This window comes from Salipiger abyssi (assembly GCF_017311415.1).
Classification (GTDB): domain Bacteria; phylum Pseudomonadota; class Alphaproteobacteria; order Rhodobacterales; family Rhodobacteraceae; genus Salipiger; species Salipiger abyssi_A.
Map to the genome: position 1 here is coordinate 112,870 of NZ_JAEKIS010000005.1, position 56,746 is coordinate 169,615.

Consider the following 56,746-nt stretch of genomic DNA (forward strand, 5'->3'; position numbering starts at 1 on the left):
GCTGCGCCGCGTCATGCAGGCTTTGCGGCCCGATCCGCGCCACCAGCGCCTCCTCGGCCAGCTCGAAACTGCCGAAGGCCGGCGTCTCGATCCCCGCCTGCGCCAGCACCGCGCGCAGCCGGGCCGAGACCGGCGCCACATAGGGCGAAATCAGCCCCAAACGACGCAGTCCCAGCGCGCCGCAGGCCGCGATCAGCGCCGAAACCGGCTCGGTCACCGCCTCGGTCTTCACCGCCGCGCCGATCTGCCCGGCCACATGGCCCGCGCCGATCTGCGCCGTGCCCGAGGTGCAGGCATAACCCACCGCGCGGAACCGCGCCCAGGGCGGAAAAAGCGCGGCGGCCTGCGACAGATGCCCCTCCATCTCGGCCAGCGTCTCCGGCGTGACCTCTGCACCCGAGGGCACGCGACTGACCAGAAACCGCGTCGCGGCGGGGATCAGGCGGCGCATGTCGCCTTCCACCGTCTCGTCCGATTGCAGCACGATGAGCCCCAGCGCCGCACGCGCCGGCCCCAGCCGGCAGGGCAGCGGCGCGCTCATGCGGCGATCTCCACGATCTCCGGCGCGGCAACCGGTGACAGCCAGCGTGCGCCCTCTTCCGTGATCACGATATTCTCCTCATGCACAAGAATCCGGCCCTGCCCCATGGAAATCAGCGGCTCAAGCGTCAGCACCATGCCGGGCAGCAGCTCGGTGTCGTCCGCCGGGATCAGCGACGGCGGCTCGGTGAGCTGCATGCCGAGCCCATGCCCCAGCCGCCCGCTTTCCGCCCCGCCGCCGGTGAGCCCCGCCATGGCGTCGTAAAGATCGCAGACCCGCGCACCGGGGCGCGCGGCGGCAAAGCCCGCCTGCGTGGCGGCGATCAGCGCGGCATGGGCCTCGCGCAGCGCGTGCGACGCGGGGCCGATGGAGAAATTCCGGTCGAAATCGCAGAAATACCCGTCACGCACGAGCCCTGTGTCGAGCATCAGCACATCGCCCACCGCCAGCGGCGCGTCGGTCGCGGGCGAGATCACATCCGCATACCCGCCCGGCGCCGCCGCGCCGGCGAGATAGGGCACCCAGTCGGCGCCCTCCTCCAGACACAGCATCTGGAAGCGACGGAATACATGGCTCAGCGGAACACCCGCGCGGGCGATCTCGGGCACCCGGGCAAAGGCACGCCCGGCGATGGCGCAGGCATGTTCGATACAGGCGATCTCGCCAGCAGATTTCACCATGCGCAGGCGGCGCATCAATCCCGCATCGTCGCCAAAGCTGCGCAACGGCAGCGCTACCCGCAATGCCGCCCAGGACTCCAGCGGCATCCGCAGATGGGTTTCGCCGCCGCTCGGCATACCGATGGCACCACCGGTGGGAACAAGCTCCGCCAGCGCCGAGGCCAGCAGCGCCACGCCGTCATCGGTGTAATCGGGCGAGGACCAGCAGCGGATATCCGCGATCCAGCCCTGCGCCATGAGCGGCCGGCCGATGGTTGGGATCACCGCGACCGGATCGCCGCGCACCGGCACGATGAGGAACCAGGGCCGCGTCGGGCTTTCCCAGAACCGGGTGAGGAAGCCCGATATATAACGGATCTCGGGCTCGGTGGTGAGCAGCAGCGCATCGCGCCCCGCCCGCGCCATGCCGGTCTGCACGGCGCCGAGTCGGGCGCGGTATTCGGCCTCGGGAAAGATCATGGCCGTGCGGGCGGAACGGAAAAGCGCATGACCTCATGGGAGGCCGCTTTGACCTCCAGGTCAATGCTTGGGCGACACCGGCGGGCAAAACCGGATGACTGAGGGCGGCCACTGCCTCGCCCGTGTCCGATGTGAGAGGTCAGGCGGGACGGGCTTTGCGGGGATAGCGCGGAGCCTGATGATTTACGGGAGATTGAAAGCGGTGGTTTGCTCGGATGCCGCGAAAGCAGGAGTGAGCCCTTATTTCCAGCTAATGCGCATGCAGCGTCTCGCGAGCACAGCGAACCTGCGACGGTAATCGGCCGATTCCGTGGAAAAAGTCCCGCTCGCGACCGCAGCAATGATCCACTTGAAACGGCCGTGAGTGCCTTTGTTGTCAGGCTTTCCGCGGTTGCTGCGGTGCGGGAAAGACCTTGGCCAGCTTGCGGAGGTTCTGGGCGGTGGCAGCGAGGAGGAATTCGTCGTTTGCGCCGCATGGACCCCGCAATCGGAGCCGTCCCATGCCGAGTATGCGCTTGAGGTGTGCAAAGAGCATCTCGACCTTCTTCCGTAGCCTCATCGAGATCACGTATTGGTCGGTCTTCGCGATGTCACGGGCCACTTGCCGGGCGTCTTCGTTTTCCTCGCGGGTGATGGATCGGAAGTCCATGTTGGGGCAGCAACGCGCCTTGGAAGGACAGGCCTGGCAGGTGTGCTTCAGGCAGCGGTATTTGGCCGTCCCTTTGCCGGTCGGCCCCCGATTGGGATCGGAGTAGTTCCGGCGGAACTGCTTCAGCGCGTGTCCCTCGGGGCAGATGTATTGATCGTTCTTGGCGTCCCACTCGAAGTCCACCCGGCTCCAGGTGCCGTCGGTGCGCGCGGACTTGTCGAAGACAGGGATGTGCGGCGCGATCTTACGGTCGACCAGCCAGCCCAGCATCGGCCCGGTGCCGTAGGCCGTGTCCGCGATCAGCCGTTCAGGATGCAGGTCGAACTTGGCCCTCACGCGATCCAGCATGGTCTTGGTCGAGCCGACCTCGGCCTGCCGTATCGACCGCGTCGCCTCAACATCGACGATCACGCCGTGATCGGTGTCGATCAGATAGTTGTCGGAATAGCTGAAGAAGGCCGGGCCCTTGCGCGCTGCCGTCCATTGGCTCGCCGGATCGGAATGCGACGTGAACTTGGGCTGCACTGCGCTGGCGGCACCAAACGCGGTCTCATCCAGAGTGTCGAGATACTCGCGCACCGCGCGGGGAGCATCGGCTGGATCAATCTTCGCGACATCCCAGTCCTCCTTCGGCGTCGAGTTCTGTTTGTTCGCGTCCGCCTCAATCAGGCTGGCGTCCACCGCCATGCGCTGACCGCTGACCAAGCCCTCCTCGATGCACCGCGCGACGGTCGTCTCGAACAGGTGGCGTAGCAGTTCGCTGTCACGAAACCGGCCGTGCCTATTCTTCGAAAACGTAGAATGGTCAGGGATGCGGTCGCTCAGATCGAGCCGGCAGAACCAGCGATACGCGAGGTTCAGATGCACTTCTTCGCAAAGTCGCCGTTCCGACCGAATGCCGAAGCAATACCCCACCAACAGCATGCGGATCAGCAGCTCCGGATCGACCGACGGGCGGCCGGTATGGCTGTAGAAGTTGGCGAGATGGGTGCGGATGCCTGAGAGGTCGACGAACCGATCAATAGAGCGGAGCAAGTGGTTCTGCGGGACGTGATCCTCCAGCGAGAACTCGTAGAAGAGCTCCGGTTGCGCCTCCTGCCGTCGTCCCATCATTGCAGATCCTCCAACCCTCTGGAGGAATTGAATCAGCCAGATGTGCCTCGATCAAGCACGAGTTTTTCAACGGAATAGGCCCAAAGCGGACATCGACCACAGGTGGGCGTGTCACAGTGTAGCTTATCTATGTGGACATTCGCCGCGAGTCTTGCGTTATCCCTTGGCTCGTCAGGTGAAGGAGTAGCCACAATTCATCTCAAGGAGAGCTAAACTGAGCAAAATCCGCTCGATATGAACGCTGATCAGTTCGCGATAATTCCTGGGATCTGGATTCCACATATTCGAAAATAGGCTTTAGTCGAGCGTAAACGGATATATCAGCAATATAGTCCGGCCCACGTTCATGTAGAGGCAGGAATTGTTGTCTCAGCAGGTTTCCACCACATTCCTCGCAAATCGTTTTTGCAATTGGGCTCAGGAAATTGAAGGTTTCTGTTATAAATGCTGCATCAATGTCGGCAGCATGGTCTGCGAGCAGCTCGTCGCCGATACGTGTGGCGTCATAGTGTATGATCATCCCAGCGTTGTGAGCTACCGAGTGCCTAAGCACCCAAAGCTTTTCCAATGTTTCCACTTCTCGAGCGCTGAAGGCATTCCTATTAAAGAGGCTACAGTATCTGGCATTTACCTGCGCGGGAGAATGCCATCCAAGCGTGGAGTGAACGAGAGTTGAACCAATTGTGGCCATACCAGAGCGATTTGCTAAGACCCGATCCACATTAATTTCGAGCCACTTCTCTTTCTTAATTTTCTCATCAAGGAGGGTTGTAGCATCAACCGCCTTCGCCACAAAATCTTTCAAGAAATACTCAAATGAAGCCATGAGCTGACCAAACAACGCCAAGTGAATTCGGTGACGATGTTTAAGTGCAATTCCACCCCGAGCTGATTTCGCCAGCCTCTCGTCCGTAAAGTAACTGGCGGCCAACACTTGGCCGCGGCCTTGAGAGTAGAAAAATGAGCCAGGACTCTTCCGCCTTTTCCTTTCATCCCTTTCAACATCAACCGTATCGCGATTGCGACGAGATGGAATTGGAAAACTCATTGAAATGTCCTCAGGCGTATCTTCGATGATGTCCCAAAATTACTATCAAAAGATGATTTTCCTTACAACAATCGAGGTCGGCTCGAGGCGGGCGTTGGTATGTGCCGCGGCGAAAGTCGACTTCCTGCCTTTCGCGCAAAACGTCTCGTCTCTGCGGCAAAGATCAAGCGACTGCGGCGAACGGCAGGTTTCCCGCTCACCGGACCTTCATACCCGCCCAAGCCAATGCGAAACGGCTAGAAAATCCGCTGAGGAGCACCGAAGAAACACGATGCTCCGCCAGCACGCCCCTCAGTGCGGCTCACCCGCCAGCGGCGTCACGTCGATCCCGCGGGTGAAGACCAGCCCCATGGAATCGCGCAGCACCAGCGGCCCGCCGATATAGTCCGGCCCGATCCCGGGGCTGCGGATCGTGAGGTGCCAGTCGTTGCGGCTGACGCTGTCGGGCAGCAGGTCGAGCGGGTCGATATCCTCGGTCTCGCCGCCCTCCATATGGCAGACGACAAAGACCTCGCCCCCCTCCGGCGCGTTGCGCAGCGCCACAAAGACCGTGCGCCCCTCGATCGGTTCGAGATAGCGGAAATGATCGTCGTCGCGGAAATTCTGCCGCAGCCACGGGTTGTTGAGCCGGAACATGCGCAGCCGCCGCATGGCATTGGTCTGCGCCGGGTCGAGCTTCGACGTGGAATGCGAGACGTTGCAGTATTCGTGCATATCATCCATCCAGGCCCGCGCGATCTGTTTCAACGTGCCCACGGTGAAGGGGCGCGGCCCGGAAAGCGGCGGCTCGACCGCGTTCAGCAGCGTGGCGATGGTGTGCAGGTCGTAATCGGTCACCTCGACCAGCGCCGGCAGGAATTCGAGAAAGCGCGCCAGATCCTCGCGGGTCTCGAAACCCAGCTCCTTGAGCCAGCGGAAGGCGCCGGGGATCGAATAGCTGTATTCGTCCACCTGCCATTTCAGCGAGATCGCCTCCTCCGCCACGACCTTGACGCCGTATTTGTCGTCCTGATTGCGGATAAAGCCCCAGCTTGCCCGCGCGGTGGCGTTGAGGAAATCCATCGGCACGCCGGGCAGTGCCGCATAGGTCAGGATCGACACGGCGGGGTTGTCATAGGCCTTGTCGAGGATCTCCATCTTGGTGTCGCCGAGACGGGTGTTGATATTGAGCTTGGGGTTCACCTGCGTGCCCCGGCGCAGCGTGTCGTGATTGGCGGTGCCGGAAATCCAGTTGGAGCCGCGTTTCAGGATCTCCTGAAGGCGCCAGTATTTCGACAGCCAGAACGTGTAGATAAAGGGCGTGTTGTGGGCAAAGGTCAGCGGCCCCCACTGGAACACGTCCGGATCGGTCTCTTTCTGGCTCTCGATCACCGCGCGGTAGTCGGAGGAAAGCTCCCAGTCTTCCTGCGGCCAGGGGCGGCCGTCCTCGAAAACGAACCACGGGTGATAATCGACGCCGGCGACGTTCTGCACGATATCCGACATCTCTTGCAGATATTCGTCGTCATGGCGCATCTCCTGTATAGAGACATCCCACCATTTGAAATCCTGCGCGCCATCGACGCGCACGCCGTCGGCTCCGAAATCCACCTTGCGGCGCTGCATCTCCAGCAGGATCGCGCGGACGAAGGGGTTATGGTAGTCGAGATTCTGGCCGTACATGTTCGGCCCGGCAAAGAAATGGCTGTTTAGCGCGCCGAGCCCCTGGTTGTCGGCGTGACCAAAGACAACGTCGAGCACCAGCATCTTGGGCCAGCGCGGGAAATTGTGCAGCACCGCCGCCAGATCGACCAGCTCGTCGGGCCGCGCGGTCTCCAGCAGCACCGGGTTCACCGTGGCCATGCCCGAGATCACGATATCGTAGCCCCAGTTCGTCGTGTCCGGGCGCATCAGATGCGCGGTGACGCTTGTCTCATCGCTCTCGGTATCGGTCCAGAAATCCGGGCCGGCTTCGTAGACCGTGGTGGGCTCCACAGGCAGCAGTTGCACTGCGTCGTATCCGGCAAACAGCTCCTCGTCCGGTTCCAGCACCAGCCCGTTGGCCACCCGCGCGGCCAGCCGCTCGAACTGGCGGGTGAGCGAGGCCAGCGTGCCGCCCGGCGTGGCGGTGGGCACATGCACCTGCAAAATCGAGGTGGGTGGCGCGAATTTATGCGGCCCGTCCTTCTTCACCTGCTCGAAATAGCCCTTGTCCTGCCGCCGCGCCTGCATGGCGCCGACATCGTAGATCTCGGCGGGAGAGAACGCACCGAAGGGCAGCGAGGCGGCGAGCGGGTCGAGGATGCGGTGATAGACCCCTTCGTGATCGCGATAGGTCAGCGCGTAGAAATCGCCGATCCTGTCGCGGTCGCCGGAGATCAGCCCGGTGGCGGCGGCAAAGGTGAAGCCCTCGCAGCGCGCCACCGGCAGCAGCGCGCGGTCGAAGGTGACATCGGCCTGGCTCGCGATGAGGTCGAGCTCCTCGCGCGGGCGCAGGATTTCGAGGAACACGTCGCCATCGGCGATGCGCCAGTCGAGCAGTTCCGGCGTCCAGAACCCGAACTCGACCCTGTCGCCCTCCACCAGCGCGCCCAGCCGCCGGGCGATCGCGCGCCCCGCGGCGAACCGGTCCGGGGCGGTGTTGAGCACCTCCTGGCACCATGCGGCGCGGGCGGCGGCTGCGTCGGGGTCGCTGGCGATGGAGGGCATGTCTTTCATGTCGTCTCTGTCCTGTCGTTGCGCGAGGCACAGTGTGCGAAATGCACCTGCCGCCCCTGCGCGATGGCTTCGGATGTGAAGGAAGAGCGGCACGGCGCCAGATGCCCGCGCGCGGCGCCCGAAAGCGCAGGACGGACCTCTTCCTGCCGGAGCGGCGGGCGGAGAGCCGCAACCGCGCCGTGTTCAAGCAAGCAACCTAAAGCGATGCGGCGCGGCTTCAACGCAAAATCCCCCGATCCGGCGGGAACGGGGGGATTGGTCGTCAGGCTGCCTGTCTGTGGGGCAATGGATAACGTAAGACCGATCTGTGCCCTCAGGCGGCGGCCTTCATCAGCGTTTCGCGCATGAAGTCGATGCGGTCCTGCCCCCAGAAACGTTCGCCCTCGATCACATAGGTGGGCGAGCCGAACACGCCTGCCGCGATGGCGCGCTGGGTGACCGCGTCGGCCTCGTCGCGGATCTCTTCGCTTTCGGCCACATGCAGCAGCTCGAAGGCGGGCATGTCGATCTGGCGCAGCGCCTCGCCGAGATCACCGGGATCGGCGATGTTGCGGCCCTCGGCCCAGACGCCGCGCAGGCAGGCCATGCTGATCGCGTCCTGATCGAGCCCCAGCCGACCGGCGGCGAGGATCACACGACCGGCGAGACGCGGGCAGGTCGGGTAATGGGTCGGCACTTTCGCCATGCGCAGCCCGCGCAGCCGCGCCCAGCGGGCCTGATCCTCGATACGGTAGCTGCGCCGCACCTCGGACTGGTCGAAGGGCGCGACGGTCTCGGCGGCCTCATAGACCTGATGCGGGATGATCGGCAGGAACCGCACATGCGCGCCAGTCTCGCGCGCCAGCGCCATCAGGGCCTGATGCCCCAGATAGGCGTATCCCGACACTGGCGAAAAGTAATACTCGATGACCTTGCTCATGGCAGCCCCCAGGCACAGCGTTTCCGTGGCGGTCCTCCTCGGCGGCCCCGGCTCCTCGGAGCCCCGAACCGGATCGTTGATATCAGTCGGCGCGCGATGCGCTTGGCTTGTCAACAAATGGGCAGGGCCGTGTGTTCCGTGCAGATCCTGTGCCGGAGGTTTCGGCAGAAAGATCTCTCCGGACAGGCGAACGCCCGGTTTTCAGGCAAATTTGAATCGAAACCGGCTGCGCCCCGCCCCGCCCTGCCAAGATTTCGCCCCACCCTGAAACGCCGCCGCGTCGCGGGCGCTCTGCAATATGCTGCGGCACGGGCAAGCAGAGGGTGCCCCTGTCCTGCCGCATCCCGCTTGATCACCGCCCACGCCCGGGGCATGAGAAAGCATGAAGCTTGTTTTCACCGCGCTTTACGGTTTTTGCCTGATCCTGTTCTGGCTGGATCGCAATCGGAACTCCGCCGTACGCCGGATCATCAACGAGGCGAATGCGGCGCTTCTCCGCCTGCTCGAAAACGTCTTCCGCAAAGGGCTGTTCCTCGTGTCGGAGCAGAGGTCGTGGGCGGCGGTGCGGGCGCTGTTCGGCAGCTTTCTCCGCCCCGGGCGGCAGCTCCGCCGGGCGGCGCTCTGGAGCCTGGCATTCCTCGTCCTCTCGATCTCGGGATTCGAGCTGAACGCGCATCTGCTGCGCAATCAGCCGGTGCCGCAGACCGATCACCTGACAAGCACGGTCAGGGTGATCCGCGATTTCGCAAGCGCGAGGAACTGCCTTGTCGTGACCGGGAACGTGCCACTCTGTAGGGAGGCCGGCTTTCTCATCCTTGATACCGCCTCTCTCACAGCCAATCTGCAATCCATGGGACCTTACTGGTCCAGCGACATGGATTTCAGCACCGGCGACACCGACGATCTCGAAACCTCGATCTTTCTTCTGGGCCTGGGGGAAGAGATAGCGCGGACACATCTGTCGCTTGTTCTGGCGGAGGGGGACGCCTATCTCGGCCTGAGTTCCGAACTTTCGACCTCCATCTTAAAGAGATCCGGCTGGTTCACCTCGGCCTTCTATGCCACGGTCCTGCTGCCAAGCCTCTATCTTTCCTGCCTCATCACCACCGCGCTGATCTACTTTTCCAAGGAGATCCGGCTCGACAGGGATATCTACCGCGGCGGTATCATCCTCGGTTCGGCACTTCTGGATTTCGCCTTTTGCGTCGTGCTGTTCTTTGTCGTGACCGCCATCATCTATTTTCTGGGTCCGATCCTGACCCATCTCACCGAGCGGCTTTACGAAAGCTACCTGTTCCCTGAAAACCTGCGGCCGCAGTTCACCCATTACGTGAAAGATGTTTTCGCTCCGCGCGTTCTCGACTATTACGCTCAGCACGGCACCGCTCTCGCCGACCCATGGCGTACGCTTTTCAACGCGCTGGACGAGGGCCTTTCTGCGAACGCATCAGATGCCGTCGTAAATGCCCCGCAGGCACGCTCGCTCTTTGGCGACATGACGCTGTCGACCACCCCGATCTCCGCCACCCTTTCGATGCAACCGACCTTTTTCAAAACACTGGTCGCGACGGGCGGCCTGGTGATTTCGGACGCAGCCACGATCCTGCGCGGATTCTGGAGCTATATTCCAATATATTCGGCAATCCGGAACTGGATGATCCTGATCACGCTGCTGCCGCTTCTCCTGCATATCGCGATCGTCGCGGCGAACCTCTTTTACGCCGCTGCGATGCTGTTCGTCACACGGCCCCTGATCGAGCTGACGCGCGTCGCCTCGGAAACCAGCGCGACAAAGTTCTATGGCGGCGCGCTGGCCTTTACCCTGGGCGTGCTGGGGATCTGGATACTGTAGCGCTCCCGGCCCTTCCGCCCGCCCCCTCTGCCCGTGTATCCTGTGACCATGTCCGCGAATCTGTCCCAGTGCTTTCCCCTGCGCCGGTCCCGCGTCCACGAGGTCTGCGGCCCCGGCGCCACGAGCTTTGCCGCGATCCTCGCCGCGCGCGGGACGGGGCCGGTGCTCTGGGTGCGGCAGGGCTGGGATCATCAGGCGCTGCACCCTCTGGGGCTGGCGCGGGTCTTCGATCCGGCGCGGCTGCTCGTCGCGCAGGCGCCCGGCCAGGTCGATGCGCTGGCGGTCAGCGAAGAGGCGCTGCGCGACGGCGCCGTGCCGCTGGTGGTGACCGAGATCGTCCAGCCGCTCGACCTGCGGCAGGGCCGGCGGCTGCAACTGGCCGCCAAGGCGGGCGCCACGACGGGGCTCTGCCTGATCCCCGAGGGTATGGGCAGCAACGCCACCGAGACCCGCTGGCACGCCGCGCCCCGGCTGGCGGCAGAGGGCGAGGACTCGACAGCGCTGCGCTGGGAAATTATAAAGAACAAATCGGGAACACTTGGGGCCTGGGATGTTCGATGGGATGACACGGCGCATCGTCTGCATGTGGTTCCCCCGGCTGGCGAGCGACCGGGCTCTGCGCGCGCGCCCGGTTGACGGGGCGCCCTTCGCGCTGCTTCTGACCCAGGCCAATGCCGAACGGCTGCATTGCCTCAACGCGCCGGCCGAGGCGCTGGGGCTCTATCGCGGCATGAGCCTCGCCGATGCCCGCGCCTTCTGTCCCGACCTGATCACCGCCCCCGCCGATCCGCCGCGCGAGGCGCGCTTTCTGTCCACCTTGCGCCGCTGGGCCACGCGCTATTGCCCCTGGGTCGGGATCGAGGGGCAGGATGCGCTGGTGCTCGATGTCACCGGCGCGACGCATCTGCATGGCGGCGAGGCGGCGATACTGGAGGATATGCGCGCCCGCGCCACCCGCGCCGGGCTAAGCCTGCGGCTGGGGCTGGGCGACACGCGCGGCGCCGCCTGGGCGCTGGCGCATCACGGCGAGGGTGCAGCGCCGCCCGGCGACGGGCTGGCGACGCTGGGGCCGCTGCCGGTCGAGGCGCTGCGCCTCGCCCCGGACACCGTCACCGGGCTGCAACGGCTGGGCCTGCGCCGCATCGCCGATCTGGCCGCAACGCCGCGCGCCCCCCTCGCCCGCCGCTTCGGCCCCGAGCCGCTGCGGCGGCTCGATCAGGCGCTCGGGGCGCAGCCCGAACCGGTCACGCCGGAGCCCGATCCGCCGCATTACGGCGTCCGCCTCAGCCTGCCCGAGCCTATCGGCCGCACCGAGGATGTGATGGCCGGCGCCGCCCGGCTGCTGGAGCCGCTCTGCGCCAAACTGCTGGCGCAGGAGGCCGGCGCGCGGGTGCTGACGCTGAGCCTGCGCCGGGTCGATGGCGGCAGCCAGTCGGTGGAGCTGCGGCTGGCCAGCCCGATGCGCGACGCCGCGCGTATCCTGCCGCTCTTTGCCCGCGGGGTGGAGGCCGCCGAGGCGGGCTTCGGCATCGACCAGCTGCGGCTGGAGGCGACGCAGGTCGAGGCGCTGCAGGTGCAGCAGCTCGGCGGCCCGGTCGCGGCGGGCGCGGCGGGCGGCCCGGCGCTCGACGATCTGGTGACCCGGATCGGCACCCGCATCGGGCTGGAGAACGTGCAGCGCTTTCTGCCCGCCGACAGCCATATCCCCGAGCGCGCCTTTTCCATCGCCCCCGCCGCCTTTTCCCGCGCCGCGACGGGCTGGCACGCGCCGCGCCCGCGCCCGCTGCGGCTGTTCCCGCCCGAGCCCATCGCCGCCACCGGCCCGCGCCCGCCCGGGCGCTTTCGCTGGCGCGCCATGGCGCTCGACACCGCCCGCGCCACCGGCCCCGAGCGCATCGCGCCCGAATGGTGGCTGCCGGACGACAACTGGCAGCGCGGCGTGCGCGATTACTGGCAGGTCGAGACCCGTCAGGGCCGCCGGCTCTGGCTCTTTCACACGCCGCAGCAGCCGGGCTGGTTCGTGCAGGGGGAATTCGCATGACCGCCGCCCTGCCCCAGCCCACGCCCCCCGCCTATGCAGAGCTGTATGTCACCTCGAATTTCACCTTCCTCACCGGCGCCTCGCATCCCGAAGAGCTGGTCGCCCGCGCCGCCGAGCTGGGCCTCGCCGCCATCGCCATCACCGACCGCAATTCACTGGCCGGCGTGGTGCGGGCCTATAGCGCGCTGAAGATCCTGAGGGAAAAGGCCGAGGAAACGCTGCGCATCCGCTCCCGGCACCGGGTGGACAGCTGCTCGCGGCAGGAGATCGGCACGCCGGAGGAGATCCCCCACCCCGCCGCGCCGCAACTGCCAAAGCTCATCACCGGCGCCCGGCTGGTGCTCGAGGACGACCCGGTGGAATGGCTCGCCCTGCCGGTGGACCGGCCCGGCTATCACCGGCTGGCGCGGCTGCTCTCCACCGGCAAGCGGCGCGCCGAAAAGGGCCAGTGCCGGCTGCATCTGGAGGATCTTCTGGAGGGCTGCGCCGGCATGATCCTCATCGCCCTGCCGCCGCCCGATCTAACGCAGGCCACCGCCCCGGTCCGCGCCCTGCAACGGCGCTACCCGGGCCATGTGTTCCTCGGCGCCGCGCCGCGCTATGACGGCTCCGATCAGGCCTGGCTCGACGCCTGCGCCCATGCGGCGCTGCGGCTCTCGGCGCCGATGGTCGCGGTGGGCGACGTGCTTTTGCACCGCGCATCGCGCCGCCGGCTCGCCGATGTGCTGACCTGCCTGCGCGAGGGGCTGACCATCGACGCCATCGGCACCCGCGCCCTGCCCAATGCCGAGCGCCGGCTGAAGGGCGCCCCCGACATGGCGCGACTCTACCGCAACCACCCCGCCGCGCTGCGCCGCACGCTGGAGATCGCCGCGCGCTGCGCCTTCGATCTGTCGGAACTCAGCTACGAATACCCCGACGAGATCGCCGACGGTGAAACGCCCCAGGGCCGGCTGCGGCGCCTTGCCGAAGCGGGGCTGGTCCGGCGCTACCCGGACGGCGCGCCGGAGAAGGTCTGCAAGCTCATGGAAAAGGAGCTGGCGGTGGTCGGCGAGCTGGGCTTTGCCGCCTATTTCCTCACCGTGAACGACATCGTGACGCATGCCCGCAGCGAAGGCATCCTCTGCCAGGGGCGCGGCTCGGCGGCCAATTCGGTGCTCTGCTTCCTGCTCGGCATCACCGACGTGACCCCGGACATGATCGGCATGGTCTTTGAACGCTTCGTCTCGCGCCATCGTGGCGAGCCGCCCGATATCGACGTGGATTTCGAGCACGAGCGGCGCGAGGAGGTGATCCAGTGGATCTATGAGAAATACGGCCGCCACCGCGCCGGGCTCTGCGCCACGGTGATCCATTTCCGCTCGCGCGCGGCAATCCGCGAGGTCGGCAAGGTGATGGGGCTGAGCCAGGACGTGACCGCCGCGCTGGCCGGGCAGATCTGGGGCATGTCCGATGGCGGCGCCGATCCCGAGCGCATCCGCGAGCTGGGGCTCGATCCCTCGGACCGCCGGCTCGCCCAGACCATTGAGCTGATCGGCGAGATCATCGGCTTTCCCCGCCACCTGTCGCAGCATGTGGGCGGCTTCGTCATCACCCGCGGGCGGCTCGACGCGCTCTGCCCGATCGAGAATGCCGCGATGGAGGACCGAACGGTCATCGAATGGGACAAGGACGATATCGACACACTGGGGATACTGAAGGTCGATGTGCTCAGCCTCGGCATGCTGACCTGCATCCGCAAGGCCTTTGGCCTGCTGAAGGATCACGAGGGCCTCCGCCACCGGCTCGACACCGTGCCGCAGGAGGATCCGGCCACCTATGCCATGCTGCAACGGGCCGACGCCATCGGGGTGTTTCAGGTGGAAAGCCGGGCGCAGATGAATTTCCTGCCCCGAATGAAGCCCGAGACCTTCTACGATCTGGTGATCGAGGTGGCCATCGTGCGCCCCGGCCCGATCCAGGGCGGCATGGTGCAGCCCTATATCCGCCGCCGCCAGAAGCTCGAAGAGCCCGAGCCCTTCGGCCCGGCGTTGAAGGAGGTCACCCGCAAGACGCTGGGGGTGCCGCTGTTTCAGGAACAGGCGATGCAGATCGCCGTGGTCGGCGCCGGCTATTCGGCAGAGGAGGCCGACAAGCTGCGCCGCTCGCTCGCCTCCTTCCGCCGCATGGGCACCATCGGCGAGCATCGCGACCGCTTCCTCGCCGGGATGCGGCAGAACGGCTATGACGACGAGACCGCCGAGCGCTGCTTTGCCCAGATCGCGGGCTTTGCCGATTACGGCTTTCCCGAAAGCCACGCGGCGGCCTTTGCCATGCTGACCTATGTCTCTTCCTGGCTGAAATGCCACCACCCGGCGGTGTTTGCCTGCGCGCTGCTGAATTCCCAGCCGATGGGGTTCTACGCCCCCGCCCAGATCGTGCGCGACGCGCGCGAGCACGGGGTCGAGATCCGGCCGATCTGCGTCAACCGCAGCGGCTGGGACAACGCGCTGGAGCGCCGCGCCGACGGCGCGCTGGCGCTGCGGCTGGGGTTTCGTCAGATCAAGGGATTCGGCAAGGAGGAGGCGGAATGGATCGCGGCAGCACGCGGCAACGGCTATCCCGACCCGGAGAGCCTCTGGCTCCGGGCGGGTCTGGCGCCGGCGGTGCTGGAACGGCTGGCCGAGGCCGATGCCTTTGCCGGGCTCGGGCTCACCCGGCGCGATGCGCTCTGGCAGGTGCGCGCGATCCGGGCGCCCGCACCGCTGCCGCTGTTCTCCGATCCGCTCGACGGCGAGGGGCTGCGCGAGCCTGCGGTGGCGCTGCCGCCGATGCATCTGGGCGAGGAGGTGGTGGAGGATTACGTCGCCACGCGGCTGTCGCTGCGCGCCCATCCGATGGAGCTTTTGCGCCCCGCCCTGCCCGGGCTCATACCGCATGCGGAGCTGGCGACCACGCCACTGCGGCGACTCAGCGTCTGCGGGCTGGTGATCACCCGGCAGCGGCCGGGAACGGCCTCGGGAGTGATCTTTCTGACGCTGGAGGACGAGACCGGCGTGTCGAACGTGGTGGTCTGGCCAAAGGTCTATGCGCGCTATCGCCGCGTGGTGATGGGCGGGCGGTTGCTGCGGGTGCGCGGGCATCTGCAACGCGAGGGGATCGTGGTGCATCTGATCGCGGAGCGGATCGAGGACATGTCGGCGCGGCTCTCCGATCTCGGCCACCCGCTGGACGAGGCGGTGGGCATCACCTCCCCCGCCGCCGACGACGCCCCGCGCCCGCCACGCTACCCGCCCCGCGCCCGGCATCCGCGCGAGCAGGCGAAGCGGCTGTTCCCGAGCCGGGATTTTCATTGAGCGAGGTGGGTTTAGATAGCTGCTCCATCCCCGAGCCCCAGGCCCGGCTCCCGCTGCGTTGCTGACAAGCCCAGCTTGGAATATAGCCCTCCTCAAAGACCGACCGCTGAGGCCCCGGATCAAGTCCGGGGCGGGAGTTGACGATCCGTAGGGTGGGTTTCCAACCCACCGCCCGCGCCGGCCTACCCCGCCAGCAGCGCCCGTGCCGCCGCACGGGCCTCGGGGGTGACCGTGTCGCCCGAGAGCATCCGCGCAAGCTCGTCCTCGCGCGCGCCGGAATCGAGCGGCGTCACCGTCGAGAGCGTCATCTCCTGCTCTACCCGCTTCTGCACCCGCCAGTGATGCGCGCCGAGCGCCGCGACCTGCGGCGAATGGGTCACCACCAGCACCTGCCCGCCGCCGGCCAGCGCCTTCAGCCGCCGGCCCACCGCATCCGCCGTGGCGCCGCCGACGCCGCGGTCGATCTCGTCGAAGATCATCGTCACGCCCCGGTTGCGCTCTTCCGAGAGGCAGACCTTCAGCGCCAGCAGGAAGCGCGACAGCTCGCCGCCAGAGGCGATCTTGTTCAGCGGCCCCGAGGGCGCGCCCGGGTTCGTCGCCACAGTGAAGGCCACCGCGTCGCGCCCCTCCGGGCCCGGCTCGCCCGGCGTGATCTCGGTGCGGAACACCGCCCGCTCCATCTTCAGCGGCGCCAGCTCGGTGGCCATCGCCGCGTCGAGCCGTTCCGCCGCCTGCACCCGCGCCGCGCTCAGGCGCTCCGCCGCCGCATCATAGGCGCCATCCGCCTCTTTCACCGCGCGGGTCAGCACGGCGATATCCTCGGCGCCGCGCTCCAGCGTCGCCAGCCGCCCGGACAGCGTTGCCGCCAGCTCAGGCAGCGCATCGGGGGCCACCTGATGCTTGCGCGCCAGACCGCGAATGGCGAAAAGCCGCTCCTCGGTCTCTTCCAGATCGTGCGGGTTGAACTCCAGCGCATCGAGGCATTCGGCCACCTCGCGCCCGGCCTCGTCGAGCTCCGCCATGGCGCGGGTCAGCGCGGCAATCGCCGCCTCCAGACGCCCCTCGGCCTTGTCCGAGGCGCCTTCGAGCCAGCGCAGCGCATTGGCCATGGCGCCCTCGGCCCCCTCGTATCCCAGCGCGTCGGAGGCCTTCGCGATATCCTCGCGGATGCGCTCGGCGGCCTGCATGGTGCGGCGGCGGGTGTCGAGCTCAGCCTCTTCCTCCGGTCCCGGCGCGAGCTTGTCGAGCTCCTCCACCGCGTGGCGCAGGAATTCCTCCTCGGCGCGCATCTCGGCCAGCGCGGCCTCCGCCGCCTCCAGCCGCTTGCGCGCGGTGCGGCGCTCGGCCCAGGCCGCGCGCACCGCCGCCAGCTCGGCGGAGATCGCCGCATAGCTGTCGAGAATCGCCCTGTGGCCCGAGGGGTTCAGCAGGCCGCGGTCGTCATGCTGGCCATGCAGCTCGACCAGCGTATCCGAGAGCCGCCGCAGCACCTCGCCGCTGGCGCGGCGGTCGTTGACCCAGCCGGTCTTGCGCCCGTCCGCCGAATTCACCCGCCGCAGGATCAGCTCGTCGGAGACCGGCAGCCCCGCCTCCTCCAGAACGCCGCGCGCCGCGTGGCCGGAGCTCAGCTCGAACACCGCCGTCACCTCGCCCTGCGCGGCGCCGCTGCGCACAAGTTCGGCGCGACCGCGCCAGCCCAGCACGAATCCCAGCGAATCCAGCAGGATGGACTTGCCCGCCCCGGTCTCACCGGTGAGCACATTGAGACCGGGCTGGAACATCAGGTCCAGCCGGTCGATGATCAGCATGTCACGGATTTCAAGCGCACGCAGCATGACGCGTAAGGCGGGGGATCACCCCGCCATCCCCTAAAGCCACTGGCCCTTGACCATCTGGCGATAGATCTGCGCCAGCCAGCTGTCGCCCGCCGCCTTCAGCTCCAGCCCCCGGCCCGTCAGCAGCTTGTAGCTATCCTCGTACCAGTCGGTGCCCTGATAGTTGTAGCCCAGAATCGCGCCGGCGGTCTGCGCCTCGTCGGTGAGGCCCAGCGACAGATACGCCTCCACCAGCCGGTGCAGCGCTTCCGGCGTGTGGGTGGTGGTCTGGAAATCCTCGACCACCGAACGGAAGCGGTTGATCGCCGCGCCGTAATGCTGGCGCTTGAGATAGTAGCGGCCGATCTCCATTTCCTTGCCGGCCAGATGGTCGAAGGCAAGATCGAATTTCAGAATCGACGAGCGCGCATATTCGCTGTCGGGATAGCGCTCGATCACCGTGCGCAGCGCCTGCAACGCCTGGAAGGTCAGCCCCTGGTCGCGGCCCACTTCCTCGATCTGGTCGTAATAGCTGAGCGCCAGCAGATACTGCGCATAGGCGGCATCGTCGTCGGTCGGGTAGAAGTCGATATAGCGCTGCGCCGAGGCGCGGCTGTTCTCGTAATCCTTCTCGAGATGATAGGCATAGGCCTGCATGATCAGCGCGCGCTTGGCCCAGTCGGAATATGGGTAAAGCCGCTCGACCTCGCCGAAATAGAACGCCGCGGTCTCGCCATCCTTGCGATCGATTTCATACTCGCCGCGCTCATAGATCTGCTCGGCGGAATAGGTCTCGATGGGAATATTCCCCCGGGCAAAGCCCGGACGTTCCTGCGCCGTGCACCCGGCCAGAACAATGGCGGAAAAAGCCGCCCCGATCACAATCTTCCGCGATCTGCCGCCTGCCATGCCCGACAATCCTCATATCCCTTGCAACGGACCGGTCCCCGATCCTTGGCATGGTCCTAGCACAGAAAATTCCGGGGCAAAACGCCTTAACGGCGATTTGCCGCCGGCAAAAACGATCAGGCGACGGCGGGGATCTCGTCGCGCTCGACACCGGCCCCGGGCAGGCGCGCGGCGACCAGCCGGTCGCAAAGCGTAAAGCGATAAGCCCCGGGATCCGCAAAGAGCGCGTGCAGGAGCATATTGGTGATGGCGTGGCCGGCCTTGTGGCCCTCGTAATGGCCGATGATCGGCGCACCTGCGGTGAAGAGATCGCCCAGAGCGTCGAGCATCTTGTGACGCACCGCCTCGTCGTCATGACGCAGGCCACCGGGCGACAGAACCTCGTCGCCATCGACCACCACGGCGTTTTCATAGGTGCCGCCGAGCGCCAGACCGTTGGCCTGCATCGCCTCGACATCGGCCTGGCGGCAGAAGGTGCGGCTGTCGCAGAGCTCACGCACGAAGGTGCCGTTGGCGAGGTTGAGGCTCTTGTCCTGGGTGCCGATGGCGGAATCGGTGAAGGCGATATGGAAATCCATGCTCAGCCCTTCGCCTTCCGGCGCCGGGCTCAGCCGGGCCCAGCCGCTGTCGGTCTTCACCTCGACGGGTTTCAGGATTTCGATGGCACGCACCGGAGCATGCAGGCCGCGCACGCCGCGCGCCAGGATGCCGCGCACGAAAGGCGCTGCGGAGCCGTCGAGAATCGGCACTTCCGGGCCGTCGATCTCGATCAGCGCGTTGTGCACGCCGCAACCGGCCAGCGCGGCCATGACATGTTCGATGGTCGAAACAGCGACACCAGCGGCGTTGACGATGCGCGTACAGAGCGGGGTCACCTCGACGGCATCCCAGCGCGCAGGCACCAGCCTGTCGCCCAAAAGAATGTCGGTCCGCTTGAACCAGATGCCGTGCTCGGCCATGGCCGGACGGATCGTCATGCGCGCGGGCTTGCCGGAATGCAGGCCAACGCCTTGAAAGGTCACAGCGGAACGGAGTGTCGTCTGCACGTGGATCACCTCGGTCTTCAAAACCCGCCTCCCCATAGGCGGCTTCTTCGAGGTTGGAGATATAGACGGCCCCCTGTCATCTCAAATCAAAGATTGTAACCGCCTGAAACATCACCGTAACGCGATGCGCGAAACCCCGCGCAGCTCTGACAATCGCGTCGCAACTCGCTGTTATACAAACAAAAAACGCCCCCTAAATCGGGGGCGTTTCTGTCCGCTCATGCGAGAATATCAGTTCGCCTGACGCCGCAGGAAGGCCGGAATTTCAATCCGGTCCTGATCCTGAGCCTCTTCCGGATCGGCCACAGGCGCCGGCTGATGCGCCTGAACCGGCGGCTGCTGGCGGCGCGGCGCGGGCGCGGCTTCCTGGGCATGGCCGGTCATGCGGTTGATCAGCGAGTTGATGCCGAAACGCGGCTTGTCGCCCTCTCCCCCGCGCGCGGCCCCAGCGGGCTGCTGCGGCTGCATCTGACGCGGGGCCTGCGCCTGCCCTGCCGCCTGCTGGCGGTTGCGCGCGGCGGCGGCCTGAAGCCGGGCCATGGTGTCCGGCGAAGGCGTGCCCGGCGTCGGCGCCCGCGGCGCGACGAAGGTTTCGGGCTCGGCCTCGAGCGCATCGGGCTGCGGCTGGAACTGCGCCACCTGCGGGCGGTAGGCTGGCGGCGGCAGATCGTCCTGGGTCTGAGCCGCAGCGGGGGCCGGCTCCTCGAAGAGGCTCTCGGCGGGGTCCTGTGCGTGGCGCTCGCTCTCAAGCGACTCAAAGAGCGACGGCTCGTCTTCCTCGTATTCCGGCTCTGCCACCTGCGCGGCCACCGGGGCCGGCGCGGGTTTCGGTGCCGGGGCCGGGGTCTGTGCCGGTGCCGGAGCGGCCGCCGCCGGGGCCGGCGCCTCTTCGGTCATGGTCGGCTTCAGCGGCTCGGAAAGCTTGCGGCGCGGCACCGGGATATCGTTCTGCACGGCACTGGCGTCGATGCCGGTGGCGACGACGGAGACGCGCATCATGCCTTCCATGCTGTCATCCAGCGTCGAGCCGACGATGATATTGGCATCGGCATCCACTTCTTCGCGAATGCGGTTGGCCGCCTCGTCGAGCTCGAACAGCGTCAGGTCGTGACCGCCGGTGATGTTGATCAGCACGCCCTTCGCGCCTTTCAGCGAGATCTCGTCCAGCAGCGGGTTCGCTATCGCCTTCTCGGCTGCCTGGATCGCGCGCTCCTCGCCCTCGGCCTCGCCGGTGCCCATCATCGCCTTGCCCATCTCGTCCATCACCGAGCGGACATCGGCGAAGTCGAGGTTGATCAGGCCCGGGCGCACCATCAGGTCGGAAATGCCCTTCACACCCTGATAGAGTACATTGTCGGCCAGCGAGAACGCCTCGGTGAAAGTGGTCTTTTCGTTGGCCAGACGGAACAGGTTCTGGTTCGGGATGATGATCAGCGTGTCGACGACCTTTTGCAGCGCCTCGACGCCGTCCTCGGCCTGACGCATGCGCTTGGCGCCTTCGAACTGGAAGGGCTTGGTCACCACGCCCACGGTCAGCACGCCCAGCTCGCGCGCGGCCTGCGCGATGATCGGGGCTGCGCCGGTGCCGGTGCCGCCGCCCATGCCGGCGGTGATGAAGCACATATGAGCGCCGGCCAGGTGATCGACGATCTGCTCGATGCTCTCCTCGGCGGCAGCAGCGCCCACCGAGGCCCGCGCACCCGCGCCCAGCCCCTCGGTCACCTTCACGCCCAGCTGCACCTTGTTATGCGCCATGGACTGTTGCAGCGCCTGCGCGTCGGTGTTCGCGGTGACGAAATCCACGCCTTCGAGCTGCTGGGTGATCATGTTGTTGACGGCGTTGCCGCCGGCACCGCCCACGCCGAAGACCGTGATCCGGGGCTTCAGCTCTTCCTGGCCGGGCATCGAGAGGTTGAGTGTCATATGCTGGTCCGCCTGTCTTTTATGACTTGTTTGCACGCCTGTCCTGCGCCTTTGTGGGCAATTCTTACCGATATCTAATGGGTCGGTCACGTAAAAAACGCAGATTCGCCACGAAATATAGGGGATTCTGGGGCCGTCCGCGCGGGATTTCGCCGAAACCGCTATATTTTGCGGCCTGCGCACATCCACGCGCAACAGACCTCGGGCGACACACCGGTATCACGGGTGCCGTCAGGGTGTTTCGCTCGCAATTTTCAGGGAAGTCTGCCCGACACCCCTCACGCCTGCGTCTTGTGCACAGATCTGTGGATAAGCTAGCAGAGTCGCGCCCCGCCGTCACCCCGGTTTCGACGGCGAAACGCGCGGATTTTCGCGCGCCCCGCCCTTTCATCTTTCTTCAAATACTCAAAAAAACACCCCGCCCGCGCCACGGGCGCCGCCGCTCACCAGTTGTCGCGGAACCATTTCACCGCGCGCTTCAGCGAGCGCGCCGGGTATTTGTCGACCGGGATCTCGAAATCCCACCATTCGTCCTGCGGATGCGCCGCGAAGAGGCACATGCCCACGGCGCTGGCAAAGCCCGGGCCGGTGGCCGCCTGCGGCAGCCCGTGCACCCGCATCGGCCGGCCCAGACGCACCTGCGAGCCCAGAATGCGGCTCGCCAGCCCGTCGAGCCCGGGGATCTGGCTCGCCGCGCCGGTGAGCACGATCTGCTGGCTCGGCATATGCTCGAAGCCGGCGGCATCCAGACAGGAGCGCACCTCTTCGAGGATCTCCTCCACCCGGGGCCGCATGATGCCGATCAGCTCGGCGCGGCTCACCTGCCGGCGGTCGTGATGCCAGTCGCCGGTATCGCCCGAGATCTCGATCATCTCTCGGTCGTCCATGCCGGTGGCGACGACACCGCCGTAAAAGGTCTTGATACGCTCGGCCATCGCCATGGGGATCTGAAGCCCCATCGAGATATCGCCGGTCACATGGTTGCCGCCCATCTGCACGGCATCCGCATAGATCATGTGTTTCTTCATGAAGATCGACACGCCGGTGGTGCCGCCGCCCATGTCGATACAGGCCGAGCCCAGCTCCTGCTCGTCCTCGACCAGCGCCGCGATGCCGCTGGCATAGGCCGAGCTCGCGAGCCCCGCGAGCTCCAGATCGCAGCGCTTCACGCAATGCGCGATGTTCTGGATCGCCTGCGCGTTCACCGTCAGCATATGCATATCGGTGGCCAGCGCCTGCCCGATCTGGCCGCGCGGGTCGTTCAGCCCGGAGCGGTGATCGAGCGCGAAATTCACCGGCTGCGCGTGCAGCACCTCTCGGCCATGGCCGAAATCCGGAACGTCGCAGGCCGAGAGCACCCGCGCCACATCCTGCTCGGTCACCATGGTGCTCTCGATCTCGACCTGCCCGGCCAGCCCGTAGCTGCGCGGCTCGGCCCCCGAGAAACAGACGATGACGTGATCGACCCGGATGCCGGCCATCTTCTGCGCCGCCTGCACGGCAGTGCGGATGGCCCGCTCGGTCTCGCCCATGGCGGCGATCTCGCCGAATTTCACCCCGCGCGAGCGCGTCGTCGCCGCGCCGATGACGCGGAAGCCCGACTGCCCGGCCAGCGAGCCGATGCCGTCATCGCCCAGCTTTTCCGTGCCGTCGAAGCGCAGCACCAGGCAGGCGATCTTGGAACTGCCCACGTCCAGGATCGCCACCACCCCCCGCTGCATCGCCGCCTTGCGCATGTTGCGCATGGCGCGCTGGGATTCATAGAGCTCGATCATTATTGGTTTTCTCCGGTCTCCATGGCCTTGATCCGCCAGTATTCGCCTATCGCCTCGCCGTTCAGCCGCAGCGTCGGGCGCCGCGGCAGCCGCAGATCCACCGCCGCGATATCGCGCGACAGCATGTCCACCGCCTGATCCATGGCGATGGCGCGTTCCAGCGCCCGCACCGCGCCCGTCTCGGGCAGCATCAGGCGCTGACCGCGATCCAGCACCACATCCCAGCGGCGTTCGCCGATCCGCTCCAGCCCGCGCAGCCGCCCGGCGAGCGGCGCCGCCGCCTGCACCAGCTCCACCGCCTCGGCGACGAAATCGTCCGCGCCCTTGCCCGCGATCACCGGCAGCCCGGGATACTCGCTCCGCACCATCGCCGGGCCGACCCGCGCGCCGGTATCGTCGAGCAGTTCCAGCTCGCCGCGCAACCGCCACAGCGCCACCGGCACCCGCTCGGTCACGTCGATCTGCAACACCCCGCCCTGCCGGATGCGTAGCCTCGCGCTCTCGACCGCATCCAGCCCGACAATCGCGCCTTGCATCAGGACGAGATCGAGATCGAAGGAACTGACGGGAAAGTCGATGGGCAGGATCTCGCGGATATCGTCGGAGACACCGGGGCTGGCGCCGTCGATGGCCATGAGATTGACCATGAATTCCGGCCGCGTCTCGATCTGGTTGCGGATGCCGGCGATGGCGTCGAGCACGGCGGTGCGGTGATCCTCATAGGAAAAATACCAGCTCGTCGCGCCGAAACCGATCAGCGCCGGCAGCCCGACCCGCAGCGCCAGCCGGAAGAGCGGCGTCAGCATCAGCCGCTCGATGCGGTATTTCAGCCGCGAGGGCGCGGGATCGGGGCGGTGGACCTGCGGCGCGGGCGTCTCGGTCATCGGTTGCAAGAGGCATCCTCCACCAGCCAGCGGCAGAACTGCCCGAAGCTGTAGCCAAAGAACTGTGCCTGCTCGGGCACCAGCGAGGTCGGCGTCATACCCGGCTGGGTGTTGGTCTCCAGCAGCACCAGCCCGGCAAGACCGCGACTCTCGTCCCAGCGGAAATCCGTGCGGCTGGTGCCCCGGCAGCCCAGCGCCTCATGGGCGCGCAGCGCGTAATCGAGACAGGCGTCGAAGATCTCCCGCGGCACCTCGGCGGGCAGCACATGGCGCGAGCCGCCCTCCTTGTACTTGGCGTCGTAATCGTACCAGCCATCGGTGAGGATATCGGTCACCGTCAGCGCCCGGTCGCCCATCACCGTGGTGGTAAGCTCGCGCCCGGGCACATAGGCCTCGACCATCAGCGTCTCGGGCATCTCGGCGGCGAGGCGCGGCGGTGTGTTAGCCCCCTCCTGCACCAGATAGACGCCGACAGAAGAGCCCTCGTTATAGGGCTTCACCACATAGGGCGGCGCCATGACGTGGCGCGCTTCGATCTCGGATTTGTCGGCGAGCAGGCTGTCCACCACCGGCAGCCCGGCGGCACGATAGACCTGCTTGGTACGTTCCTTGTCCATGGCCAGCGCAGAGGACAGCACACCGGAATGGGTATAGGGAATCCCCAGCCATTCCAGCAGCCCCTGCACGCAGCCATCCTCGCCCCAACGGCCATGCAGCGCGTTGAACACGACATCTGGCGCCAGTGCGGACAGCACCTGCGCCAGATCGGGGCCGGCATCGACCTCGGTGACCTGGAATCCTTCGTCCCTCAAAGCGGCGGCACATTCCCGTCCGGAACTGAGTGACACCTCGCGCTCTGCGGAGGGGCCGCCCAACAATACCGCCACTTTCGGGTTTGCCCTGCTCGACATCCCCAAAACCGCCTCGAAATGATGGGGCTTTGCGCCCCTTGTTCTGCTCTGGGGGTGATCCCCCTTATGGTCGGCGCCCCGCGCTTTTTGCGATGATCGCCGCGTCCGTTTCAGCGCGGTTTCCCGGCCTCAGGACGCTGCGGGTTCTCCGACCCGCATGATTTCCCAATGTAACGCTATTCCGCTGTGTTGGAAAACCTTTTTTCGCACCTCCTCGCCCAATCCTTCCAGATCGGCGGCGGTTGCGCCTCCGGTGTTCACCAGGAAATTCGAATGTTTGGGCGACATCTGCGCCCCGCCCCGTGTGGCGCCGCGCAGACCGGCCTCGTCGATCACCTTCCATGCTTTCAGCTCGTGGGTGTCGTCGGCGAGGCCGGTGGAGCTGAACCCCGCCGGGTTGCGAAAGGTCGAGCCGGCGGTACGGTCCTTGCTGGGCTGGCTTTCGTCGCGTTTCTTGAGCTGCGCCGCCATGCGCGCCTCAAGCGCCTCGGGATCGCCCGGCGCGCCTTGGAACACCGCCTCTGTCAGCACCCAGCCCTCGGGCAGCGCACTCTGGCGGTAGGCGAGTTTCAGCTCAGCCGGCGTCAGCGTCACCAGCGCGCCGTCGCGGGTGACCGCACGCGCCTCGATCAGGTGATCGGCGACGTAGGAGCCGTAGCAGCCGGCATTCATCCGCACGGCGCCGCCGATGCTGCCCGGGATGGTGCGCAGAAAGGTCAGGTCCACCCCCGCCTGCGCCGCGCGCTTTGCCACATGCGCATCGAGCGCGGCGGCACCGGCGGTGACGCGGGTGCCTTCGATGGAGATGCCGTTGAAGCCGCGCCCCAGGCGGATCACCACCGCGCGGATGCCGCCGTCGCGCACGATCAGGTTCGACCCCACGCCCATGGGGAACACCGGCTGCCCGGCAGGCAGCGCGCGCAGAAAGTCGCGCAGATCGTCGAGATCGGCGGGCTGAAAGAACAGATCCGCCGGCCCGCCAACGCGCAGCCAGGTCAGATCGGAGAGCGGGCGGTCCGCCGTCAGGCGCCCGCGCACGGGGGGAAGCGTGTCAGTCATCGCGCGCCTTCTGCCGCGCCCCGCGGCGGCAGTAAAGCCCCGGCCCGCCGCCGGGACACAGACGGGCCGTCATCGCTCACCGCCACCCCCGAGCCGCGCGCGCAGCCAGCGCCAGAGATACCGCAGAGGCCAGCGCAGCACGCTCATCCCGGCCAGCAGAACGACCAGCCCGACCCAGGGCCCGTTTTCCCAGACGACATAGGCCAGCAACGGCAGACCGAGCCCGATCAAAAGATAGGCCCGCCGCCAATGATTGTCGCGCGCGGGCAGCATCGCCAGCACATTGGCGGCAATCGCCCAGACACAGGCCAGGAAAAGAGAAATGGTCATCGGCATCCCCTGCATACGCCACGGGCAGGCTCAGCCTGCCCCGGATCAGCCCTGCCCCGCAAGGCCCGCGACAAGCGCCAGCAGCGACATCGCCACACCGGCCACCGGCACCGCCATGGGCACGCGGAACGGGGCCTCGGGCACCCGCCGCTTGACCGCGATCAGTGCCGCGTTGATCAGCACGAACACCGCCAGCAACACCGCCGACGTCGCGCCGGCCAGCACATCCACCGGCAGCAGCAGCGCCGCACCGATCACCGCCGCGCCGACCAGGGCGGTGGCGGGCAGCGGCGTGCCGAAGCGCGGATGCGCGTGGTGGAAAACCGCCAGCGGGCCACCGGTTTTGCCGAGCCCGAACAGCACCCGCGCCGCCATCACCACCTGCGCCAGAACGCCGTTGAGCGCCGCGAAGACGGCAATCGCCGAAAACCCCGCCGCGCCACCACCCCGCGTCTCCTGCCAGACCAGCGCCAGCGGCCGCTCGGAGGCGGCCAGTTCCTCCAGCGGCACCGCTCGCACAGCAGCCCAGGAAACCAGAGCATAAAGCAACGTCGTAATCGCCAGCGAGACCAGGATCGCGCGCGGCAGCGTGCGGGTGGGCTCGCGCACCTCTTCGGCCATGTTCACCATGTCCTCGAAACCGATGAAGGCGAAAAACGCCAGCACCGCCCCGGCACCGATGGCCGCAAGCCCGGGCGGCGGCGCGGCCACGTAATCCGGTGCTGGCGCGGCGCCCATCCCGGCCCAGACGATCAGCGCGAGCCCGGCAAGCTCGATCACGGTGAAAAGCGCGGCAAGGCTCAGGCTTTCCAAGACCCCCAGCCCGGCGACCAGCGTCAGCGCCAGACCGAGCCCCGCGACCCCGAGCCAGATCGGCAAATCGACGATACCGGTCAGATACCCGACCCCGCCGCGCAGCACCGCTGCGGCAGAGATCGTGCCGGCGACGACGATGGCGAGCCCGACGAGCACCGCCAGCCGCGGCATATCGAACCCCGCGCGGATATAGGCGGCCTCACCCGCCGCCTCCGGCACCCGCGCAGACCATTCGGCATAGGAAAGCGCAGTGGGCGCGGCCACGGCACCTGCCGCCAGAAACGCCAGCGGCGCCCAGATGCCTGCCGCCCCGGCCACCGCGCCGACCAGCACATAGATGCCGGCGCCGACCATGACGCCGACACCGTAAGCGGTCAGCAATCCGAAACCGATCCGGCGTTTGAGTTGCTCGCTCATCCTCCCTGCCCTCACCTACAGCGTGGCGCCAAAGATTTTTCGTACGAAAAATCTTCGGACCCGCGTCAGTCGGCCAGGCGCTGCGGCAGGTTGTTGGCCCAGGCCGAGATCGTGCCGGCGCCGAGGCAGACCACCATGTCGCCCGGCCGTGCCTGTTCGCGCACCAGCCGTTCGAGATCGTCCTCGCTCAGGATCGCGCGGGCGTGCCGGTGTCCGTGGCGGATCAGCCCGGCCACCAGATCGTCGCGCGTGGCGCCCTCGATGGGCTCTTCTCCCGCCGCATAGACCTCGGCGATGGCCACCACATCGGCCTCGTTGAAACAGGCGCAGAAATCGTCGAACAGCGAATGCAGCCGCGAATAGCGGTGCGGCTGATGCACGGCGATGACCCGTCCTTCGGTGGCCTGACGCGCGGCTTTCAGCACGGCGGCGATTTCCACCGGGTGGTGGCCGTAATCGTCAATGATGGTCACGCCGTTGACCTCCCCCACCCGGGTAAAGCGGCGGTTCACCCCGCCGAATGCCGCCAGCGCCGTGCGGATCTCGTCGCGCTTCATCCCCAGATGCCGCGCCACCGCAACGGCGGCCAGCGCGTTGGAGACATTGTGATCGCCGGGCATCGGCAGGGTGCAGCCTTCGATCTTGCTGTCCTCGCCCTGAAGCAGGATGTCGAAATGCGCGATGCCCTTCTCGTAGCGCAGGTTCACCGCGCGCACATCCGCCTGGGCGTTGAAGCCATAGGTCGTCACCCGCCGGTCGCTGACCCGGCCCACCAGCGCCTGCACCTCGGCGTGATCGGTGCAGCAGACCGCCAGCCCGTAGAAGGGAATATTGGAGACGAACTGATAAAACCCGTCGCGCAGGTTCTCGATGCTGCCCCAATGCTCCATATGCTCGGGGTCGATATTGGTGACGATGGCAATGGTGGCGGGCAGCCGGTTGAAGGTGCCGTCGCTCTCATCGGCCTCGACCACCATCCATTCGCCCAGACCCACCCGGGCGTTCGAGCCATAGGCGTGGATGATGCCGCCATTGATCACCGTGGGGTCGTAATTGCCCGCATCCAGCAGCGTTGCCACCATGGTCGTCGTGGTGGTCTTGCCATGGGTGCCGGCCACCGCGACGTTGGATTTCAGCCGCATCAGCTCGGCCAGCATCTCGGCCCGGCGCACCACCGGCAGCCCGCGCCGGCGCGCCTCGTCGAGCTCGGGATTGCCCGGCTTGATCGCCGAGGAGATCACCACCACCTCGGCGGTCTCGAGGTTCTCGGCCGTCTGGCCCTCGAAGATATGCGCGCCCAGCGCCTCCAGCCGTTCGGTGATCTTGGAGCGCTTGAGATCCGAGCCCTGCACCACATAGCCGTGGTTCAGCAGCACCTCGGCGATACCCGACATGCCGATACCGCCGATGCCGACGAAGTGAATGGGGCCGACATCGCCCGGAAGTTTCGTCGCGGCGCTCATCATGCCCCCCTCGGTGACCCGTTCGTGTTTCATCCCTGCCCGTCCTCTGCTGCCTGTTGTTGTTGGTCTTCGTCCTGCCCGAACCCGGCGAGCTGCTCGACCAGCCAGGCCAGATGCTCGGCCGCCTCCGGCTTGGCGACTGCAAGCGCCGCGTGCGACATCTGCGACGCGCCCTCGGGATTGCTCAGCACCGCCATGATCGCCTCGGACATGTTCTCGACGCTGAGCATGCTTTCGGGAATGCGGATCGCGGCGCCGGCATCGACCAGCCCCTGTGCGTTGACCGACTGGTGATCGCCCGCCGCCGCTGCATAGGGCACCAGGATCGCGGGCCGCCCGATCACCGAGATATCGGCGACCGACGAGGCGCCGGAGCGCGAGATCACCAGCTGCGCCTCGGACATGCGGGCGGGAATATCGGTGAAGAAGGGCTGCACATCGGCGTCGATGGCGTGCTGGTAATAGTATTGCGTGACGCGCTCGCCATCCTCGTCGCGGGCCTGATGGCTGACGCGGAGATTGCGAAGGATCTCGATCGGCAGGCGTTCGATGGCCGGCGGCACGATGTCCGACAGAATGCGCGCGCCCTGGCTGCCGCCGATCACCAGCAGCGACATCGGATAATCGCCCGGCACGATATAGCCCGCGCCCGCCCGTTCATGCACCGCCATGCGCACCGGGTTGCCGGTATGCACGCCCTCGACGCCTTCGGGCAGGGTCGTGGGCCAGGTGCCGCAGGCCACCACATCGACTTTCTTGGCAAAGAGCTCGTTGACCCGCCCCAGCACGCCGTTCTGCTCGTGGATCATCCGTGGCAGTTTCAGCAGCCAGGCCGCCGTCAGCGCCGGAATCGACGGGTAGCCGCCAAAGCCCACCACCGCGTCGGGCCGGTCCTTGCGGAAGCGCATGAGGGTGGAGAGCACGCCACCGGCGAGGCGGAAGGGCACGGCAAGCTTGGCCAGCACACCGCCGCGCGCGAAGGTCGCGGCGCTGACCTGCTCGATCTCGGTGGAATGGGGAAAGCCGCCGGTATAGCGGGCGCCGCGCGCATCGGTGGAGAGTTTCACCCGCCAGCCGCGCCGCAGCATCAGCTCCGCCAGCGCCTGGGCGGGAAACAAATGCCCGCCGGTGCCGCCTGCGGCAATGACCAGGAGGGGGCGCCGGAACCGCTCTGCCATCTCAGCTTTCATCCTTCCCTGCCGCGGGCATTCCGGGGCTCATCGCCCTCGCACCCGCATCGCACCGCATGTTCTGGTGGTGCGCCAGGCGCCCACCGCAAAATCCGGGCACCCTTATCGCAGCGCAGCGGCCGGGTGAAGCCCCGCAGGCATGCGGCCCGCTCAGCGCGGCCGCCCGCGCAGGATTTCGCCGATCTCGCCCTGCGGGCGGGTCCGGGTGAAGGCCAGAAGCATACCGACCGCGATGCCGCCGGCGATCAGCGACGAGCCGCCATAGCTCACGAAGGGCAGCGTCATGCCCTTGGCCGGCAGCAGCCGCACCGCGACGCCCATATTGATCATCGCCTGCACGCCGAACATCGCCGCGAGCCCGGTGCCTGCCAGCCGGATGAAGGGATCGCGCTCGCGCATCAGCCGCAGCACCGAGCGCACCACCACCACGGTGTAGAGCGCAATGATCAGCAGCACGAGGATGAGCCCGTATTCCTCGGCGGCCACCGCAATGATGAAATCCGTATGCGCATCGGGCAGCGACCATTTCACCTGGCCCTCGCCGACGCCGACGCCGAAGAAGCCGCCCTCCTGAATGGCGTTGGTGGCATAGCCGAGCTGGGTGGTGGGATCGACCTCGGGGGTGAGAAAGCCATCGATGCGGCGGGCGAAGTGTTCGGAGCTGTTATAGGCCACCATGCCGCCCATCACCACGAGCCCGGCGAGCCCCACCAGCAGCAGCATCGGCGCGCCGGCGATGAACCACATCACCCCCCAGCCGAAGAGTACAAGGCTCGCCTGGCCGAAATCCGGCTGCATCGCGAGCGCCAGCACGATGGTGACGGTCAACCCGAAGGACCAGAGCTTGCCCGGCGGGCCGCCGATCTCCTGGCTGGCGGCCATCATCCAGGCGGCGACGATGACGAAGAGCGGCTTGAGGAATTCCGACGGCTGCACCGAAGCGAAGCCCAGCGAGTACCAGCGCACCGCGCCCTTGCCGAAATCGGTGCCGAGGAAGGGCAGACCGAGCAGCGAGACAAAGGCCACGAGAAAGCCGATCACCGCGAGGCGCCGCACCAGCAGCGGCGTCAGCATCGACGTCAGCATCATCGCGGTCAGCGCCAGCCCGCCGAACACCGCCTGCCGCTGCACATAGTGGAAATGCGCAAAGCCGTTGCGCTCGGCCAGCGGCGGCGAGGCGGCGAGCCCCAGCAGGATGCCGATGCCGAAGAGCAGGAAGATGCAGGACAGCGCCCAGCGATCGACCGTGCGCCACCATTTGGGCAGAACAGGCTCGCCCTCCTGCACGGAGACCGTGCCGTAAACCATTTCCGTCATGGGACCACCGCTCGTATTGGCCGCTCAACGGCCGGATTGCCTCTGCTCGCCCGGGTTGGCCCGGATCATGCAACGAATGGTAGCAAAGCGGGAGGGTTTTGGGAAGACTTGGTTGCGGCTTGCCCCCCTGCCCCGGCACCGCGCGGGCGGATGGGGCGGCGGTGAGTATTTGCGGAAAGATGAAAGCCCGGGGGCTTGCGCGGGGCGGCGTTCCGTGGTCCTGAGCCGCCATGCAGATCGAAACGCTGATCCTCGGGGCCGGAGCCGCCGGCATGATGTGCGCCGCAGAGGCCGGGCCGGGCACGCTGGTGGTGGATCATGCGCGCAACCCGGGCGAAAAGATCCGCATCTCCGGCGGCGGGCGCTGCAACTTCACCAATCTCGGTGTCGAGCCGGGCTGTTTCCTGTCGGAGAACCCGCATTTCTGCAAATCGGCACTGGCGCGCTACACGCAGTGGGATTTCCTCGGTCTGATCGGACGCCACGGCATCGCCTGGCACGAGAAGACGCTGGGCCAGCTCTTTTGCGACGGCAAGGCCACCCAGATCATCGCCATGCTGATGCGCGAGATGGAGGCGGCGGGGGCGGAGCTCTGGCTCTCGACCGAGCTTGCCGAGCTCAACCATGACGGCACCCGCTTCGTGGCGCGGCTGATGCGCGAGGGCGCCGAGCAGGTGGTCTCGGCACGCAATCTGGTGCTGGCGACCGGCGGCAAGTCGATCCCCAAGATGGGCGCCACGGGGCTTGCCTATGACATCGCGACGCGCTTTGGGCTGGAGATCGTCGCGCCCCGCCCCGGGCTGGTGCCCTTCACCTTTCCCGACGGCCGCTTCTCGGCGCTTTCCGGCCTGTCGCTGCCGGTGCGCGCGCAGACCGCGCGCGGCGCCTTCGAGGAGGCGATGCTCTTCACCCATCGCGGGCTTTCGGGGCCGGCGATCCTGCAGATCTCTAGCTACTGGCGCGAGGGCGAGGCCGTTACAGTGGATCTGCTGCCGGGCGGCGACCCCGCCACCGCGCTGCGCGCCGCGCGCGGTGAGGCCGGGCGGCGGGCGCTGAGCACCGCGCTGGGGCAGCTGCTGCCGCCGAAGCTGGTGGCCTATCTCGGCGAGACGCTGGATCTGACCGGCAATCTCGCCGATCTCTCCGACCGGCGCATCGCCGCGCTGGCGCAGGCGCTCAGCGGCTGGGAGCTGCGCCCGCAGGGCACCGAGGGCTGGCGCACCGCCGAGGTCACGCTGGGCGGCATCGCGACCGACGGGCTTTCCTCAAAGACGATGGAGGCCAAATCCGTGCCCGGGCTCTATGTCATCGGCGAGGCGGTGGACGTGACCGGCTGGCTGGGCGGTTACAATTTCCAGTGGGCGTGGTCTTCGGGCACCGCCTGCGGGCGCGCCATCGCCGAGACGCATCGGCACCCTTGAATTCGTCACGCTACCGTTACATCTTTGTCGCTCAGATGTCGTGGAGCGCGCCCGCATGGCCTTTGCCGATCATCCTACCCTGCACCCCGCCAACTGGCTGCGGGATATCGAGGCACAGGTGCCGCGCAAGGCCGTGCGCGACCTCTGGAACCGCTTCCGTTACGGCGCCGACGCACCGCGTTCGGACGAGCGCATCTATCTGCCGCCCTGCGAAATCCGCGATTCCTACGATGCCAACGCCGGGCGCAAGCCGCTGCGCCGCCAGCACAGCGGCATGATCGTCGCCGGCGACTGGGACCGCTGCCGCACGCCGTTTGCGGAGAACATCAAGTTCCAGAGCTGCCGCATGCATTACGAGGACGGCGTGGCCTGGGAAGACACACCGCTTTTCGCGCGCATGCTGCGGCATCTCGCCGAAGGGCGCCGCCCGGATGGCTGCGTCACGCATGAGGATGTGGTGAACCGCTACGAGACGCTGGACCGGATCTATGAGGAGACGCAGCGGCGCGGGCGGCTGCTCGCCCAGTCGGAGCTGCCGGAATATTTCCGCCGCGAGCATGGCGGCATCCTGGTGCATATCGACCGCAACGGTCAGCCGCTGCGCGCCAGCGGCGGCATGCACCGGCTGGCCATCGCGCAGATCCTGAAACTGCCCGAAGTGCCGGCCCAGCTCGGCGTGGTGCATCCGGAGGCGATCTACAAGGCGCTATTGGCGCCGTTACGGCAGTCGCGGCTGGGCTGAGACACAGGTCTTCCCGCTACGTTGCGAGCGTATCGCAAGGCATGGTGGGCAAGATTGCCCACCCCACGGGATCACGCCCCCCCCCCCGGAACATCGCGCCCCGGACCCGATCCGGGGCCTCCCCCGCCGGTCCGGAGCAGACCGTTGGGGCGGTTCGTGAAGAGTCCGCCGCACCGCGAGCCCTGCCGGAAGAACCTTAACGCCTGTCATACCGCACCGTAGGGTGGGCAATCCTGCCCACCTCTCCCCGACGACACTCCCAGAGGCGATGGCCCTACCCCGCCAGCGCCGCCCGCACCTTCTCGGCGAAATCTTCGCCGCGCCGCTCGAAATTGTCGTATTGATCGAAACTGGCGGCGGCGGGCGCCAGCAGCACCACTTCGCCCTCCTGCGCCTCGGCCACCGCGCGGGCGACGGCGGTGCCCATCTCGGTGCAGATCTCCGCCTCGACCCCCGGCAGCCCCAGCGCAAATCCCGCCGCCTCGCGCCCGATCACATAGGCCTTCACCACATTCCCGAGCCCCGGCGCCAGCCCGTCGAGCCCGCCCTCCTTCATCAGACCGCCGCAGACCCAACGGATGCGCGGAAAGGCCTGCAAGGCCTTCAGCGCCGCGTCCACATTCGTGGCCTTGCTGTCGTTCACATAGGTCACTCCGCCGGCTTCGGCGACGATCTGGCTGCGATGCGGCAGCCCCTCGAAGCTGTGAAACGCCGCCTCGATGACGCGCGGCGCCAGCCCCAGCGCGCGGGTCGCCGCATAGGCGGCACAGGCGTTCTGATGATTGTGCGCACCGGGCAGGCCGCGCACCGACCGCAGGTCGATGGAGGCCACCTGCCGCCCCTTGCGCCATTCGGTCAGGAACCCCTTGCGCGCGAACACATCCCAGCCCGGCCCCGAGAGCTTCGTGCCGGACGACACCCGGATCACCCGGTCGTCCGCCGACGCCTCGGAAAGCTGGTTGGCCAGATAGCGCCCCTCGTTCTCGTCCACACCGATCACGCAGCGATCCGGCCCGCCCTCGGCAAAGAGCCGGCGCTTGGCGGCGAAATAGCCGCCGATGCCGCCGTGGCGGTCGAGATGATCGGGCGAGAGATTGGTAAAGACCGCCACATCGGGCGTCAGCGCGCGGGCGAGATCGGTCTGGTAACTCGACAGCTCCAGCACCACGACACCGCCCTCGCCCGGCGGGTCGATATCCAGCACGCCGCGGCCGATATTGCCCGCAAGCTGGCTGTCGCGCCCGGCGCTTTGCAGGATGTGATGGATTAGCGCCGAGGTGGTCGACTTGCCGTTGCTGCCGGTCACCGCCACCACCTTGGGCGGCTGATCGAACATCGCCCAGTCGCCGCTGCCGAAGGAGCGGAAAAAGAGCCCGATATCGTTGTCCACCGGCACCCCCGCCGCCCAGGCGGCGGCGATCACCGGGTTGGGCGCGGGGTAGAGATGCGGAATGCCCGGCGAGACCACCAGCCAGTCGACCCCGTCGAAGCCGCCGGCACGCGCCAGATCGCGGACCCCGAACCCCTCGGCCTCCGCGCTCGCCCGCGCCTCCGGATTGTCGTCCCAACAGAGCGGCACCGCCCCGCCCTCGCGCAGCGCCCGCGCCGCCGAGAGCCCCGACCGGCCCAACCCCAGCACGGCGACCACGCGCCCGTCGAATCCAGCAACCGGTATCATCGCCCTGCCCCCGTCTCGCAGCTTTCTTCCAACCGCTACCGCAAGCGCCCCGCATTGACCAGAGCGCGCCCCGCCCCATTCATCTTTCTGAAAAATACTCCCGCCGAAGGCCTCTGTCCTCGCCACATCGGCACCGCCGGGCACAGATTCCCGCCGTCTCCCAAGCGGCGCCGGGGCGGGCTACTGCGGAAGCGGAACGAGACAGACCCCGGGCAGCACTGGCGCCTCGTCGGGGCACCGCCCATCCGCCTGCGCAGCGCTCTCCTCGTCGAGAATGCCGATGGCGTCGGCCAGCTTGAGCGAGAACAGCATGATCACGAAGGCGAACAGCCCGGCGGCCACGAGCGCGATGACCGCGCTTTTCAGCACGGTGCGCCAATGCAATGCCCGGCGCCAATGCGCGCAGCTGCGCCAGTCGAAACGCCCGCGCCGGGCGGTGCCGCCCTCGGCGAGGATCGCGACCGTGCGCACGCAGCCGGCCAGCATGAAGACATAGCCCAGCACCGCCGAGGCGCCCAGACCCGCCACCAGCAGCAGCCACCGGTAGTCCCAGACCGGCACGTCGATCCGCCCGAGCCCCCGGACGGCGAGTTCCATCACCGCCACCATCGCGGCGCCGCGCAGGATCATGTCGACCCCGGCGGTCAGCGCCCGCATCAGCCGTTCGGGAAACGTCTCGGCGTCCGGTGCGGCCACCGGCTCAGCGCACTTTCAGCGTCGCCAGCCCGATCAGCGCCAGGATCAGCGAGATGATCCAGAAACGGATCACGATCTGCGGCTCCGCCCAGCCCTTCTTTTCATAGTGATGATGGATCGGCGCCATCAGGAACACCCGCTTGCCGGTGCGCTTGAAATAGAACACCTGGATGATCACCGAGAGCGCCTCGACCACGAAGAGCCCGCCGACAATCGCCAGCACGATCTCGTGCTTGGTGGCCACCGCAATCGCCCCCAGCGCGCCGCCCAGGGCCAGCGAGCCGGTATCGCCCATGAACACCGCCGCCGGCGGCGCGTTGTACCACAGAAAGCCCAGCCCCCCGCCGATCAGCGCGGCGGCAAAGATCAGGATCTCGCCGGTGCCGGGCACGTAATGCACGTCGAGATAATCGGTGAAATCGGTCCGCCCCACCGCATAGGCGATGATGCCCAGCGTGCCGCCGGCGATCATCACCGGCATGATCGCCAGCCCGTCCAGCCCGTCGGTCAGGTTCACTGCATTGGCGGCGCCGACGATGACGATCATCGAGAACGGCACGAAGAAGATCCCGAGATTGAGCAGCGCGTCCTTGAACACCGGAAAGGCCAGCTGCCCGGTAAGCTCTGCCGGATGGAACCAGGCCGCCCAGGCGCCGGCGATCCCGGCGATGAGAAAGCCCAGCAAAAGCCGCACCTTGCCCGACACACCCTTGGTGTTCTGCTTGGAGACCTTGGCGTAATCGTCGGCAAAGCCGATGGCGGCATAACCCATGGTGACAAAGAGCACCATCCACACGAACGGATTGTCGAGCCTTGCCCAGAGCAGCGTCGCGGTCAGCAGCGCGCCGACGATCAGGAGCCCGCCCATGGTCGGCGTGCCGGCCTTGACGAAATGCCCCTCCGGCCCGTCATTGCGGATCGGCTGCCCCTTGCCCTGGCGCTTGCGCAGCACGTCGATCAGCGGCCGCCCGAAGAGAAAGCCAAAGATCAGCGCGGTCAGGAACGCCCCGCCGGCGCGGAAGGTGATATAGCGGAAGAGGTTGAAAAGGTCGCCCCCGTCGCTGAGTTCGGTCAGCCAGTAAAGCATCGTCCGGTCCTTCTCACCCGTTTCCGCCCGCGGGCACTTGTCCCATTTTCCGGATTGCGTCAACCACGCGCGCCAGCGCCATCGACAGCGAGCCCTTGACCAGAACCACGTCGCCGGCATCGAGATCGTGGCGCACGCGCTCGGCCATCGCGGCGCTGTCCTCGGTCCAGTGGCCGCGCTTCTCGTCCGGCAGCGCCTGCCAGAGATCGCGCATCAGCGGACCGACGCAATGCACCGTGTCGATACAGCCCATCGCCGGCAGCGCGGCCACGGCGCGGTGCAGATCGTGCTCGCCCTGCCCCAGCTCCTTCATGTCGCCGAGATAGGCGATGCGGCGACCATGAGAGACGCGCCCCAGCCCGTCATGGGGATGGGCGCCGGCCAGCACCTCCAGCGCCGCGCTCAGCGAGGCGGGGTTGGCGTTATAGGCGTCGTCGATCAGTTCCAGCGTCAGATGGGTTTCCACCGGGTCGAGCAGGATCACCTCGCGCAGGCCCCGGCCCGCGCCCGCCTGCCATTGCCCCAGCGCGGTGATCGCCAGCGCCCGGTCGAGCCCCAGCGCATGCGCCACCGCCAGCACGCCCAGCCCGTTCACCGCGAAATGCCGCCCCGGCACCGCCACCTTGAAGAGGATCGGCGTGCGCCAGGCCCGGCCCTGCGCCACGGTGGTGGCGTCGCCCACGGTCACCTCGGTGATGCGGTGGTGATTGCCCGCCGCCTCGCCAAAGGTGATGACCTGCGCCGAGCGCGCCTCCGCCATCTCCACCAGGATCGGCGAGACGTCGAGATCGCCGTTCACCACCGCCGTGCCGCCCGGCTCCAGCCCCTCGAAGATCGCGCCCTTCTCGCGCGCGATGCCCGCCAGGCTCTCGAAGGCGGCCAGATGCGCCGGCGCCACGATGGTCACCATCGCCACATGCGGCCGCGCCATGCGGCTCAGCGGCGCGATCTCGCCGGGATGGTTCATGCCGATCTCGATCACCGCGAAATCCACGTCGCGCGGCATCCGCGCCAGCGTCAGGGGCACGCCCCAGTGGTTGTTATAGCTCTTCTCGGCGGCATGCACCGTACCCTGCGCGCCCAGCACGCAGCGCAGCATCTCCTTGGTCGAGGTCTTGCCGACCGAGCCGGTCACCGCCACGACCTGCGCCCGCGTGCGCGCCCGCGCCGCGATGCCGAGCCGCTCCAGCCCCGCCTGCACGTCGTCGACCAGCAGCAACCGGTCCTCGTCGACGCCCTCGGGAATGCGGCTCACCAGCGCGGCGGCGGCGCCCTTCTCCAGCGCCTGCGCCACGAACTCGTGCCCGTCCCGCGCCGCCTTCAGCGCCACGAACAGATCGCCCGGCGCCAGCGTGCGGGTGTCGATCGACACCCCTGTCGCCTCCCAATGCGCCGAGACGCGTCCGCCGCAGGCCTCCGCCGCTTCCTTCGCCGTCCAGAGCGTCACAGGCCCCTCCCGTCCAGCGCCGCCACGGCGACACTCGCCTGTTCCACATCGTCGAAGGGATAGACCGTATCGCCGACGATCTGCCCGGTCTCGTGACCCTTGCCGCAGACCAGCAGCGCGTCGCCCGGCCCCAGAAGATCGACTCCGCGCAGGATCGCCTCGGCGCGGTCACCCACCTCGGTGGCACCCGGCGCGCCCTCCAGCACCTGCGCGCGGATCGCCGCCGGATCCTCGGAGCGCGGGTTGTCGTCGGTCACGATGACCATATCCGCGTGCTCCGTCGCGGCCTTGCCCATCAGCGGGCGCTTGCGCGCGTCGCGGTCGCCGCCGGCGCCGACAATCGCGATGAGCCGGCCCATGACATGCGGGCGCAGCGCCTGGATGGCGGTCGCCACCGCGTCGGGCGTATGGGCGAAATCCACATAGACCGCCGCGCCATTGTTGCGCGTCGCCGCAAGCTGCATGCGCCCGCGCACCGTTTCGAGCCTCGGCAGCGCGCGAAAGACGTCCTCGGCCTCGGCGCCGCAAGCGATGACCAGCCCCGCCGCCAGCAGCGCGTTCCAGCCCTGAAACCCGCCGATCAGCGGCAGCCGTAGCTGCTCCACCACCCCGTGCCAGCTCAGCCGCAGCTCCTGCCCCGTCGCATCGAAGCGCTGGCCCAGCAGGCGCAGATCGGTGCCCTCGGCCTCGCCGACGCTCAGCACCTCCTGCCCGCGCGCCTTGGCGATGGCCAGCATGTCGATGCCGCGCGCGTCGTCGATATTGATCACCGCCATGCCCTCCTCGGGCAGCACGCGGGCGAAGAGCCCGGCCTTGGCGGCGAAATATTCCTCAAAATCCGCGTGGTAATCGAGGTGATCCTGGCTGAAATTGGTGAAACCCGCCGCCTTCAGCTGTACCCCGTCGAGCCGCCGCTGGTCGAGCCCATGGCTCGACGCCTCCATCGCCGCGTGATCGACACCGGCCTCCGCCGCCTCGGCCAGCGCCTTGTGCAGGGTGATTGGCTCGGGCGTGGTATGGCGCAGCGGCGCCTGCCAGTCGCCCTCGACCCCGGTGGTGCCCAGGTTGACCGCGCGATAGCCCAGCTCCTGCCAGAGCCGGCGCACGAAGGTAGCGACGGAGGTCTTGCCGTTGGTGCCGGTCACCGCCACCATCGTGGCGGGCTGCGCGCCGAAGAACAGCGCGCAGGCATAGGCCAGCGCCTGGCGCGGATCGGCGGCGATCACCAGCGCCGCCTCGCTCTCGCCCAGCGCGTCGCGGGCGATCTCGGCGCCCTCGGCATCGGTCAGCACGGCCACGGCGCCCTGCGCCAAAGCGGTCTCGACAAAGCGCGCGCCATGCAGCCTGGTGCCCGGCATCGCCGCAAAGAGATGCCCCGGCATCACCGCCCGGCTGTCCACGGAAATGCCGCTCACCTTCGCCTCGCGCCCGCCCCGCGCGGTCAGGCCCAGATCCGAGAGGCTCTTCTCCCCGCTCATGGCAGCCCTTTCATCTTTCCCAAAATACTCAAACCCGGCGGCGCCGACGCGCCCTCAGTTCCGGATGAGTGTCACATTGGTCATGTCGCTCATATCGTATTCCGGACGCAAGCCCAGAAGCGGCGCGATCCGGCCGATCATCTCGGCGGCCACCGGCACGGCGGTCCAGCCAGCGGTGCGGCGGGGCTTGGAGCCGGAGGTCTCGACCGGCTCGTCGAGCGTGACGACCAGCACGTATTTCGGATCATGCGCCGGGAACATCGAGGCAAAGGTGGCGATCACCTTATCCTTGTAGTAGCCGCCGCCATGCTCCTTGGGTTTGTCCGCCGTGCCGGTCTTGCCGCCGACGTGATAGCCCGGCACCTCACCAAAGCTCGCCGTGCCCTCGCTCACCACCTTGCGCAGCATCTGCCGCGCCGCCGCCGATACCGGTTCCGAGAGCACACGCGGCCCGATTTTCGGACCGTGCTGTTTCAGCAGCGTCGGGCTGACCAGATGGCCGCCATTGGCGATGGTGGAATAGGCCGCCGCCAGATGCAGCGGCGAGGAGCTGAGCCCGTGCCCGTAGGAGATCGTCACCGACGAGAGGTCGGTCCAGCGCGAGGGCAGCAGCGGCTTGCCGCCTGCCGCCTCGACGATCTCGAGCCCGGTCGGCTCGAAAAAGCCCAGCGATTTCAGAAACTCCTGCTGCCGCTCGATGCCGATGGCCAGCGCGATCTTGCCGGTGCCGCGGTTCGAGCTCTTCACGATGACCTGCTCGACGCTGATCTCGCCGTAATTGTGCCCATCGAACTCGCCGATGCGGTGCCCGCCGACCTTGAAGGGCGGGCGGGTGTCGATCACCGTGTCGGGGCGCACCAGCCCCAGCTCCATCGCCTGAGCGGCGGCAAAGATCTTGAAGGTCGAACCCAGCTCATAGACCCCCTGCACCGCACGGTTGAACAGCGGGCTGTCGGAGGGGCTGCCCTCGGTCGGCGGGCGGGGCCGGTCGTTGGGGTCGAAATCGGGCAGCGAGGCGATGGCGATCACCTCGCCGGTATGCACATCCATCAGCACCGAGGCCGCACCCTTGGCGTTCATCAGCCGCATGCCCGAATCCAGCACCCGCTCGGTGGCGGCCTGAATGGTCAGGTCGATGGAAAGCTCCAGCGGCGCGCCCTCGCGGGCCGGGTCGCGCAGCTTGGCGTCGAAATATTTCTCGATCCCGGCGGTGCCGATGACCTCGGCGGAATGCACGCCCTCGCGCCCGAAGCTGGCGCCGCCAAGGATATGCGAGGCCAGCGCGCCATTGGGATAAAGCCGCATTTCGCGCGGACCGAAGAGCAGCCCGGGCTCGCCGATATCGTGCACCGCCTGCATCTGCTCGGGGCTGATTTTCTTCTTCACCCAGAGAAACTTGCGCTTCTCGTCGGTGAAATCCTTGATCATCCGCTCTTCGTCGAGATCCGGGAAGATCGCCTTCAGCTCCTTTGCCGCGCGCAGCGGCTCGATCATCTGCTGCGGATGCGCGTAGAGCGAATGCGTCTCCATATTGGTGGCGAGGATGCGGCCATGACGGTCGGTGATGTCGGCGCGGCTGGCGATGATCGAGGCGCCGGTGGCCTGGGCGCGCGGCTCGCTGGGTTCGGAACCGGCCAGCACGCCCATGCGCACACCGATGGTGCCGAACGCAACGAAGAACAGCACGCCCAGCACCAGCAGGCGGCCCTCGGCGCGCACCCTTGCGCGGTCGCGCATCTGCTCGTGGCGGATGCGGATATTCTCGCGTTCGATGGCGTCGGGGTTCTCGCCCTTGCGGCGGGCGTCGAGGATGCGGGCCAGAGGGCGGAGCGGGGTGCGCGTGGTCATTGCGTCGCTCCCGCGCTGGTCACATCGACCGGATCGGTGACCACCAGCGGATGAATCACCGGATAGGCAACCTGATCGACGCGGCCGTATTGATCGGCCCGCATCGGCAGCAATTCGAGCCGGGGAAAGTTGATCTCGGCCAGATCGCGCAGCCGGTCGGGGCGGTTGAGATAGGCCCATTCCGCCTTGAGGATCGCCAGCCGCGCCCGCGCATCGGCGATGTCGCGATGCAGATCCTCCACATGGTCGAGCGCCGCCTGGGTGTCGTAGTTTTCGCGATAGGCCCAGAAGGCGAGGCCGATCAGCCCCAGAAAGGTGGTCACATAGAGCATCGTTCGCATCAGCGCTTCCCCTTCAGTTGCGGCATGTTCAGTGTGGCGGATCCGATCTCGCCCGGCACCGCCCCGGTACGGCGCCCGATGCGCAGCCGCGCCGAGCGGGCGCGCGGGTTGGCCTGCAACTCCACCTCGTCCGGCCCCACCGCCTTGCGTGTCACCAGCTCGAAACGCGGCTCTTCGGTCTCGGTCAGCGGCGCGTGGCGGCTCACCGAGCCAAGCCGACCGGAGCGCGCCTGGAAGAAGCGCTTGACCATGCGGTCCTCGACCGAATGGAAGGTCACCACGCAGAGCCAGCCGCCGGGCTTCAGCGCGCGCTCGGCAGCCATCAGCCCGCGCCAGAGCGCGCCGTATTCGTCGTTCACCGCGATGCGCAGCGCCTGAAAGCTGCGTGTCGCCGGATGCGACTGGCCGGGTTTCGGGCGCGGCAGGCAAGCCTCGACGATCGACGACAACCGTGCGGTGGTTTCAATGGGTTCCTCGGCGCGCGCCTTGACGATGGCCCGCGCGATGCGGCGCGAGGCGCGCTCCTCGCCATAGGTATAAAGCACATCGGCCAGCGTGGTTTCGTCCAGCCGCTTGACCAGATCGGCGGCGCTTTCGCCCGCCTGCTCCATGCGCATGTCGAGCGGCCCGTCCTTCTGGAAGGAAAAGCCGCGCTCCGCCCGGTCGAGCTGCATCGAAGAGACGCCGAGATCCAGCACCACACCGTCGACGTCGCTGGCATAGCGATCCATGTCGGCGAAATTGCCCTCGACCAGCTCCAGCCGGTCACCGTATTCGCCGATCCATCCCGCCGCCATCTCATGCGCCAGCGGATCGCGGTCGATGCCGATCACCCTGCCCGCACCTGCCTCCAGCAGCCCGCGCGCATAGCCGCCGGCGCCGAAAGTGCCGTCGATCCAGGTGCCGCCGACCGGTGCCACCGCCTCCAGCAAGGGACGCAGGAGGACCGGGACGTGCGGCGCGCCGTCATTCTGCTCCGCCGCAGGGGCCATCTAGATCTCCTCGTCCTCGTCGTCATCTTCGTCGAGCAGCGTCAGCGGGTCGTCGTCGAACTCGTCGAGCTCTTCCTCGGTCTCGGCCAGATCCGCGTCATAAGCCGCAGGTTCCCAGATCTGGAACGTGTCGACATTGGAGGCGAACTGCGCCTCGCCCGAGAGGCCGATCTTTTCGCGCAGCTTCGCGGGCAGCACGATGCGGCCGGTCTCGTCGACGCTGGTGGTGATCGACTGGGTCGAGAACAGCCGTTCGAGAATCCGGCGCTTCTTTGAGCCGCGCTTCATGCGGCTGATGCGATCCTCGACCGCCTCGATCTCGTCGATGGTGTAGCATTCCAGGTATTTGCGGCGCTGGTCGCCGTAGACGATCACGAAGTTGGGGTTCAGCCCCTCGACCCAGTCCGGGTCACCGGCTTCGAGCACACGGCGAAAAGAGGCCGGGATGGACACCCTGCCCTTGCTGTCGACCTTGTGCCGACTTTCGCCTCTGAACCTTAGCCTGCGGCTCACTGTCCCTACTCTCGCCCCCTGAAACGAAATACGGCGGGTTGATCTGCTGCCACTGATCAACCCGCCGCCTTGACCCGCTTTGCGGGCTAGTCCGACTGCGCGCGCCACCTGGGGGGATGTCTGCTCGCTCGCGCGCCGGATCTCTTTGTTCACGATGAAGGGCGGGTGCCTGTATGAACCTGCTCTTTTATTGTTTTGGGATGTTTTGCCGGGGTCTTTGTTGCGCCCCTTGTCCGTCCCTCATCGTGGTAAAAGGTATGTCATGGGATTTCATGGGAAGCAATGGTTTTTTCGAGATAAACCCCCTGTATTTTGCCCACAGCCCCTGTGGAAAACAACATGTTGGGGTCCCATTTACCTAAAATCACGGATATGTGGTGAGCGGGAACCAGCCCATCGCTAAATGTAGTAACGGCGGCGTGAGGAAAAAAATACCCATGCTTTCCCAAAAAAATTCGCACCGGGCCCTTTAGTCCCAAAATCTCCGAGAAATCCAGCGGCTCCCATGTCGTCCCATATCACGAATCTCAGCGGATTCGCCGGGATTCCGGCGAGTCAGCCACCGGCAAGCCGACTCGGCGCGCCCTGTCGCGCGATAGTTTCCCATGAGTTCCCATAGTGGCATCCCATCCCGTCCCATCCCGTCCCGCAACACGAGAGGCTTGCATGCAAAGCCGCCGCACAGTATGCGGAAAACGCCTTGGTTCCGGGCCGACCGTCCGGAGAATAGGGAACGCGGTGCAAATCCGCGACTGCCCCCGCAACTGTGAGCGGCGAGCGTCATCGGCATCACGCCACTGGGCAGCACTGCCCGGGAAGGCCCGACCGGCGCAACGACCCGCAAGTCAGGAGACCTGCCAGGGTGATCACCCTCCCCATGCGCGGGGCGCGCTTTGGGAACGGTCCTTCCGTTCGTGGTGACATGACGCACCGTTCACGGAAGCATCGCATGCCTTCCGGGAACATCACCACAACGCCCCGTTCGCGGGGCCGATCCGGAAAGGAAACATGCCGATGAAGCATGTCCTCACCTCTGTCTCGGCGCTGGCGCTGAGCCTGCCCGCCATCGCACAGGCCGACACGGCACTGGAACTGGCACCGATCACCTTCTATGCCAACGACCTGCCGCTCGAACTGGGCCGCAGCGGCAGCTCCGTCTCGGTCCTTACCGAGGAAGAGATCGCCGCCTCTCCCGCCACCACGCTGGCCGACACGCTCGACGCGCTGCCCGGCCTCTCGGTGACCAACAATGGCGGCCCGGGCAAAAGCACGCAGCTGCGCATCCGCGGCCTGCCCAACCAATATGCGCCGGTCTATATCAACGGCATCGAGGCCACCGATGCCTCGTCGACCCAGGCGAATTTCAACTTCGGCAACATCCTTCCCGGCGGCGTCACCCGCGCCGAGGTGGTGAAAGGCACGCAATCTGCGCTGTACGGCTCCGACGCCATTGCCGGCATCGTCGCGCTGGAGCTCGCCAAGGCGCCCGAAACCCCGGGTCAGGAAGGCCGGGCCGCCGCCGAGGTCGGCGCCAATGGCACCAAGAGCGCCACGCTCGGCTATGGCGTCGCGGGCGAGAGCTGGGGCCTGGCGGTTTCGGCCACCCGCTTCGTCACCGACGGCTACAGCTCGGTCGACGCGCCCGGCTATGACGAGGACGATCCCTATCAGGCCACCCAGATCGGGCTCGACGCCTATTGGGACGTGACCCCCGATCTGCGCTTCGGCCTGTCCGGCTTCGGCTATTCCGCCGATGGCGATTACGACGCCAACAGCTGGCCCGATCCAGAGGACGGCACCTTTGCCAGCGACAGCTGGGGCCTGCGTACCTATGCGCAGCTACAAACCGGCGCCGTGGCGCATGAACTGTCCTTTTCGCGCTTCGACATCGACCGCAATTTCGACGCGGTAGGCTTCAAGGACGAATTCGGTTCCACCCGCGACAAGATCGCCTATTCCGGCAGCTGGGAAATCGCCGAGGGCCGCAGCCTCAGCTTCGGCATCGACCGAACCAATGAGGAAGCGGAATTCAGCGCTCCGGTCTACGATAGCACCTGGACCCGCACCGGCACCCAGTCGAGCAGCGAAGATGTCGACAATACCGGCGTCTTCGCCGAGCTGGCCTGGGCCTTCGACCCGGCGCTGGACGCGGTGTTCTCGGTGCGTCACGACGAGCATTCCGAATTCGGCGGCGAATGGAGCGGCCGGGCCGCGCTCTCCTGGCGCGCCACCGAAGCGCTGACCCTGCGCGGTGCGCTGGCCAAGGGCTATCGCGCACCCTCGCTTTATGAGCTGTTCAATCCGTCCTACGGCAATGCCGGGCTCGACCCCGAGACCAGCCACAGCGCCGAGATTGGGGCCGATTACAGCTTTGCCAATGGCGCGACGCTGGGCGCGACGCTGTTCTATACCGAAATCGACGACCTGATCGACTACGATTTCGCCACCAGCAGCTACAAGCAGATCTCGGGCACCACGGTGTCCAAGGGCCTGGAGCTGGCGGGCCGGCTGCCGATCGGCGAGCGGATCTCGCTGACCGGTGGCTTCACCTATACCGACGCGCGCGATTCCGATGACGATCCGCTGCAACGGGTGCCGCGCTACGACCTGTCGCTGGGCGTCTCCGCCGAGATCACCGATCAACTGAGCGGCGGTCTGTCGGTCAGCCACAAGGCGGATTTCCCCGACACCTATGGCGTCACCGGCACCCAGTCGGTGGACGACTACACCCTGGTGAACGCACAGGTCGCCTATGAATTCCGCAACGGCGTCGAAGCCTATCTGCGGGTCGAGAACCTGTTCGACGAGGATTACGCCGTGATCCCCGACTATGCGACATCGGACCGCGCCGCCTATTTCGGGATCCGTGCGCGTTTCTAGGGCAATAACGCTGGCTGCCGCCCTGCTCTGCGCGGGCGCGGCGGCGGCGGCGGACGATGCGGCCCCCGGCCGCGTCGTCTCGCTCAATGTCTGCACCGATCAGCTCGCGCTGCTGATCGGTGCGCCCGGGCAGCTCATCTCGGTCTCGCGGCTGGCCCACGACCCGCGCAGTTCGGCCATGGCCGAGGAGGCCCGCGCCCTCCCCGCCAACGGCGCCAGCGCCGAAGAGGTGGTGCTGCTTCGCCCGGATCTGGTACTGGCCGGCAACTACACCGCCCGCGCCGCCACGCAGATGCTGGAACAGCTGGGCTACCGGGTCGAACGCTTCGCCCCCGCCCGCTCGCTCGAGGACGCGCGGCAGAACATCCTGCGCATGGGCGCGCTGCTGGGCCGCGAGGACCGCGCCGCCGAGGTGCTGGCCGATTTCGACGCCCGGCGCGCAGCGCTGCGCGAAACGCCGGAGCGCAAGCCGAGGGTGGCCTATTACATGCCCTTCAACGAGACCGCCGGCGCCCAGACCCTGACCGGCGATATCCTAAACGCCGCCGGCATGGCCAATCTCGCCGATGAAAAGGGCATGGCCTTTCGCGGTCGCCTCCCGCTCGAAGGGCTGCTGCTGGCCGAGCCCGACCTGATCCTCGTCAGCCGCCCCTATGACAGCCCGGCGCAGGCGACCTCGCTGCTGCAACACCCCGCGCTTCAGGCCACCGGCGCGCTGCATCAGGTGGTGGACAGCCCCAACTGGATCTGCGGCACGCCGGCGCTGCTCGACGCGGTGGCGGCGATGCGCGATCTGCGCCACGACTGGGAGGCGGCGCAATGAGGCTCGCCCTGCCGCTCGCCGCGCTGGTGCTGGCGCTGTTCTTCACCTCGCTGGGGCTGGGTTATGCCGCGCTGCCGCCGCGCGCGGTGCTGGGCGGGCTGATCGGCCTCGGCGATCCGCTGCATGTCATGGTGATGCAGGAAATCCGCCTGCCGCGCAGTGCATTGGCGGCGCTGGTCGGCGCCGCGCTCGGGCTTTCGGGCGCCGCGATGCAGGGCTATCTGCGCAACCCGCTGGCCGAGCCGGGACTGATCGGCGTCTCCGGCTCGGCGGCACTCGGCGCGGTGCTGGCGCTGCAAACCGGGCTCGCGGCGGCATTTGCGCTGGCGCTGCCGCTGATGGCGCTGCTCTTCGCGCTGGGGGCGGTGGCGCTGATCCTGCTGCTCGCCGGGCCGCGCGGCGGTTCGCTGGTGCTGATCCTCGCGGGCATCGCGGTCTCGGCGCTGGCGGGCGCGCTGACCTCGCTGGTGCTGAACCTGTCGTCGAACCCCTATGCCACCTATGAAATCGTGTTCTGGATGATGGGCTCGGTCGCCGACCGCTCACTCACTCACCTGACGCTGGCGCTGCCGCTGATCGCCCTCGGCGGCGCCGCGCTGCTGACGCTGGGGCGCGGGCTCGACGCGCTGACGCTGGGCGAGGACGGCGCGCAGGCGCTTGGTATCTCGCTGACCTCGCTGCGGCTGCGGCTGCTCTTCGGCACCGCCGCCGCCGTTGGCGCCGCCACCGCCGTGGCCGGCGCCGTGGGCTTTGTCGGGCTCGTGGTGCCGCATCTGCTGCGCCCGCTCTGCGGCGCCCGGCCCTCGCGGCTGCTCTGGGCCTCGGCGCTCGGCGGCGCGGCGATGCTGCTGGCCGCCGACATCGCGGTGCGGCTGATCCTGCCCGAGCGCGACCTCAAGCTCGGCGTGGTCATGGCGCTGATCGGCGCGCCGCTCTTCCTGCATCTGATCTACAAGACGCGGAGGGGTCTATGAGCCTGCTGACCCTCGACGCGCTCACCGTGACGCGCGGGCAATGCCCGGTGGTGGATGGTGTCACACTGTCCATCGGCCCCGGCGAATGCGTTGGGCTCATCGGCCCCAACGGCGCGGGCAAGACCACGCTGATGCGCGCCGCCCTTGGCCTCATGCCACATGGCGGCACCTCCTCGCTCTCGTCCCTGCCCGCCCGCGAGCGCGCCCGTGCCGCCGCCTGGCTGCCGCAGGCGCGCGAGATCGCCTGGCCGGTCAGCGTCGAGACGCTGGTGGCGCTCGGCCGGTTGCCGCATGACAGCCGCGCCGGGGCGCTGCGCGCCGATGCGGTCGGGGCCGCGCTCTCTCGCATGGGGCTGGAGGGCTTCCGTCAGCGCAAGGCCACCGAGCTTTCGGGCGGCGAGCAGGCCCGCGTGCTGATCGCCCGCGCGCTGGCGCAGGAGGCGCCGCTGCTGCTGGCCGACGAACCCATTGCCGGGCTCGACCCGGCAGCCCAGATCGCCACGCTGCGCATCTTCGAAACACTTGCGCGGGAGGGCCACGCGGTGCTCACCTCGCTGCACGACCTGACGCTGGCGGCGCGCCACTGCACCCGGCTGCTGCTGCTCGACCGTGGCAAGCTCGCCGCCGACGGCCCGCCGCTGGACGTGCTGACCGAAGACACTCTCGCGCAGGTCTTTCACCTGCGCGCCCATATGCTGCAAACCGAGCACGGCCCGCTGCTGCAACCGCTCGGCGTGCTGCCATGACCCCGAAGGGAGAGCCCATATGACCCGGATCACCGAGTTCCTCGACCGTGGCGGCCCGGCGCTCTGGGTGATCTTCGCGCTTTCGGTGGCGACGCTGGCCCTGATCCTGTGGAAGCTCTGGCGGCTGTCGCGCAGCGGCGCCTGGCGCCGCGACCGCGCCGAGCGCGCGGTGACGCTTTGGCGCGAGGGCGCGCGCGAGGCGGCACAGGATCTGCTGCGCCATCGCGGCGGGCTGCGCGCGCGCTTCCTCTCCGCCGCCATGGCCGCGCTCACGACCTATCCCGAAGAGCCCGCCCGCGAAGAGGCGTCCCGCGTCGCCCGCGCCCTGCTGACCGAGGCACGTTCAGGCCTGCGCGCGCTCGATCTCGTGGTGATGATCGCGCCGCTGATCGGCCTTCTGGGCACGGTGCTCGGCATGATCGGCGCCTTCCAGGCCTTGCAGGAGACCGGCGCCCAGGCCGATCCGGCAGCGCTTGCGGGCGGCATCTGGGAGGCGCTGCTGACCACCGCCGCCGGCATGGGCGTGGCGATCCCGGCGGCGATGGCGCTGAGTTGGTTCGACAGCGTCACCGAGGCGCTCGCCCATGATTTCGAAGACCTCGCCACACGGCTCTTCACCGCGCCGCGAGACAAGCAATGACCACACGGCGCGCCCTGCCCCCAGCGCCGGGACGAGCGGCCAGCGCCGGACGCCTCCGGCGGGAGTATTTGCGGAAAGATGAAAGCCCTTTGCGGCGCGCCCCTGGGGGTCTTCTCTTTCCAAATACGCAGCCGAGCCCTCTCCGCCCGCACAACGCCGGGGAGGATGCGCCGCCATGCTGAACCTGCCACAGCAGACCCGGCGTCGCCGGCCCAGCCTCACGCCGATGATCGACGTGGTGTTCCTGCTGCTGGTCTTCTTCATGCTCGCCGCCCGGTTCGGCAGCGTCGAGGCGCTGCCGCTCACCCTCGCCGGCGGTGGCACCGAGCGCTGGCAGGGCCCACCCCGTCTCGTTACCGTCGCGCCCGATGCGCTGCTCCTGAACGGCCAGCCCGTCAGAGATCTTCCGGAGGCGCTTGCGCCGCTGATGCGAGGCCCCGACGACACGATCCTGCTGCGCCCGGCGCCGGGCACTGACACCGAACGGCTGGCGCAGGTGCTCGCCGCACTGCGCGACGCGGGCTTCACCAGCCTCGCCCTGCTGGAGCCCGCGCCATGACCCCGCGCCTGCTGCCCGACCGCCCCCGCCGCCCGCGCCCGGAGCCGGTGGTGCCGATGATCAACGTGGTCTTCCTGCTGCTGATCTTCTTCCTGATGACCGCCAGCCTGACCCCGCCCGCGCCTTTCGACGTCGCCGCCCCCGAGGCGCCGGGCACCCCCGACGAAGCGCAGCGCGACACGCTTTATCTCTCCGCCGACGGCCAGCTCGCCTATGGAGACCAGCGCGGCGCTCCGGCGCTGGAGGCCGCAGCGGCAGCCGGCCCGGTACGTCTCGCCGCCGACGCCCGCCTGCCCGCCGCCGAGCTCGCAAGCATCCTCGCCCACCTCTCCGCGCAGGGCGCGCCGGAGGTGCAGCTTGTTACCGCCGGAGGCCGTTGAACCATGCGCTTCCTGGAGCCTCTCCTCTTCACCGGTGTCGCCGCCGCGCTGCATGTCGCTGCACTCGGTCTCGGCCTTGGCACCGGCGGTGGCGGCGCCCCCCAGGGCGATGGCGGCGACGCGTCGGTGACGCTGCAAGCCGCGCCCGCAGGGCTCGCGGCGCTGGCCGAGCACTGGGAGGCCGCGCCGGACCTCCCAACGCCAGCGGCCCCGGCGCCCTCCGCTCCCGCCCAGAAAACCGCGCCGAAGGCGCCTGCGATGCCGACCGCCGCCCCCCGAAGCGCCGCGCCAGCGGCGCCCGCCCCCGCCGAGGCGCCCGAGGCGCCCACGCTCGACACTGCCCCCGCGCAGGCGCGCAGCGCCCCGACCGCCTCGCCCCGGCCGCAGGCAAGGGCCACGCCCGCCGCCAGAAGCACCGCAGAAGCAAAGCCGCGCAGCGGCGGCGCGCAGCCCCGCAAGGCGCAAGTCGCGAAAGGCAGCGCGACGCAAGGCGGCAGCGGCGCGAGCCCGGCGAGCCCCGCCGGCCCCTCACAGGCGGCCATCGCCTCGGCAAAGGCGCAATGGGGCGCCCAGATCCGCAGCGCCGTCGCACGGGCCCAGTCGCGCATCCGGCAACCGCAGGCCACCGGCCAGGTCCGCCTGCGCATCGCGCTCACCCCGGAAGGCCGGCTCGCCGCGCTGAGCCTGCTGCGCTCCTCCGGCAATGCCGCGCTCGACCGCGCCGCCCTCACCACCGCCAAACGCGCCAGCTACCCGCGCGCGCCGCGCACACTCACCGCCGGACGCTACAGCTTTGACCTTCCGCTGGCCTTTGCCCGCCGCTGAGCGCCGCAACCGGGCCCATCTGCTTGACCCTGCCCGCGCCATCCGAGATACCGGGCCGCAAAGGACGCGCCCATGACCACCCCCCGCATTACCGACAGCCATTGCCATCTCGACTTCCCGGATTTCGACGAGGAGCGCCCGGAGGTCATCGCCCGCGCGGTCGAGGCCGGCGTGCACCGCATGGTCACCATCTGCACCCGCCTGCGCAACGCGCCGCAGGTGCGTGCCATCGCCGAGGCCCATGACCCGGTCTTCTACGCTGCCGGCACCCACCCGATGAGCGCCGCCGAGGAACCGCTGGCCACACTCGACGAGCTGGTCGCACTGGCGCAGCATCCGAAATTCGTGGGCATCGGCGAGACCGGGCTCGATTACCACTACACCGCCGAGAGCGCGGAGATCCAAAAACAATCGCTGCGCACCCATATCGAGGCGGCGCAGGAAACCGGACTGCCGCTGATCATCCACGCCCGCGCCGCAGACGAGGACATGATCGACATCCTCACCGCAGGCTATCGCGCCAGACCCTACCCTTGCGTGCTGCACTGCTTCTCCTCCGGTCCGGAGCTGGCCAAGGCCGCGCTCGATTGCGGGTTCTATCTCTCGATGTCCGGCATCGCCGCCTTCCCGAAATCGAAAGAGCTGCGCGAGATCTTCGCCTCCGCCCCGCTCGACCGCATCCTGGTGGAGACCGACAGCCCCTATCTCGCGCCGCCGCCCTATCGCGGCAAGCGCAACGAGCCGGGCTATACCGTTCATACCGCCAAGGTCGGCGCCGAGACCTTCGGCCTCTCCTACGAAGACTTCGCCGCCGCGACAGAGGCCAATTTCGACCGGCTCTTCGCCAAGGCCGCCGCGTGGGAGCCCGCATGACCGAACTGCGCTTCACCATTCTCGGCTGCGGCTCGTCCGGCGGCGTGCCGCGGCTCGGCGGGCTCTGGGGCGATTGCGACCCGGAAAATCCGAAAAACAGCCGCCGCCGCTGCTCGCTGCTGGTCGAGCGCGAAAGCGCGGGCGGCACCACCCGGGTGCTGATCGATACCACCCCCGACATGCGTGCTCAACTGCTCGACGCCGGTATCGGCATGCTCGACGCGGTGGCCTGGACGCATTCCCACGCCGATCACACCCACGGGCTCGACGATCTGCGTCAGATCGTCTTCAACCGCCGCGAGCGGCTGCCGGTCTGGGCCGATGGCGACACCCAGAACGCGCTGTTCTCGCGCTTCGGTTATGCCTTCGTACAGCCCGAGGGCAGCCCCTACCCGCCGATCCTCGACATGCACACGATCTCGGAGGCGCCCTTCACCATCGACGGCGCCGGCGGGCCCATCACCCTGACCCCGTTCGAGGTCAATCACGGCAGCATCGACGCGCTCGGCTTCCGCATCGGCGATGTCGCCTACCTGCCCGATGTGATCCGCATCCCCGAGGCCTCCTGGGCGCATCTGGAAGGGCTCGACTGCTGGATCCTCGACGCGTTGCGCCGCACACCGCACCCGACCCATGCCCATCTCGACCTGGCGCTGGAATGGATCGCGAAGATGCAGCCGAAACGCGCGGTGCTCACCAATATGCATATCGACCTCGACCACGATGCCGTCGCCGCGGAGACCCCCGATCACATCGTTCCGGCCTATGACGGCATGGTCCTGCGCTATGCGCTCTGACCCGGCCCTGCGGCGTCTTCTCTTTACAAATACGCCACCCTGCCCGCGCCGGCCCGTGCCGCGCCGGGGCATCTGCGCGACCTCTCACCGGCGCCCCCCGGCGACGCGCGCAGCGCGGCGCAATACCTCTCCGGAGCACCGCTAAACCGTGCAGGCGCTGATCGACGTCATCCTGCCGGTCTTCATCGTGATCGGCGCGGGCTATCTCGCGAGCTGGCGGCGGCTGCTGCCGGAGCAGGTGATCGACGGGCTGATGGAGTTCACCCAGACGATCGCCGTGCCCTGCCTGCTGTTCCGCGCCATGTGGCAGCTCGATCTCGGCAGCAATTTCTCTATCCCGCTGCTGCTGGCCTTCTATGGCGGCGCGGTCGCGGCCTTTGCCGCCGGGCTGTTCGGCGCACGATTGCTGTTCGGTCGTGACTGGGAAGACTCCATCGCCATCGGCTTTGTCTGCCTGTTCTCCAACACGCTGCTGCTCGGCCTGCCGATCACCGAACGCGCCTATGGCCCCGATGCGCTCAGCGGCAATTACGCCATCATCGCGCTGCATTCGCCCTTCGGCTATACGCTCGGCATCACCGCGATGGAGATCGCCCGCGCCCGCGGCACCCAGATCCGTCGCCTGCCGCTCACGGTGCTGCGCGCGGTGTTCCGCAATGCGCTGGTGGTGGGCATCCTGATCGGCATCACCTTCAATCTCGGCTCGGTCACGCTGCCCGAGCCGGTCACCCAGGCGCTCGACATGGTCACCCGCACCGCCCTGCCCGGCGCGCTTTTCGCGCTCGGCGGCGTACTCTACCGCTACCGCCCCGAAGGCGATCTGCGCGCCATCCTCTTCGTCTGCTCCATCGCTCTGGGGCTGCATGCGGCGCTGACCTATCTCTTCGGCAACCTCCTGGGGCTCAGTACCGACAATATGCGCTCGGCGGTGCTCACCGCCGCCATGGCGCCCGGGGTCAATGCCTATCTCTTCGCCAATATGTACGGGCGCGCCAAACGCGTCGCCGCCTCCTCGGTGCTGATCGGCACCGCGCTCTGCGTGGTCACGAGCTGGGTCTGGCTTCAGGTCCTGCCCTGAGGTCTATTCCTCCACATCGTCCACATCCGCCTGCCCCGAGAGCCGGCGCCGCACCAGCGACCAGCTAAGCCCTACCCCCAGCACCAGCGACAGCGCGAAGATGCCGATCCAGGCGGAGAGATCGGGATCGGAGAGTTCGATCACGCCCCAGTCCCACAGCACCCAGAGCAGCGCGCCGACCAGTGCCAGCACCAGCGCCATGCCGAACGCCCCGATCGAGCGCAGCGTGGCGCGCAGATAGATCACATAGGCGGCAAAGAGCAGCAGGCCCAGCAGCACCGCCAGCGGCAGCTGCTCCTGCCCTTCGCTGCGCACCCAGCGCAGATAGTTCCATTGCGACGGATTCCACGTCGCCGCCACCAAGCCGAACGCCACCGCCCAACGCAGAACAAACCCCATGACACGCTCCTTTTACCTGACCCGCGCCAAATGCACCGATCCGGCGCGACCTGTCCAGCGCCCGCGTGGCGCGGATCGCTCAAATTGACGGTTTCGCCCGCCCCGGCGCTTCGCTATACGGAGCCCGTTTGGACCTTCAAAAGGACAGTGAGCTATGGCGAACGTGGTCGTCGTGGGCGCCCAGTGGGGCGACGAGGGCAAAGGCAAGATCGTGGACTGGCTTTCGAGCCGGGCCGACGTGATCGCCCGCTTCCAGGGGGGCCACAATGCGGGCCATACCCTTGTGATCGACGGCACCGTCTTCAAGCTGAACGCGCTGCCCTCGGGCGTGGTGCGCAGCGGCAAGCTTTCGGTGATTGGCAACGGCGTGGTGCTCGACCCCTGGCATCTGGTGAAAGAGATCGCACAGATCCGCGAACAGGGGGTCGAGATCACCCCCGAGACGCTGATGGTGGCCGAGAACACGCCGCTGATCCTGCCGATCCACGGCGAGCTCGACCGCGCCCGCGAGTCGCAGAACTCGGTGGCCAAGATCGGCACGACCGGTCGCGGCATCGGCCCGGCCTATGAGGACAAGGTCGGCCGCCGCGCCATCCGCGTCGCCGATCTCGCCGATCCGGCGACGCTGGAGGCGCGGGTCGACCGGGCGCTGGTGCATCACGACGCGCTGCGCCGCGGGCTCGGGCTCGCCCCCGTCAATCGCGACGGGCTGATCGCGCAGCTCAAGGAGATCGCGCCGGAGATCCTGAAATATGCCGGGCCGGTCTGGAAGGTGCTCAACGAAAAGCGCCGCGCCGGCAAGCGCATCCTCTTCGAGGGCGCCCAGGGTGCGCTGCTCGATATCGACTTCGGCACCTATCCCTTTGTCACCTCGTCCAATGTGATCGCCGGTCAGGCCGCCACCGGCACCGGCATCGGGCCGGGCGCCATCGACTTCGTGCTGGGCATCGTCAAGGCCTATACCACCCGCGTCGGCGAAGGCCCCTTCCCGACCGAGCTCGACGACGAGGACGGCAACCGGCTGGGCACGCGCGGGCACGAGTTCGGCACAGTCACCGGGCGCAAGCGCCGCTGCGGCTGGTTCGATGCGGTGCTGGTGCGCCAGACCTGCGCCACCTCCGGCGTCAACGGCATCTCGCTGACCAAGCTCGACGTGCTGGACGGGTTCGAAACCATCAAGATCTGCACCGGCTACATGCTCGACGGCGAGCTGCTCGACCACCTGCCCATCGCCGCCGACCAGCAGGCCCGCTGCACGCCGGTCTATGAGGAGATGGAAGGCTGGAGCGAGTCGACCGAGGGCGCGCGCAGCTGGGCGGATCTGCCGGGGGCGGCGGTGAAATACGTGCGCCGCGTCGAGGAGCTGATCGGCTGCCCGGTGGCGCTGCTCTCGACCTCGCCGGAGCGCGACGACACCATCCTCGTCACCGATCCGTTCGAAGACTGATGGCGCTCACGCACAAGACCCGCAAGCGCCTGTCGCTCTTGCTGCTGCTGGTCTGGCTGCCGCTCTACATCATGGCGGCGGTCAGTCTCGTCAACGCGCTCGGGCGACCGCCGATCTGGGTCGAGCTGCTGGTCTATGTCGGTCTGGGTTTTCTCTGGGCGATCCCGTTCAAATTCGTCTTCAAGGGCGTGGGTCAGCCCGATCCGGACGGAAAAGACGACCGGAAATGACAAACGCCGCGCCCCGGGCTGCCCCGGGCGCGGCGATCATCGGCCGAGCGCGCGGGCGGCGCTCAGATAGCCAGCCAAGCTCGCGCCCCCAATGCGAGAAATGCGGCACGCAGGACTTCCACTCCTGCCGCGTCAACATGATATCGGTGACCGTGACACCCTCGCCCAGCGTCGCCTCCCGCTCACCATCCGTATGCCTCGCGCGCAGCCCCTTGTCCACAAGCGCCACCAGCGCCGCGTCGCGGCTTCCGGCGAGAATGGTCAGCGCCAGATAAACGTCGATCACCTTTGTTGGTCACCGGCGCGCCTAACACCCTCGCGAGGGCGGTATCGAACCCACCCAAGGCCGTTCCGGCGTGTCAGGCGCGGTCACCTTGAGATCGTCGCTGTCACCGCCCTAGATCGCGATCTGCATATCCGTGAGCATGTCGACCGGCTTCGGGCGCAGATCTTCTTTCCTGAGAACAGCCTAACGATGCCGAACGCGGTTTGCTTCGTTCCTATCAGGACGAGTCCGCGCTCTATATTGAGAGAGCAACCGTAGCGCCCGTTTGTCCAAAGAAACGCTTCACTTTAAGGAAATGGCCTGTGCAACGTGGGAGTTGCCCATTGTCCGCCCAGATCGCCCCGGCTCTGGGGGAGATTTCGCGGCAAACGCCTGTCC

At 67.5% G+C, this 56,746-nt stretch carries 49 protein-coding genes and 1 riboswitch (1 of these 50 cut by a window edge); of the genes, 19 read left to right on the forward strand and 30 right to left on the reverse strand.

From position 1 onward, the window contains the following. From I6N89_RS08780 to I6N89_RS08805, 6 genes are all read right to left on the reverse strand, one after another. On the reverse strand, nucleotides 1-541 hold the 5' portion of the coding sequence (locus tag I6N89_RS08780) for an Asp/Glu racemase (RefSeq protein ID WP_207017950.1). The gene continues 203 nt to the left of window position 1, outside the view; the window shows 541 of its 744 coding nt (coding positions 1-541); the start codon lies at nucleotides 539-541; the stop codon falls past the left edge of the window. Further along, nucleotides 538-1,680 (reverse strand): M24 family metallopeptidase, encoded by a 1,143-nt coding sequence (locus tag I6N89_RS08785; protein WP_207017952.1) that lies wholly within the window; start codon nucleotides 1,678-1,680, stop codon nucleotides 538-540. Before I6N89_RS08785 ends, I6N89_RS08780 begins: the two co-directional genes overlap by 4 nt. Nucleotides 1,681-2,056: 376 nt before the next feature. Beyond that, complete coding sequence (locus I6N89_RS08790; protein WP_207017954.1) at nucleotides 2,057-3,442, reverse strand: IS1182 family transposase; 1,386 nt, start codon at nucleotides 3,440-3,442, stop codon at nucleotides 2,057-2,059. A gap of 199 nt (nucleotides 3,443-3,641) precedes the next feature. Next, entirely contained in the window at nucleotides 3,642-4,490 is an 849-nt protein-coding gene (locus I6N89_RS08795) for a hypothetical protein (RefSeq protein ID WP_207017956.1), read from the reverse strand. Nucleotides 4,491-4,781: 291 nt separating this feature from the next. Beyond that, a complete protein-coding gene (gene gghA / locus I6N89_RS08800) occupies nucleotides 4,782-7,187 on the reverse strand; it encodes a glucosylglycerol hydrolase (protein WP_207017958.1) in 2,406 nt (801 codons plus the stop codon). Between the two features lie 313 nt (nucleotides 7,188-7,500). After that, the gene (locus I6N89_RS08805; protein WP_207017960.1) at nucleotides 7,501-8,106 is read right to left on the reverse strand and encodes a 2-hydroxychromene-2-carboxylate isomerase; all 606 of its coding nucleotides are present in this window, start codon (nucleotides 8,104-8,106) and stop codon (nucleotides 7,501-7,503) included. Nucleotides 8,107-8,488: 382 nt separating this feature from the next. On the opposite strand from I6N89_RS08805, the gene I6N89_RS08810 reads away from it, so the two are divergent. From I6N89_RS08810 to I6N89_RS08825, 4 genes are read left to right on the forward strand one after another with little or no spacing between them, the layout of a single operon-like run. Continuing rightward, the gene (locus I6N89_RS08810; RefSeq protein WP_207017962.1) at nucleotides 8,489-9,958 is read left to right on the forward strand and encodes a hypothetical protein; all 1,470 of its coding nucleotides are present in this window, start codon (nucleotides 8,489-8,491) and stop codon (nucleotides 9,956-9,958) included. 48 nt (nucleotides 9,959-10,006) lie between these two features. Next, nucleotides 10,007-10,594: an ImuA family protein gene (locus I6N89_RS08815; RefSeq protein ID WP_207017963.1), complete on the forward strand. Its 588-nt coding sequence runs from the start codon at nucleotides 10,007-10,009 to the stop codon at nucleotides 10,592-10,594. Further along, nucleotides 10,509-11,999, forward strand: a complete 1,491-nt coding sequence (locus I6N89_RS08820) for a Y-family DNA polymerase (protein WP_207017966.1) — start codon at nucleotides 10,509-10,511, stop codon at nucleotides 11,997-11,999. The genes I6N89_RS08815 and I6N89_RS08820 overlap by 86 nt, the downstream gene beginning before the upstream one ends. Continuing rightward, entirely contained in the window at nucleotides 11,996-15,334 is a 3,339-nt protein-coding gene (locus I6N89_RS08825; protein WP_207017968.1) for an error-prone DNA polymerase, read from the forward strand. Before I6N89_RS08820 ends, I6N89_RS08825 begins: the two co-directional genes overlap by 4 nt. A 182-nt stretch (nucleotides 15,335-15,516) precedes the next feature. Here I6N89_RS08825 and recN read toward each other — a convergent pair whose 3' ends face one another. The 13 genes from recN to I6N89_RS08890 all read right to left on the reverse strand — a co-directional run bounded on the left by recN (nucleotide 15,517) and on the right by I6N89_RS08890 (nucleotide 31,188). Further along, nucleotides 15,517-17,169, reverse strand: coding sequence for a DNA repair protein RecN (gene recN / locus I6N89_RS08830; RefSeq protein ID WP_207017970.1), 1,653 nt, complete (start codon nucleotides 17,167-17,169; stop codon nucleotides 15,517-15,519). Between the two features lie 33 nt (nucleotides 17,170-17,202). Beyond that, complete coding sequence (locus tag I6N89_RS08835) at nucleotides 17,203-18,057, reverse strand: outer membrane protein assembly factor BamD (protein ID WP_207017971.1); 855 nt, start codon at nucleotides 18,055-18,057, stop codon at nucleotides 17,203-17,205. A 116-nt stretch (nucleotides 18,058-18,173) separates the two neighbouring features. After that, a complete protein-coding gene (lpxC, locus tag I6N89_RS08840) occupies nucleotides 18,174-19,103 on the reverse strand; it encodes a UDP-3-O-acyl-N-acetylglucosamine deacetylase (RefSeq protein ID WP_207017973.1) in 930 nt (309 codons plus the stop codon). Nucleotides 19,104-19,334: 231 nt separating this feature from the next. After that, nucleotides 19,335-21,026 (reverse strand): cell division protein FtsZ, encoded by a 1,692-nt coding sequence (gene ftsZ, locus I6N89_RS08845; RefSeq protein ID WP_207017975.1) that lies wholly within the window; start codon nucleotides 21,024-21,026, stop codon nucleotides 19,335-19,337. A gap of 443 nt (nucleotides 21,027-21,469) precedes the next feature. Continuing rightward, entirely contained in the window at nucleotides 21,470-22,801 is a 1,332-nt protein-coding gene (gene ftsA / locus I6N89_RS08850; protein WP_207017976.1) for a cell division protein FtsA, read from the reverse strand. Further along, on the reverse strand, nucleotides 22,801-23,685 hold the full coding sequence (locus I6N89_RS08855) for a cell division protein FtsQ/DivIB (RefSeq protein ID WP_207017977.1): 885 nt from the start codon (nucleotides 23,683-23,685) through the stop codon (nucleotides 22,801-22,803). Before I6N89_RS08855 ends, ftsA begins: the two co-directional genes overlap by 1 nt. Continuing rightward, complete coding sequence (locus I6N89_RS08860; RefSeq protein WP_207017978.1) at nucleotides 23,682-24,596, reverse strand: D-alanine--D-alanine ligase; 915 nt, start codon at nucleotides 24,594-24,596, stop codon at nucleotides 23,682-23,684. The genes I6N89_RS08855 and I6N89_RS08860 overlap by 4 nt, the downstream gene beginning before the upstream one ends. Before the next feature lie 129 nt (nucleotides 24,597-24,725). Further along, nucleotides 24,726-25,655 (reverse strand): UDP-N-acetylmuramate dehydrogenase, encoded by a 930-nt coding sequence (murB, locus tag I6N89_RS08865; RefSeq protein WP_207017979.1) that lies wholly within the window; start codon nucleotides 25,653-25,655, stop codon nucleotides 24,726-24,728. 69 nt (nucleotides 25,656-25,724) lie between these two features. Continuing rightward, nucleotides 25,725-25,985 (reverse strand): DUF2484 family protein, encoded by a 261-nt coding sequence (locus I6N89_RS08870; RefSeq protein ID WP_207017980.1) that lies wholly within the window; start codon nucleotides 25,983-25,985, stop codon nucleotides 25,725-25,727. A 45-nt stretch (nucleotides 25,986-26,030) separates the two neighbouring features. After that, the gene (locus tag I6N89_RS08875) at nucleotides 26,031-27,218 is read right to left on the reverse strand and encodes an APC family permease (RefSeq protein ID WP_207017981.1); all 1,188 of its coding nucleotides are present in this window, start codon (nucleotides 27,216-27,218) and stop codon (nucleotides 26,031-26,033) included. A 65-nt stretch (nucleotides 27,219-27,283) separates the two neighbouring features. Continuing rightward, nucleotides 27,284-28,681: a UDP-N-acetylmuramate--L-alanine ligase gene (gene murC / locus I6N89_RS08880; protein ID WP_207018199.1), complete on the reverse strand. Its 1,398-nt coding sequence runs from the start codon at nucleotides 28,679-28,681 to the stop codon at nucleotides 27,284-27,286. Nucleotides 28,682-28,710: 29 nt separating this feature from the next. Then, nucleotides 28,711-29,859 carry a UDP-N-acetylglucosamine--N-acetylmuramyl-(pentapeptide) pyrophosphoryl-undecaprenol N-acetylglucosamine transferase gene (locus I6N89_RS08885; protein WP_207017982.1) on the reverse strand — a complete coding sequence of 383 codons (1,149 nt, stop codon included), beginning with the start codon at nucleotides 29,857-29,859 and terminating at the stop codon, nucleotides 28,711-28,713. Nucleotides 29,860-30,021: 162 nt separating this feature from the next. Then, nucleotides 30,022-31,188, reverse strand: a complete 1,167-nt coding sequence (locus I6N89_RS08890; protein ID WP_207017984.1) for a peptidoglycan glycosyltransferase FtsW — start codon at nucleotides 31,186-31,188, stop codon at nucleotides 30,022-30,024. Nucleotides 31,189-31,418: 230 nt separating this feature from the next. On the opposite strand from I6N89_RS08890, the gene I6N89_RS08895 reads away from it, so the two are divergent. Both I6N89_RS08895 and I6N89_RS08900 read left to right on the forward strand, forming a co-directional pair. Further along, nucleotides 31,419-32,609 carry an NAD(P)/FAD-dependent oxidoreductase gene (locus I6N89_RS08895; RefSeq protein WP_207017986.1) on the forward strand — a complete coding sequence of 397 codons (1,191 nt, stop codon included), beginning with the start codon at nucleotides 31,419-31,421 and terminating at the stop codon, nucleotides 32,607-32,609. A 55-nt stretch (nucleotides 32,610-32,664) separates the two neighbouring features. Beyond that, nucleotides 32,665-33,351, forward strand: coding sequence for a hypothetical protein (locus I6N89_RS08900; protein WP_207017988.1), 687 nt, complete (start codon nucleotides 32,665-32,667; stop codon nucleotides 33,349-33,351). 274 nt (nucleotides 33,352-33,625) lie between these two features. Here I6N89_RS08900 and murD read toward each other — a convergent pair whose 3' ends face one another. The 9 genes from murD to mraZ form a co-directional block, all read right to left on the reverse strand. Further along, nucleotides 33,626-35,029 (reverse strand): UDP-N-acetylmuramoyl-L-alanine--D-glutamate ligase, encoded by a 1,404-nt coding sequence (gene murD, locus I6N89_RS08905; protein ID WP_207017989.1) that lies wholly within the window; start codon nucleotides 35,027-35,029, stop codon nucleotides 33,626-33,628. A gap of 180 nt (nucleotides 35,030-35,209) precedes the next feature. Next, nucleotides 35,210-35,725: a hypothetical protein gene (locus I6N89_RS08910; protein ID WP_207017991.1), complete on the reverse strand. Its 516-nt coding sequence runs from the start codon at nucleotides 35,723-35,725 to the stop codon at nucleotides 35,210-35,212. Nucleotides 35,726-35,729: 4 nt separating this feature from the next. Continuing rightward, nucleotides 35,730-36,812 (reverse strand): phospho-N-acetylmuramoyl-pentapeptide-transferase, encoded by a 1,083-nt coding sequence (mraY, locus tag I6N89_RS08915; RefSeq protein ID WP_076696105.1) that lies wholly within the window; start codon nucleotides 36,810-36,812, stop codon nucleotides 35,730-35,732. A gap of 13 nt (nucleotides 36,813-36,825) precedes the next feature. Then, nucleotides 36,826-38,259 carry a UDP-N-acetylmuramoyl-tripeptide--D-alanyl-D-alanine ligase gene (locus tag I6N89_RS08920; RefSeq protein WP_207017992.1) on the reverse strand — a complete coding sequence of 478 codons (1,434 nt, stop codon included), beginning with the start codon at nucleotides 38,257-38,259 and terminating at the stop codon, nucleotides 36,826-36,828. Further along, on the reverse strand, nucleotides 38,256-39,737 hold the full coding sequence (locus tag I6N89_RS08925) for a UDP-N-acetylmuramoyl-L-alanyl-D-glutamate--2,6-diaminopimelate ligase (RefSeq protein WP_207017993.1): 1,482 nt from the start codon (nucleotides 39,735-39,737) through the stop codon (nucleotides 38,256-38,258). Before I6N89_RS08925 ends, I6N89_RS08920 begins: the two co-directional genes overlap by 4 nt. A 54-nt stretch (nucleotides 39,738-39,791) precedes the next feature. Further along, the gene (locus I6N89_RS08930; RefSeq protein WP_207017994.1) at nucleotides 39,792-41,585 is read right to left on the reverse strand and encodes a peptidoglycan D,D-transpeptidase FtsI family protein; all 1,794 of its coding nucleotides are present in this window, start codon (nucleotides 41,583-41,585) and stop codon (nucleotides 39,792-39,794) included. After that, nucleotides 41,582-41,926 (reverse strand): cell division protein FtsL, encoded by a 345-nt coding sequence (gene ftsL, locus I6N89_RS08935; protein WP_207017995.1) that lies wholly within the window; start codon nucleotides 41,924-41,926, stop codon nucleotides 41,582-41,584. Before ftsL ends, I6N89_RS08930 begins: the two co-directional genes overlap by 4 nt. Next, nucleotides 41,926-42,918, reverse strand: a complete 993-nt coding sequence (gene rsmH / locus I6N89_RS08940; RefSeq protein WP_207017996.1) for a 16S rRNA (cytosine(1402)-N(4))-methyltransferase RsmH — start codon at nucleotides 42,916-42,918, stop codon at nucleotides 41,926-41,928. Before rsmH ends, ftsL begins: the two co-directional genes overlap by 1 nt. Next, entirely contained in the window at nucleotides 42,919-43,431 is a 513-nt protein-coding gene (mraZ, locus tag I6N89_RS08945) for a division/cell wall cluster transcriptional repressor MraZ (protein WP_207017997.1), read from the reverse strand. 684 nt (nucleotides 43,432-44,115) lie between these two features. Next, nucleotides 44,116-44,308, forward strand: a riboswitch (cobalamin riboswitch). A 137-nt stretch (nucleotides 44,309-44,445) separates the two neighbouring features. On the opposite strand from mraZ, the gene I6N89_RS08950 reads away from it, so the two are divergent. The 11 genes from I6N89_RS08950 (at nucleotide 44,446) to I6N89_RS09000 (ending at nucleotide 54,006) form a co-directional block, all read left to right on the forward strand. After that, on the forward strand, nucleotides 44,446-46,311 hold the full coding sequence (locus I6N89_RS08950; RefSeq protein WP_207017998.1) for a TonB-dependent receptor plug domain-containing protein: 1,866 nt from the start codon (nucleotides 44,446-44,448) through the stop codon (nucleotides 46,309-46,311). Continuing rightward, nucleotides 46,298-47,134 carry an ABC transporter substrate-binding protein gene (locus I6N89_RS08955; protein ID WP_328805862.1) on the forward strand — a complete coding sequence of 279 codons (837 nt, stop codon included), beginning with the start codon at nucleotides 46,298-46,300 and terminating at the stop codon, nucleotides 47,132-47,134. The genes I6N89_RS08950 and I6N89_RS08955 overlap by 14 nt, the downstream gene beginning before the upstream one ends. Next, entirely contained in the window at nucleotides 47,131-48,108 is a 978-nt protein-coding gene (locus tag I6N89_RS08960; protein WP_207018002.1) for a FecCD family ABC transporter permease, read from the forward strand. Before I6N89_RS08955 ends, I6N89_RS08960 begins: the two co-directional genes overlap by 4 nt. Then, nucleotides 48,105-48,854: an ABC transporter ATP-binding protein gene (locus tag I6N89_RS08965; RefSeq protein ID WP_207018005.1), complete on the forward strand. Its 750-nt coding sequence runs from the start codon at nucleotides 48,105-48,107 to the stop codon at nucleotides 48,852-48,854. The genes I6N89_RS08960 and I6N89_RS08965 overlap by 4 nt, the downstream gene beginning before the upstream one ends. 19 nt (nucleotides 48,855-48,873) lie before the next feature. Beyond that, a complete protein-coding gene (locus tag I6N89_RS08970; protein ID WP_207018007.1) occupies nucleotides 48,874-49,494 on the forward strand; it encodes a MotA/TolQ/ExbB proton channel family protein in 621 nt (206 codons plus the stop codon). 175 nt (nucleotides 49,495-49,669) lie between these two features. Continuing rightward, nucleotides 49,670-50,053 carry an ExbD/TolR family protein gene (locus I6N89_RS08975; RefSeq protein WP_207018008.1) on the forward strand — a complete coding sequence of 128 codons (384 nt, stop codon included), beginning with the start codon at nucleotides 49,670-49,672 and terminating at the stop codon, nucleotides 50,051-50,053. Then, nucleotides 50,050-50,433 carry an ExbD/TolR family protein gene (locus tag I6N89_RS08980; protein ID WP_207018009.1) on the forward strand — a complete coding sequence of 128 codons (384 nt, stop codon included), beginning with the start codon at nucleotides 50,050-50,052 and terminating at the stop codon, nucleotides 50,431-50,433. The genes I6N89_RS08975 and I6N89_RS08980 overlap by 4 nt, the downstream gene beginning before the upstream one ends. A 3-nt stretch (nucleotides 50,434-50,436) precedes the next feature. After that, nucleotides 50,437-51,258, forward strand: coding sequence for a cell envelope integrity protein TolA (locus I6N89_RS25670; RefSeq protein WP_207018010.1), 822 nt, complete (start codon nucleotides 50,437-50,439; stop codon nucleotides 51,256-51,258). Nucleotides 51,259-51,330: 72 nt separating this feature from the next. Further along, nucleotides 51,331-52,131, forward strand: a complete 801-nt coding sequence (locus I6N89_RS08990; RefSeq protein WP_207018011.1) for a TatD family hydrolase — start codon at nucleotides 51,331-51,333, stop codon at nucleotides 52,129-52,131. Next, entirely contained in the window at nucleotides 52,128-52,928 is an 801-nt protein-coding gene (locus tag I6N89_RS08995) for an MBL fold metallo-hydrolase (RefSeq protein ID WP_207018012.1), read from the forward strand. Before I6N89_RS08990 ends, I6N89_RS08995 begins: the two co-directional genes overlap by 4 nt. A gap of 148 nt (nucleotides 52,929-53,076) precedes the next feature. Beyond that, nucleotides 53,077-54,006, forward strand: a complete 930-nt coding sequence (locus tag I6N89_RS09000; RefSeq protein ID WP_207018013.1) for an AEC family transporter — start codon at nucleotides 53,077-53,079, stop codon at nucleotides 54,004-54,006. Between the two features lie 3 nt (nucleotides 54,007-54,009). Here I6N89_RS09000 and I6N89_RS09005 read toward each other — a convergent pair whose 3' ends face one another. Then, nucleotides 54,010-54,405, reverse strand: a complete 396-nt coding sequence (locus tag I6N89_RS09005; protein ID WP_207018015.1) for a DUF6524 family protein — start codon at nucleotides 54,403-54,405, stop codon at nucleotides 54,010-54,012. 154 nt (nucleotides 54,406-54,559) lie between these two features. Between I6N89_RS09005 and I6N89_RS09010 the strand changes: the two genes are divergently transcribed. Together I6N89_RS09010 and I6N89_RS09015 are read left to right on the forward strand one after the other, a co-directional pair. Next, the gene (locus tag I6N89_RS09010) at nucleotides 54,560-55,852 is read left to right on the forward strand and encodes an adenylosuccinate synthase (protein WP_207018016.1); all 1,293 of its coding nucleotides are present in this window, start codon (nucleotides 54,560-54,562) and stop codon (nucleotides 55,850-55,852) included. After that, nucleotides 55,852-56,082: a DUF2842 domain-containing protein gene (locus tag I6N89_RS09015; protein ID WP_207018017.1), complete on the forward strand. Its 231-nt coding sequence runs from the start codon at nucleotides 55,852-55,854 to the stop codon at nucleotides 56,080-56,082. Before I6N89_RS09010 ends, I6N89_RS09015 begins: the two co-directional genes overlap by 1 nt. Here the strand turns inward: I6N89_RS09015 and I6N89_RS09020 are convergent. Continuing rightward, on the reverse strand, nucleotides 56,033-56,368 hold the full coding sequence (locus I6N89_RS09020; RefSeq protein WP_207018018.1) for a hypothetical protein: 336 nt from the start codon (nucleotides 56,366-56,368) through the stop codon (nucleotides 56,033-56,035). The genes I6N89_RS09015 and I6N89_RS09020 overlap by 50 nt on opposite strands. Between the last annotated feature and the right edge of the window lie 378 nt (nucleotides 56,369-56,746).

Coding starts and splice junctions, on each gene's coding strand:
- I6N89_RS08785 (WP_207017952.1), bottom strand. CDS start 1,680: ATGATCTTTCCCGAGGCCGAATACCGCGCCCGACTCGGCGCCGTGCAG.
- I6N89_RS08790 (WP_207017954.1), bottom strand. CDS start 3,442: ATGATGGGACGACGGCAGGAGGCGCAACCGGAGCTCTTCTACGAGTTC.
- I6N89_RS08795 (WP_207017956.1), bottom strand. CDS start 4,490: ATGAGTTTTCCAATTCCATCTCGTCGCAATCGCGATACGGTTGATGTT.
- gghA (WP_207017958.1), bottom strand. CDS start 7,187: ATGAAAGACATGCCCTCCATCGCCAGCGACCCCGACGCAGCCGCCGCC.
- I6N89_RS08805 (WP_207017960.1), bottom strand. CDS start 8,106: ATGAGCAAGGTCATCGAGTATTACTTTTCGCCAGTGTCGGGATACGCC.
- I6N89_RS08810 (WP_207017962.1), top strand. CDS start 8,489: ATGAAGCTTGTTTTCACCGCGCTTTACGGTTTTTGCCTGATCCTGTTC.
- I6N89_RS08815 (WP_207017963.1), top strand. CDS start 10,007: ATGTCCGCGAATCTGTCCCAGTGCTTTCCCCTGCGCCGGTCCCGCGTC.
- I6N89_RS08820 (WP_207017966.1), top strand. CDS start 10,509: ATGTTCGATGGGATGACACGGCGCATCGTCTGCATGTGGTTCCCCCGG.
- I6N89_RS08825 (WP_207017968.1), top strand. CDS start 11,996: ATGACCGCCGCCCTGCCCCAGCCCACGCCCCCCGCCTATGCAGAGCTG.
- recN (WP_207017970.1), bottom strand. CDS start 17,169: ATGCTGCGTGCGCTTGAAATCCGTGACATGCTGATCATCGACCGGCTG.
- I6N89_RS08835 (WP_207017971.1), bottom strand. CDS start 18,057: ATGGCAGGCGGCAGATCGCGGAAGATTGTGATCGGGGCGGCTTTTTCC.
- ftsZ (WP_207017975.1), bottom strand. CDS start 21,026: ATGACACTCAACCTCTCGATGCCCGGCCAGGAAGAGCTGAAGCCCCGG.
- ftsA (WP_207017976.1), bottom strand. CDS start 22,801: ATGATCGAGCTCTATGAATCCCAGCGCGCCATGCGCAACATGCGCAAG.
- I6N89_RS08855 (WP_207017977.1), bottom strand. CDS start 23,685: ATGACCGAGACGCCCGCGCCGCAGGTCCACCGCCCCGATCCCGCGCCC.
- I6N89_RS08860 (WP_207017978.1), bottom strand. CDS start 24,596: ATGTCGAGCAGGGCAAACCCGAAAGTGGCGGTATTGTTGGGCGGCCCC.
- murB (WP_207017979.1), bottom strand. CDS start 25,655: ATGACTGACACGCTTCCCCCCGTGCGCGGGCGCCTGACGGCGGACCGC.
- I6N89_RS08870 (WP_207017980.1), bottom strand. CDS start 25,985: ATGACCATTTCTCTTTTCCTGGCCTGTGTCTGGGCGATTGCCGCCAAT.
- I6N89_RS08875 (WP_207017981.1), bottom strand. CDS start 27,218: ATGAGCGAGCAACTCAAACGCCGGATCGGTTTCGGATTGCTGACCGCT.
- murC (WP_207018199.1), bottom strand. CDS start 28,681: ATGAGCGCCGCGACGAAACTTCCGGGCGATGTCGGCCCCATTCACTTC.
- I6N89_RS08885 (WP_207017982.1), bottom strand. CDS start 29,859: ATGGCAGAGCGGTTCCGGCGCCCCCTCCTGGTCATTGCCGCAGGCGGC.
- I6N89_RS08890 (WP_207017984.1), bottom strand. CDS start 31,188: ATGACGGAAATGGTTTACGGCACGGTCTCCGTGCAGGAGGGCGAGCCT.
- I6N89_RS08895 (WP_207017986.1), top strand. CDS start 31,419: ATGCAGATCGAAACGCTGATCCTCGGGGCCGGAGCCGCCGGCATGATG.
- I6N89_RS08900 (WP_207017988.1), top strand. CDS start 32,665: ATGGCCTTTGCCGATCATCCTACCCTGCACCCCGCCAACTGGCTGCGG.
- murD (WP_207017989.1), bottom strand. CDS start 35,029: ATGATACCGGTTGCTGGATTCGACGGGCGCGTGGTCGCCGTGCTGGGG.
- mraY (WP_076696105.1), bottom strand. CDS start 36,812: ATGCTTTACTGGCTGACCGAACTCAGCGACGGGGGCGACCTTTTCAAC.
- I6N89_RS08925 (WP_207017993.1), bottom strand. CDS start 39,737: ATGAGCGGGGAGAAGAGCCTCTCGGATCTGGGCCTGACCGCGCGGGGC.
- I6N89_RS08930 (WP_207017994.1), bottom strand. CDS start 41,585: ATGACCACGCGCACCCCGCTCCGCCCTCTGGCCCGCATCCTCGACGCC.
- ftsL (WP_207017995.1), bottom strand. CDS start 41,926: ATGCGAACGATGCTCTATGTGACCACCTTTCTGGGGCTGATCGGCCTC.
- rsmH (WP_207017996.1), bottom strand. CDS start 42,918: ATGGCCCCTGCGGCGGAGCAGAATGACGGCGCGCCGCACGTCCCGGTC.
- I6N89_RS08950 (WP_207017998.1), top strand. CDS start 44,446: ATGAAGCATGTCCTCACCTCTGTCTCGGCGCTGGCGCTGAGCCTGCCC.
- I6N89_RS08960 (WP_207018002.1), top strand. CDS start 47,131: ATGAGGCTCGCCCTGCCGCTCGCCGCGCTGGTGCTGGCGCTGTTCTTC.
- I6N89_RS08965 (WP_207018005.1), top strand. CDS start 48,105: ATGAGCCTGCTGACCCTCGACGCGCTCACCGTGACGCGCGGGCAATGC.
- I6N89_RS08970 (WP_207018007.1), top strand. CDS start 48,874: ATGACCCGGATCACCGAGTTCCTCGACCGTGGCGGCCCGGCGCTCTGG.
- I6N89_RS08975 (WP_207018008.1), top strand. CDS start 49,670: ATGCTGAACCTGCCACAGCAGACCCGGCGTCGCCGGCCCAGCCTCACG.
- I6N89_RS08980 (WP_207018009.1), top strand. CDS start 50,050: ATGACCCCGCGCCTGCTGCCCGACCGCCCCCGCCGCCCGCGCCCGGAG.
- I6N89_RS25670 (WP_207018010.1), top strand. CDS start 50,437: ATGCGCTTCCTGGAGCCTCTCCTCTTCACCGGTGTCGCCGCCGCGCTG.
- I6N89_RS08990 (WP_207018011.1), top strand. CDS start 51,331: ATGACCACCCCCCGCATTACCGACAGCCATTGCCATCTCGACTTCCCG.
- I6N89_RS08995 (WP_207018012.1), top strand. CDS start 52,128: ATGACCGAACTGCGCTTCACCATTCTCGGCTGCGGCTCGTCCGGCGGC.
- I6N89_RS09005 (WP_207018015.1), bottom strand. CDS start 54,405: ATGGGGTTTGTTCTGCGTTGGGCGGTGGCGTTCGGCTTGGTGGCGGCG.
- I6N89_RS09010 (WP_207018016.1), top strand. CDS start 54,560: ATGGCGAACGTGGTCGTCGTGGGCGCCCAGTGGGGCGACGAGGGCAAA.
- I6N89_RS09015 (WP_207018017.1), top strand. CDS start 55,852: ATGGCGCTCACGCACAAGACCCGCAAGCGCCTGTCGCTCTTGCTGCTG.